Here is a 57,671-nt window from a genome sequence, read left to right on the forward strand (position 1 = left end):
ACATCTTCACTGCGTCTTGAGCACCGACCGGGAGCTAAGCGATGAAGAGATCTTGCGCTACTATGCCCAGCGTTGGTCGATCGAATGCTTTTTTCGACAAGCGAAAGACCAGCTGAAGCTCGATGGGTACCGCGTTCGTCAACGTCGGGCGGTGAAACGGTATTGGATCTTGGTGCAACTCGCTTATGTGTACAGTATGGTCGAATCCAACAGCGATTTCTCTACCGGGCTTGACTTCCTTCGAAAGAAGAAAGGACATAGCCTCGTGGAGTTTATTTACGATGCAGCGAAACAAGATATTCCCATTGATGTCGTTAAAAAACAGCTTCATGTGGCATAAGGGGTACTCCGTTTGTCTCTTTTTACATGGTAATTATTGTAATGAAAATTGCTCAACTACAGTAATTTAAACTCTGCTTTATGTATATTTCTCTTCTCAACACAAATAATATTTTCTGTAAAAAAATCAAAGGAGGAACAATCATATGGCTCTCATTCCTTACGATCCTTTTTCTGAGATCAACCAATTTAGACGAAACATGAATCGCGTTTTTTCTGAAAGCTTCCCGCATTTTTTTGAAAACTTTGAGACTATGAATACCCCCCGGCTTGATATTCATGAAACTGCTAATGAAGTAATTGTTACGTGTGATTTGCCCGGCCTTGAAAAAAAGGAAGACGTTGACATTCATCTTGATCGCAACGTTCTTACGATCAGCGGCACAATTCAAAGAAGCAAAGAAGTAAAGGAAGAAGAAATGCATAGACGCGAACGGTTTGTAGGGCGGTTTCACCGCGCTGTTGCATTGCCGGCAAATGTAAAAGAAGAAGAAGTGAGCGCGACATATAAAAATGGCGTTTTGGAAATCCGTATTCCAAAACAAACCGAAAACAACAAAAAGAAAATTGATATTCAGTTTCATTAATTGTTTCGTGAGGTTGCAAAATTTCAATCAGCCTCACTTTTTTATTGCAATTTTCGCCAAGTACGATTATGATGAATATATAACATCAAAAATCTATATATTGTGTAATCAAAAACAATTAAATACTATATATTGAAAACCTAACGACAAAGGTGCTGTTTTCAGCTTAAAAGGGAATCCGGTGAGAATCCGGAACTGTCCCCGCAACTGTGAGTGCTACGAAATGAATAATCCACTGTACGTTTCGTATGGGAAGGATTCAAAGTAGGATGAAGCACGAGTCAGGAGACCTGCCTTTGTCCGAACGTTTCTAATTCTTCGGGGGTTGGGAAGATGAAACGATGGTTTGAATGGAGTAGTTTCGCCTTGTAAACTGCCTCCCTTTTAATCATCGTTTGATCCGCTCAGCTTCCTGAGCGGTTTTTTATTTTGATAAGGAGGATGTTTGATGAATATTACGAAAGCATTAAATCTATACGAGGTTTTTCAAAATCATTTTAACAGGAGCGATTGGGAGCTTTATCTAAGACAGCTTGAAAAAAAGTTTCCATCCCTTTCCTTTCATGAATACAGCGAGAGAGTGTCGACAACCCTACAATACCAGCAGATTGATGATCTTGAAAAATTTACAAACCTGCTGATTATTGAAGCTTTAGCAAACATTTCGGAAAGTGAGCCGGATTGGACTTTTTTAGCTGCACACGTATTTCTTGAAAAAATTTACTATGAAGCGAGCCAAAACAGAAATTACAACCAACCGGGCTACGGCGATTTTTATTTGTTAATCGAAACATTAACCGATCTTGGAATCTACAGCCCTCTTTTGCTAGAGCATTATTCAAAAGAGGAAATTATGGAGCTGGGAAATGCCATTGATCCTGAGAAGGACAAGCTGTTTACATACATCGGATTAAGGACCCTTTACGACCGGTATTTAGCTAAAGATTTTCATAAACGAACATTTGAGCTTCCACAGGAACGTTTTATGATCATCGCTATGACGTTAATGATCAACGAGCATCCGTCCAAACGTTTGCATCTTGTAAAGGAAGCGTATTGGGCATTGAGCCATTTATATATGACGGTTGCAACACCTACATTGGCTAATGCAGGAAAATCAGTCGGTCAGCTTTCAAGCTGCTTTATTGATACGGTAGACGACAGCCTTCAAGGCATTTATGATTCGAACACTGATATTGCCAATGTTTCTAAAAGCGGCGGAGGCATTGGAGTTTATTTAGGGAAAATCAGAAGCCGCGGAAGCGATATCCGGGGGTTCAAAGGAGTTTCATCAGGTGTCATTCCTTGGATGAAGCAATTAAATAATACGGCAGTGAGCGTCGACCAGCTCGGCCAAAGAAAAGGAGCAATTGCCGTTTATTTGGATGTTTGGCATAAAGATATTTTCGCCTTCCTAGATGCAAAATTAAATAACGGAGACGAACGGCTGCGCACCCATGATTTATTTACAGGTGTATGCATTCCTGACCTATTTATGGAGCAAGTTGAAAAGCGCGGGGACTGGTATTTGTTCGATCCCCACGAAGTTCGCAAAGTCATGGGATTCAGTCTGGAAGATTATTATGATGAAGAAAAAGGTAACGGCAGCTTTCGGGAAAAATATTTTGAGTGCGTGAATCATCCTTCCTTATCTAAAGAAAAAGTGCCTGCGATTGAAATAATGAAACGGATTATGATCAGCCAGCTTGAAACGGGAACGCCTTTTATGTTTTATCGGGATGAAGTGAATCGAAAAAACGCAAACAAGCATGCCGGCATGATTTATTGCAGCAATTTATGCACAGAGATTGCGCAAAATCAAAGTGCTACTACTGTTGAAGAACAATATGTCGAAGATGGAAAAATTGTCATTGTGAAAAAGCCCGGCGATTTCGTCGTCTGCAACCTTTCTTCCATCAACTTGGCACGGGCTGTTCCAGACAACGTTCTGGAACGTTTAATCCCTATTCAAGTGCGGATGCTGGACAACGTTATCGATTTAAATAACATTCCGGTATTACAGGCAAAGCTTACAAATGAAAAATACCGTGCAATCGGTCTTGGAACGTTTGGCATGCATCATTTATTTGCACTAAAGGAAATTACATGGGAAAGCGACGAGGCAGTCCAATTTGTCGACCAACTATATGAAAAAATTGCGTATTTAACCATTCAGTCGAGTATGGAGCTCGCAAAAGAAAAAGGCGCATACCCTCTCTTTAAAGGCTCGGAGTGGGATACAGGGCGATATTTTGAAATCCGCGGTTATACGTCAAAAAAATGGCAGGAATTAAAGGAAAAAGTGCAGACTTTTGGGATTCGCAACAGCTATTTAATGGCGGTCGCACCGAACGCATCGACCTCCATTATAGCCGGAAGCACAGCAAGCATCGATCCAATTTTCCAAAAAGTTTATTCAGAGGAAAAGAAAGACTACAAAATTCCAGTTACCGTTCCCGACTTAAATGCGAAAACGACTTGGTATTATAAATCCGCTTATTTGATCGACCAAACATGGAGCATCAAACAAAATGCAGTGCGCCAGAAACATATTGACCAGTCCATTTCCTTCAACTTTTACGTCCTAAACACGATTAAAGCGAAAGAATTGCTGGAGCTTCATTTGACAGCTTGGAAATCCGGATTAAAAACAACGTATTATGTCCGTTCGACATCAAGCGACATTTATGAATGTGAATCATGTGCAAGTTAAGGAGGAAGTAATATGGAGCAAACATTAACAAAACGAGTTATTATGGATCCTGATGCACCAAACCGTTCAACAGCAATAGTGAACGGAAAATGTTCCAACGTGCTCAATTGGGATGATGTCGCCTACCCGTGGGCATATCCAAAATATAAACGGATGCTCGCAAACTTTTGGACACCTTTTGAAATTAATATGGCTCAAGATGTGAAGCAATTTCCTGAGCTTTCAGAAAGAGAACAGGACGCATTTTTAAAAATTATCGGCCTCTTAGCTTTATTAGACAGCATTCAAACCGATTATGCCGGAAAAGTTGCTGATTATATTACAGACTCGAGCATAAACGCCTTAATGATTTTGCTCGCTCAGCAGGAAGTGATTCATAACCATTCATATTCGTATATTCTTTCAAGCATCGTGCCTAAAAACGTACAGGATGAAGTATTTGAATATTGGCGGAACGAACCGGTTTTAAGGAAGCGAAATGAATTTGTCACCAACGGGTATAAAGCATTTGCAGAAAATCCGAATGTGGAGAATTTGTTAAAATCGATCGTCTTTGATGTCATACTGGAAGGTTTATTTTTCTATTCCGGTTTCGCATTCTTTTATAATTTAGCCAGAAACCAAAAGATGGTAGCCACTAGCACGATGATTAACTACATTAACCGTGATGAACAAATACACGTAGGTTTGTTTGAAAAAATTTTCAAAGCGGTGCTGAAGCAATATCCTGAATATGATACAGATGAACTGAAACAATTCGTTTCGAAAACATTTATGAAAGCAGCCGAGCTGGAAATCGAATGGGCCGGTGTAATTATCGGCAATGACATTGAAGGCCTGCATTTAAAAGATGTGGAGAGCTATATTAAATTTTATGCGAATTTCCGTGCCAATCAGCTGGGATTCGAACGTCCTTTTGAAGGCTATCGGACAAATCCTTTGAAATGGATACGGGCTTACGAAGAAGTGGACTTAGGAAAATCAGACTTCTTTGAACAAAAATCGAGACAATATACAAAAGTCAACACGATTGATAACGGCTTTGATGAGTTGTAAAAATTTACGTTCTCATGATAACGGGCAGCAGAGACTGCCCTTTTTTATCTGCTGCCAAACCAAAAGGAATGCTATGAATGAATTTTTCGATAAGCAAATACTTTCTTTTAAAAGAGCTTATCTTTTTGGGAACCTAAGCATCCCATTTTTCCATACCGTGGTATAATATGTGCGGAGGGATTCTATGTTAAAATCAACCTTGATCATAATGTCAATTTTGTTAGTAACAATTCATTTCGCTATTCTATATTTTTGGATGTTTGATTGGCCAAAATTAGCTACAAAAACAGGCTTTATAAGTTGGTTTGCCTCGATTCTATTAGGCATCTTTGTATATTTTTCTTTTCAAACTTTCAGCAGATGCGACAAAGCTGCTGTCGTCATCAGAAACATATTGTTATATTCAACTTTACTGACCATCTTTTTAGCTTGTATTGCGTTCATTATAGAAGCAATTACAAAGGCGATGCCCTAAAAAGAAATATAGTTTTCACGAAGATTAAGAAAATCATATTGGCTAAAAAGAGCTATGTTGTTTTCCACCATTGCGAGGTGAAGATAATGATTTATTTATTAGTCGGTTTGGGCGGGATAGCAGGTGCCTGCCTTCGATACAGTGTCGGCCTATGGACTTCCAGCTTTTGGACCGGATCTTTCCCAGCAGCGACACTTTTAGCCAATTTGGCTGGAAGTTTTCTTTTGGGATGGTTGACTGAATATGTATTTAAAATAAAAGGATTTCCTCCCCATTTTGCCGCAGCGATCGGTACTGGCTTAATCGGGTCATTCACAACATTTTCAACCTTCAGTTTTGAGAACATTCAATTGATGATTGCCGATAAATGGGAAACAGCCATTATGTATACATTGTCAAGCTTAATAGGCGGTTATTTATTTGTTTCGTTTGGTTATCATCTTGGCCGAAAAATGCTTTCCCAGCACAACGCACGAACGGCCGATCATGAATAGGAGTGAAGAGTAATGCTTTTCAACTTTATCGTTGTAGGAATCGGAGGTTTTTTAGGAGCTAATGCCCGCTTGATCGTCACCAATTGGATTAAAAAGAAAAGCAATATGAAGTTCCCTGTCGCGACATTTATTATCAATGTCAGCGGATCTTTCCTGCTCGGCCTTTTGATCGGCATGAATATTTCAGAAGCATATCTACTGTTATTTGGAACGGGATGTTTAGGAGCCTTTACCACCTTTTCTACGTTTCAGCTTGAAAATAAACAGCTGTTAACAGAAAAACAAAAAACAGTGTCCATTTGCTATTTTCTTTCAAGCTATGCGTTCGGTCTTTTGTTTGCCTTTCTCGGCTTCCAACTAGGCGCTATATTTTAAAAACTTATTTGAATCATATTGTCATGGTTTGATTTTTTCTTTATAATACAGATTGTCCAGCGGGATGTAGCTCAGCTTGGTAGAGCACCAGCATGGGGTGCTGGGGGTCGCAGGTTCGAATCCTGTCATCCCGACTCTGTAAATCTCCTAAATCATCATTTAAAATCAAAAACGCCGCTTGAGCTTTTTCAAGCGGCGTATATTTTGAATTACGTCTTTTTAATCCCTTTCCTCAGTTTAATTAATTTATATAAGTTAATCACAACCGTTTTGGTTACAGCATATGTTGGAACAGCCAAAATCATCCCCAAAATTCCCGCGATATTTCCTGCAACAAGCAACAAAATAATAATGGTCAACGGATGTGTATCAAGCCTCTTGCCGATAATAAACGGAGAAATCACATTCCCATCAATTTGCTGAACAATTGTCACGACAATAATCGCAAGAAGTGCTTTAAAAGGTGAATCGAGCAAGCCGACAATAACGGCCGGAGCAGCCCCAATAAACGGACCTAAATACGGAATAATATTGGTGATTGCCACAGTTATTCCAAGCAGCAAAGCATACGGCAGATCAATGATTAAGTATCCGATAAACGTAAAGAGCCCGACAAACATGGAAACAAGCATTTGTCCTTGAATATAGGTAGATAAGGTTTCGCCTGTTTCCTTTAAGATAATCATAACTTCATCGCGGAAATCACTCGGAAAAAACTTTACGACCTGATGCGGCAGCTTATGTCCGTCCTTGATCATATAAAATAAAATGAACGGCACCGTGACAATAATGAGTGTTATATTTGTGATAACGCTGAAAACGGACTGAACGCCATTCGTAATATTATTTGTAATTCTCGATGCATATTGCGTAATGGTGCTCTCAATTTTTTCAATGGAAAAATAATCTTGCGTCAATACCCATTGGAACCAGCTTGTTTGATACAGGTTTTCAATGATTTCTCTCGTTTTTGTTATATAAAAAGGAATGTTTCGAATTAAATCATTAAACTGCTTAACAATCGTAGGCCCTACCAATCCGATGGCGATCGAAATTCCGCCGATAAACACGATATACAAAATCAAAATGGCCAGCACTCTTGGAATTTTTCGCTTTTCAAGAAAGCCAATAATCGGAGCAAACAAAAAGTAAAGAAAACCGGAAATAATTATAGGAAAAAACAAAGTAGTTATAAAGATCACAATGGGCTCAAAAAGAAAAGATATTTTTGTGCTGAAATATAAGATCAAAATGATCAAAAGTATTTCTAACGTCCAAAAATGAAGTTTTGATTTAAACAAAATGCTTGCCTCCCGCATCCAATTTTGCAACATTCGTTCCAATATTTAGAATATCATGTATTTACATATTCTAAGCAATTTTTTTCAATCCTCCTATTGCTTCTAATCCAAATTTTCCGCTCAAATTTAAGGAAAACCTTTTTAAATTTTTATGTTAAGCTTTATAATGTTTGCTCTTCGCAATGTTTCAAACAAAATCACAACAACTGGACCTAAGAATAAACCTAATATACCGAGCATCTTTAGTCCAATGAACATGCTGATCAAGGCGGCAAGAGGGCTTATTCCCATGTTGGTTGACATAATTTTCGGTTCGACAGCACGTCTGACGACAGTGATCACAAGAAATAAGACGACTAATCCTATTCCGAGATTGGTTTGCCCCTGGCTAAATGCATAAATAGCCCAAGGAACCAGCACCGATCCTGTTCCCAATATTGGAAGGATGTCAACAACCACGATAATGATCGCCAAAATCAAGCTATAATCCACACGAAGCAGCACCAACCCAATATAAGCTAGTATAAATGTCAGTAAACTTAAAATAACTTGCGCCTTAATAAAGCCGAAGCCTGCTTTATAAAGATCATTCACAACATATTTTATTTTATTTCTCGTTTTTTCTGTCAGCATGGTCTCGAGCGAAGCCCATATTTTCGGCAGATCCAAACTGATTAAATAAAGAGCAATCAAGTAAATCAGCGCTTCAATGAAAAAGCCGGGAATGCCGGAAACAAATAATATGAGCGATTCCATCAATTGCTTCACAAGACCGTCAACTGCATTGACAGAATTATTAATGGAAATTTCAATAGACGTCATGACACCTTCTGGAAGGGAAGCGGAATAATTTTCCCACGTATCAAGAAGAGGATTAATAAAATCATGATTGAATTTTCTAACATATAAAGGGATATTTTCTATAAAACTCACAAAGTTTGTATATATAAAGTTTATCAAACCAAAGCCTAGAATACATAATAAGAGTAAAAAAACAACAAAAATGAGCAAAACTGCATAAGGTCTTTTTATTTTAAATCGATTTTGGAGAATGCTGATAGGCTTTTCAAGTACAAGAGCTGTAAGCAGCGCAAGCAATATCGGGATGCTGAACGGTATTAGTATAAGAATGGCAATACCAATGATGATAAGCGGAAGATACTTTTTCATTTTCAATACATCATTCTCCTATCTATTCTATACTCAAAATCATCATGTTATCCTTATTATATCGTGGATTTTCCATTTGAACTATTGAAATTCCTTATTATTTTTATAAATTGTTATTTGTTCGACATTTTGCAAAACACATTTACTTCAGTAAAAAAAATACTAGACAAATCGCAATTTGACCAATATAATCAAATTAGAAAAACGGAATAAGAATAAAAATTCCCAAAGGGGAGTAGCTTAACAATAAAGTCGTCATTTCGTGGAGGAATCCACCGGCTTTATTGAACAACTGGATGTTGTTAGCGAGACCTTTGCCATAAAAATGGCAAAGGTCTTTTTGCATCTTAAAACAATTTTTGGGAGGATGATTTGAGTTGCTGCTTAGAAAATATATGTCCAAAATCGGAATAGGCTCTGCAACAGTCGATCTTGTACTGGATAAAGAAACGTATTCTCCAGGAGAAAAAGTAACAGGCACGCTCTACATTAAAGGAGGCACTATAACTCAAAAGATTAAGCAGCTGCAATGTGATCTTATGAAAATAAACAATCAGGCTGATCAGCAATCAATCGCCTCCATTACGTTATTCGCTCCTGACATAATCGATCCAGCTGATTGCGCAAAAATTCCTTTTGAATTTGTTTTACCAAAGCATCTTCCCGCAACAACAGACAGTTTAACATACCGTTTTAAAACAACATTAGTGTTTGAAGAAGGAATCGATAGTCTGGATCATGACACAATACAAATTTTAAAAAATAAACCTAGTGGAGGGGAAAACGATGAGAAAAATATGGAAAAGAATTCGGTTCATTTATAACTTTCGTTCATTTTTCCCTTTTATATTTGAATTTTTCTTATCGAAGGAGGTGAATAGGAAAAAAAAGCTATTCTCGATCGCTTTCATAATTGGATATTTCCTGTTGCCGTTCGATGCAATACCAGATTTCCTGTCCTTAATTGGAATTGTGGATGATGTCGTTATATTTACTTTTATCATGCAGCAAATGATCAAAATGGCTCCGAAGGAATTACAGGAAAAATATTGTCTTGCATAACAAAGGATAAAAACATCGAAATGAGTATAAAATATTTGAGGAGTGATAAATATTGGAACTATTCTCACCTGAGTTTTTTTCAGCATTACTTTCGATTGTTATCATTGACCTTGTTTTAGCTGGTGATAATGCCATTCTAATCGGTTTAGCAGCTAGAAATGTGCCGAAACACCAACAAACAAAGGTCATTATATGGGGGACATTTGGAGCGATTTTTATCCGGGCAATTGCGACGCTTGCGGTTGTTTGGCTTTTAAAAATCCCTGGACTGCTATTAGTCGGCGGAATTCTTCTCCTTTGGATCGCCTATAAACTTCTCATCGATAAAAAAGAACATAACGTCGATACCGGGAATAGCTTTTGGTCCGCTATGAAAACGATCATTGTAGCAGACGCTTTAATGGGGCTTGATAATGTTTTAGCGGTTGCCGGTGCCGCGCACGGATCGTTCCTTTTAGTCATAATCGGATTGTTAATTTCCATTCCAATCGTTGTGTGGGGCAGCACGCTCATCATCAAATGGATTGAACGGTTCCCAGTTATCGTGACAATTGGGGCTGCCGTTATTGCCTTTACAGCAGCCAAAATGATCGTAGATGAAAAATTTCTAAAAGGCTTCTTTGAAGAAAACCCGCTTCTAAAATGGGGCTTAACCATTATTCTTGTTGCAGGCGTTATTTTTGCCGGATATTTAAAAAAGAAAAAAGCTTCCCCTGTGGAAGCAAAAGAAGAAGCATCTTAAAAAATGATGCTGATACCGTTTTTCCTAAAGCCTAAAAACAAATTCCGTGGGGCTGTCTAATAAGTCGATTTTCCGGCTTATAGACGTCCCTTTAATGTTTTAGCAATGTTGATATATCAATGTTTATGATGTTTCGTTTTCAATGGATTTTGACTTTCTGGACAGCCCCATCATTACAAATATTTTCGATGGACATTCCGGCCGTCAAAATTAAATAAAACAGGTTTATCCTCAATAATCGTTTCTAAATGGACACCTCTCCCCCAAAGCTGATAAATGTATGGAAGCACCTTTTCAAGGTACTTAATATCAAGTTCAATCCCTTCATACCAATGTTTTAAATATAGTTCGCCGTTTTTCATATAATCCCCATCCATTACCGTAATGTACGGAAAACCGCCATTCACCCTCATGCTTACGAGCTGATCCCGCACTTTTTCCCAATCTTTATCAACAATTTTATAGTCTTTGCCTTGTTTTTGAAATAAGTACATGTCTTCCCGCATAACAAGATCTTTTGTTAAATAGTTGCGAAGAAATGAAATATCCGATTCAATTTCCCGCACCTCAAACAGCTTTTCCCTGCCCGAACCGGGTTGAATTCCCCGCTTTTTCATTTCCTCGGTCGGATTGTTATACCTTTCTTCGATATCCTCAAATATTTTTAAACCTAAATAATAAGGGTTAATGCTCGTTCTTGACGGCTGTACGACACCCGCATTTAATTTAGCATATTCAATTGCTTCATCAGAGGTCAAATCCAGCTCTCTCATGATCCGCTGGTGCCAATACGTCGCCCAGCCTTCATTCATTATTTTTGTTTCAAGCTGAGGCCAAAAGTATAGCATTTCCTCTCTCATCATTGTTAAAATATCACGCTGCCAGTCTTCAAGCTCCCGGCTATACTCTTCGATAAACAAAAGCACGTCTTTCTCCGGTTTGGGAGGGAATTTTTTCTTTTTCTTGATTGTCTGTTCACTTTTTTCTTTTTTTTCTCCTAAAGACCAGAGATCATCATACGGTGTTTTGTATGTCTTAAGCTCTTCTTCCTCATCAACATCATCCAAGCTCCAAGAAAGTTTTGTCCGAACTAAAGACGGATCAATATGTTCTTGGATGGATAAAACCGCGTCTAAAAATTTTTCCACTTCTCTTTTTCCATATAAAAGTTCATATTTCTTGATTCTTTCCGCTGTTGCCGCCATGCTTTCGACCATATCCCGTTTCGTATTACTAAAGCGAATATTGTTTTTAAAAAAATCACAATGCGCGAGGACATGTGCAACAATTAGTTTATTTTGAATAAGAGAATTAGTATCAAGCAAAAAGGCATAACAAGGATTTGAGTTAATCACCAGTTCATAAATTTTACTAAGACCTAAATCATAATGGAGCTTCATTTTATAAAATTGCTTTCCAAAGCTCCAATGGGAGAAACGAGTCGGCATTCCATATGCACCAAATGTATAAATAATATCAGCTGGACAAATTTCATATCTCATCGGATAAAAATCAAGACCAAACCCCTTTGCGATTTCTGTTATTTCTTCAATTGCATATTGAAGAACTTTATGATCCTCCTTGTTCATTGTTCATCCCCCTTCTTTTTCCTTACAACAATTTATGAAAACAAACGGGAGATGATGAAAAACATTTTGAACGTTGTGTCAGATTGCACTATTTCCATTTCACATCTTGAACTGCCTGTCACCAAACGAAAAGCAAAAAAGGGAGACATTCCTGTTCAAAAATACACAATCTTATAAAAAAAATGGTGCCTTCTCACGGCACCAAATATTAAAAACTTTTTTGGAAAAACTACATTAAATGGTCGAACCTTCAGGCTGCGCAATTTGTAGAGCTGGTCCAAAAAATTCGTAATGAATATTTTCAAAAGCAACCCCCAGCTCCTTTAAATAATTAATGACTGCTTTCATAAATGGCACAGGGCCGCAAATAAAATAATCTGCATTTTCAGATATGAATTGCTTAAGAATGTCTTTAGTCATATAACCTGTATGATTGGCGCTTTCTTGACGTGACGGCTCCGTATAACAAATAAAGGATGTTCCATTTGGCAACCTGTTCATTAACTCTTTTACTTCCAAACGAAAAGCATGAACATCTTCATTTTTAGCAGAGTGAACAAAACGAACCGGTCTAGAAGGATTTTCTTTTGCTATTGTATTCAGCATGCTCATAATTGGCGTTACTCCAACACCGCCGCTGATGAAAACAACCGGCGAGTTTTGCGTGACATCCAATGTAAAATCGCCAGCAGGCACGCTAATATTAAGCTCATCTCCAATTTGAACATCATCGTGCAGGTAATTCGATACGACCCCTTTTGGTTGATCCGGTTCTGCCTCACGTTTAACAGAAATTCGAAAATATTCTTTGCCAGGAGCGTCTGATAAGCTGTATTGACGATTCAGCAAATATTGATGGCCGTCTATTTTTACTTTTACGGTAACATATTGTCCGGGCAGGAATGATGGCAATACAGCATTATCTTTCGGTTTTAGGTAAAACGATGTAATAACAGAGCTTTCTTTTACTTTATCTACAACAACAAACGGCTTAAAGTCTTTCCAGCCACCTTCCATATTTTCAGCGTCAGCATACATTCGTTGCTCCAATTCGATAAATACGTTTGCAATTTCGTTATAAGCTTCTTCCCACGCAGAAATAATTTCATCTGTTGCTAAATCGCCTAACACTTCTTTCATAGCTGCTAATAAATTTTCGCCGACAATTGGATAGTGTTCTTTTTTAACCCCTAAGCTTCTGTGTTTATGAGCAATTTGCTTCACAGCTGGCAAAATCGTCTCCAATTGATCAATGCGCTCGGCAGCAGCATAAAGTGTGGTTGCTAGCGCTGTTTGCTGTCTTCCTTTCTGTTGGTTTGTATGATTAAAAATATTTAATAACTCCGGATGATTGGAAAGCATTCGTTTATAAAAATGACTTGTGATTTCTGTTCCTTGCTTAGCTAAAACTGGCACGGTGGACTTTATAATTTCAATAGTACGTTCGGATAACATAAATTTGCACTCCTTTGTTTTGAAAAAAAGATGTATTTTATATATATCTTTAAAATAGTTGATCTTCGTCTTAAAAGCAATATTTTAAATACATCTTTTGAAAAGATGTCACATTTTTGAACCTAAATTATCCATCAGTGTATAATGGAGCTAGTACGGACAAAGAGAGGGAGGCCAATGCGTCTTACAAACTATACTGACTATTCGCTCCGTGTGCTCATTTACATTGGCACGAAAAACCGAGAGGAATTATCCAATATTAAAGAAATTGCGGATGTGTACGGCATTTCAAAAAACCATTTAATGAAGGTCATTTACCAGCTTGGGAAAAACGGGTATATTGAAACGATTCGAGGACGAAATGGCGGTTTCCGTTTAGCACGTCCTGCATCCGAAATAAATATTGGCGATGTGGTCAGAAAAACTGAAGAAGATTTCCATCTTGTCGAATGTTTTAATGAAAAAAACAGCGAATGTGTGATCACATCCGCCTGCAGGCTGCGCCATGTTTTCCAGCAAGCCTTGCAAGCTTATTTACAAGTGCTGGATCAGTACACACTCGCTGATTTAATCATAAATCAAAACGAATTGAAGCATTTGTTTAATGTGAAGTAGAAAAAAGCCTTAAATGGTCTTTCGTTTTTTGAATGAGGCATTTATACATTTGTTTTGAAAGAAACGGCTGTTGTTATGTCCAACATTTGCAACGGTACAAAAAACCGATTTATTCATACAATAAACATAACTCCTTTTAGGGAGGGATGTTTATTATGAATAAAATGGATTACGACAAAGCATTATATTACACGCACCGTTCGCAATGGGACAATTTGATTATTTTAATGGTGCGCACAAACGACGATTTTCTTTCCAAAAAAATTGAGCATTTTTTACACGCTTATAATTTTGAACACGATTATCAAATTATTGAGCATAAACTATATGCTTTACTTCGTTATATTGACCATGCATTAGAAAACGTAACAGAGGTTGAACCGGAAATCGCGCTGAAATAGTTTCCAGAAAGGTGACTCAATAGTTTAAGCAACCTTTTTTCAGAAAAGTTATTTCTGAAAAATGGGGTTGCTTTTTCTTTCTGTTTTAGTCGTTTAAGTTATTGCTTCAATGCTGAAAGCGGCGATCGTTTTTGCCGAAAGCCCGTTTTTTCAGGAGCCTTTTTTCATGGCTATTGATCCGCTGCTATAATCGGCTATCAACTTTGCCAAAACTCGGGACTTAGCCCGCTTTTTTAAGAGCGTAAACGAAAAAGCGAGGGTGGAAAAACGTCTTGTTTTTCTCCCTCGCTCTTATTTTTAAGACTTATTGGACAGACTGAAGGGATCTCAATCGAAATGGAGTTAAGCTTTTTTAACTGTCAGAATATCATTTACTTTTTCCATTACGGCATTTATTAATTCTTCCAATGCCTTTTCACTATTATTCAGTGAATCGGCCTGAACAGCAAAATAAAATTTCACTTTCGGCTCGGTTCCCGAAGGCCGCAAACAGAACCAAGATCCGTCTTCAAGGAAATATTTCAATACATTTGATTTTGGCAAATCAATTGTTTCCTTTTTGTTCGATTGAAGCAATGTACGTTCACTTGTTAAATAATCCTCGATAATCGTAACCGTTTTACCTGCAATTTCAGCAAGCGGATTTTGGCGGAAAGATTCTAAAATTCGCTTAATCTGTTCTGCTCCGTCCTTACCTTTTAAGGTTAACGATTTTAACCCTTCTCTGTAATACCCGTATCGATTAAAAATTTCCATTAATCCGTCATAAAGTGTGAGCCCTTTTTTCTTATAAAATGCACATACTTCAACAGCTAAAACGGCCGCTTGAACGGCATCTTTGTCTCTGGCAAAATCGCCAATTAAATATCCGTAGCTTTCCTCATAACCGAATTGAAATTTGTATTGTTTCGTTTGTTCAAATTCTTTAATTTTTTCCCCGATAAATTTAAACCCGGTAAGCGTATCAATTGTTTTTAGTCCATATTCCTCCGCTATTGCGCGGCCTATTTCCGACGTAACAATCGTTTTTAGAACAACGCCATTTTCAGGCAGCAATCCTTTTTTCTTTTTCTCAGAAAGGATATAGTTGAGCAAAATCGCACCCGTTTGGTTTCCTGTTAACACAATGTATTCGCCTTTGTCATTTTTGACAGCAACTCCTAAACGATCAGCATCAGGGTCAGTTCCGATTAAAATATCAGCATCAATGCGTTTCCCTTCTCTTATCGCTAGCTCAAACGCTGCATGCTCCTCAGGATTCGGCGAAGCCACTGTCGAAAAATTTGGATCTGGAAGCTCCTGCTCTTTGACGACGGTTACATTTTGATAGCCTAATGATTGAAGAGCTCGTCGAACCGGTTTATTGGCTGTACCATGAAGCGGCGTAAAAACGACCTTTACATCTACTTCTTTTGCCAAATTAGGATTCAGTGAAATCGTTTTGATCTTTTCATTATATGCTTCGTCTATTTCCGCTCCAATGATTTTAATCAAGCCTTTTTGTTTTAAAATATCTTCATTTTCAACAGCAACTTCTAATTCATTTTCAACTTCATTCACTTTTTTGATGATTTCATCAGCTATTTTTGGAGGAATCTGACCTCCATCCTCTCCGTAAACTTTAAATCCATTATATTCCGGCGGGTTATGGCTTGCCGTTATTACAACACCTGAAAATGCGTTTAAATAACGGACAGCAAAAGATAATTCAGGAGTTGGCCTTAATTCATCAAATACATAAGTTTGAATACCATGCGTTGCGATAGTTTTTGCCGCTTCCATAGCAAATTGCGGCGATTTGTGGCGGGAATCGTAAGCAATTACCACGCCGCGTCTTTTGGCTTCTTCTCCAAAAGATTCAATATATCTTGCCAATCCCTCAGAAGCCTTGCGGATTGTATAAATGTTCATCCGATTTGTGCCTGGGCCAATTTCTCCCCGCATTCCTCCTGTACCAAACTCTAAGCTTTTATAAAAGCAGTCCTCTAATTCGAGTTCATTGTCTGCTTTTTCTAGTAATTGCTGTTTTAGCTCTTGATCTATATCTTCTTTCGATATCCATCGTTGATAATTTTCTTTCCATTTCGCCATAACTTAACACCCCTCCAGTTCCCCTTCTTTTTCTCTCCTGAAATATTTTATCACAAATTTTATGGAAATGAGATGATCATCCCTATTTTTAGAACTATTCGAAACAGCTTTTACATATTTTTCGCAAATGATCGTCTTTCCATTTCTCGAGTTATTTATAAATTTATGTATTATTTGTATCATTTGAAAAAAAACAAACCGAGCGACAAAGCTCTTTGCCACTGAACGGAAAAAAGAGCGCCAAACGGACGCTCTTTTTTCAGCAAGGCACTCCCATCCCGGGATTGCAAGAGGGGTTATTGAAGATCTTTTTCAGAAATGTTTGTTAATGCTTCTCCTGCCGCTTCATCAGAAGTCTTATTTGTTGCTAAATCTCCTAATGCGACCATGCCGACAACTTGATTATTTTCCACTACAGGCAACCGGCGAATTTGATTTTGTGCCATGATTTGGGCAGCTTCTTGCAGACTCGCGTCTGGACTACAGCATACAGGGTTTGTCGACATAACTTCTGCAACGGTTGTGCTTTCGTTTTTGCCCTGAGCTGTTGAGCGAAGCGTAATATCACGGTCTGTAATAATTCCTTTTAATTGTCCATTATCTGCAACAGGGATCGCACCAACATTATGCTGTCTCATTAACTGAGCAGCTTCCTGAACAGTTTGATTTGATGAAACGGAAATGACATTAGAAGACATGATATCGCGAATTTTATCCATAGTCTCACTCCTTTCGTTGATAGTTTGAACAATATGTAAAAATTTATGAATGATAATAATTCTTAGCTGATGTTTTATTGATTTCATCGCAAAATCATTTTTAATTCAGGGGAAATGTATTATAATGCCTTTAGAAAGAAAACAGAGAGGTTAGTTGGATGGATGATAAGCGAAAAGACAATTTGCTGTTGATAGGCTGGATCGCTTCTTTAATTTCTACCTTAGGAAGCCTGTATTTTTCTGAGATCATGCATTTCGAACCATGTAAATTGTGCTGGTTTCAAAGGATATTTATGTACCCGCTCGTTGTTATACTTGGAATAGCTGTAGTAAAAAAGGATTACAAAATTGCAAGCTATTCCTTAACTTTGTCCATTATGGGAGGCATGATTTCCATTTACCATTATTCTATACAAAAAATTCCTTTTTTGGGGGAACATAGCCTCGCATGCGGAAGAGTTCCTTGTACAAGCGACTACATTAATTGGTTTGGATTCGTTACAATTCCTTTCTTGGCTTTAATTGGCTTTTCAATTATTTTCCTCACAAGCTTTTTCATTTTACGGCAGAAAGGATAACGTTTCCGTTATTTTCAGATTTTTCAAGAGGCGAATGATGCAAATTCTATAGACCAGCAAACAAAACCTTTGGATTTATAGCTTTCAATTATGTTTTTTTACCCATATTAAGACTTAATCGCAATCCGGCAAGTTCATGAGGTCTTAGAAAGATAAACATTTATTTTTTGCGGTTGCCGTCATTCCCGTCATTTATGAAAATCGGTTTACATTTTTTAGTGCAAAGGAACGAAAGGAGTGAATAACGGCGATACTTTCCCCAAAATTTTTAAAATTACGGGGTCTTCTCGCCAAATTATATGAAAAAACTGCTTATATTCGGCGGAATCATTATTGTACTGTTCGCGGCACTGGCAATTGTAACAAATTTGCAAAATAAGCAAAAGGCGGAAGGAAATCCGTACAAAAAGTCGAGCCTGCATCCTGAAACCGTCAAGCTGCTGGATGATCCAAATTATCAAAACATCATACTTCCGGATGAGCTAGAAACAAAATTAAATAATCAAGAAGATGTCATTGTCTATTTTTTCAGTTCTACCTGCCCGCACTGTAAAAACACAACACCGATCTTAATGCCTTTGGCAAAAGAATTAAATGTGGATATCTACCAATACAACCTTCTTGAGTTTGAAGAGGGCTGGGATGAGTATAAAATTGATGCAACTCCAACGCTTGTCCATTATGTAAACGGAAAAGAAGCCGATCGTATCGTCGGTTCACAGGAAAAAAGCGTTTTTCGAGAAGCGCTGGAAAATTGGACAAAATCAAAATAAGGAAAACCTGTCTTTTCATGACAAACATGGAAGCTGTAAATGCTTGCTTGGCAATATGGAACAATTGTCTGTCGGAGAAAAACAAAAACTTGCACAAGAAAGTTAAAGCCGCTTTTATTTCAAAAGCGGCTTTTTGAATAATCAAATTTTGTCAATCTTAACAGGAAAAGCGGACAGAATATCCGTATCTCCAATATTTAGAAATTTTGTTCATACTGCAATAAATCGTCTTCATACGCTTGGCTCCAGCAAAATGATGAATGATTTGCAAATCACTATCGCAAAATAATCAATTTATCCGGAAAGATTTCCAAACATATTTCTTCTTCAAGCTCACAAATGTATTTCCATTGAAGCTGAAGCATTTTTTCACCTTTCAAAAGCTGCTGAACAGCATATAGGAAAGGCTTGTAGTATTACCGATTTCTTATTTCTTACCTTTTAAAAAGTATCAGGATCAGGACCTATCCGCTCATTTTTATTGAGGGAATCGATTTTTTCCATATCTTCTTGAGATAGTTCAAAATCGAAAATAGAAGCATTTTCAATAATTCGATGCTCTTTTGTCGATTTTGGAATTGTCACGACCTCATGTTGAAGATCCCAACGGAGAATCACCTGTGCGATCGTTTTATTGTATTTTTCAGCAATCTCGGCTAAAGTTTCATTATCGAGAAGCCCACCTCTCATAAGCGGGGACCAAGCTTCAAATTGAATGTTTTGCTCTTTGCAATATTTTCTAAGTTCCTCCTGTGTTAATCTTGGATGAAATTCCACCTGATTAACCATCGGTTTAATCTCCGCACTTTGCAATAAATCCTCTAAATGGTGAACATGGAAGTTGCAGACTCCAATCGCCCGAACTCTTCCGTCTTTATACAACCGTTCTAATGCCTTCCATGTTTCTTTATATTTTCCTGAAACTGGCCAGTGGATTAAATATAGATCCAAATAGTCTAATCCTAATCGATTTAGGCTGTCATCAAACGCTTTTAATGTAGAGTCGTAGCCTTGATCGTCATTCCAAACTTTTGTTGTGATAAATAGTTCTTCTCTCGGTATTCCCGATTCTTTTATCGCAATTCCGACTCCCTCTTCATTTTTATAATATGCCGCCGTATCTATGCTGCGGTAGCCCGCTTTAATTGCTGATTTTACAGCTTGAATCACTTCTTCCCCTTCATTGACTTTATATACGCCTAAACCAAACCACGGCATTTTAACACCATTATGTAAAGTCACCGTATCTTGCAAGCTTTTGACCAACCAACTCCACTCCCTTTCTAGTTTTGGTGCATCACTTCTATTATGCATGATCCCTGTCAAAAAGTGAATATTTCGAAAAAATTAAATCATTTCAACAATATCTTCCACTTCCTTTAGCATCGCCTTTTTCGTATTTTCATCGACATAAGGAACCGAATAAAAAAACTTATGAGTGATTGTTTCAATCCCGCAAAAATTTAAAATACCGACATCAACGATTGTCTCCATTGATGCAATTAACTGATACGGCTTTAAATAATTTTCCGGATGAGATGTTGTTTGAAAAATAATCGCTCTTTTATTTTGCAAAAGCCCTTTTGCCCCTTCATCCGTAAACGTAAAAGCGAAGCCATTCGTGAATATTTTTTCGATATATCCTTTTAAAATAGCGGGCATGCCGTTCCACCATGTCGGATAAATAAAAATTAATTGTTTTGCCCACGAAAAATGCATTTGCTCTTCTTGTATCGCTTTGGATACGGCTGGATTGTGTTTTGTAAAGTAATCCTCTTTTAAGACAGGATTAAAGTTCATTTCATATAAATCCCGAATTCTAATTTCATGCTGCTTTTGCTGAAGTTTTTGTACAGTAGTCTGCAAGATCGCGTAATTAAAACTGTTTGGATTTGGATGGGCGTAAATAATCAGTGAATTCATAAAACTACCTCCAGACGATGTTACTTTTAGTATGAAAGTTCTTGTTAAACTTCATGCACGACAGAAAATAATGAATCCCCTTTCATTTTTCATAATTTTTGAAATGGAAAATAATTATAAAATAAGGTTGAAAGTTAGTTGGAAATTGATAAAATAACAGTAATCTAAATCTTTTTTTGAAAAGGTTGGGAATACTATTTGAGTACAAAAAAAACTTGCCGTTTTATTATTCATGCAACTGGAAAAAATGGAGAAACGTATTTAGCGACCTGTCAAAACAAATGGGAAGTAAAACAATGGATTGCAGCCAATCACTCGAAAGTAAATAAAAAAGAATTGAAAATCATCGACAAACAGAAAAAACAAATAGTAGCCAAAAACATTTTCATTGTGTCCACCGTTCTACTTGTACTTTATCAGCTTTATATACTTCTTTAGGGACATCCAGTCAATTGGCTAGATTTTATTTTTGATCATTTTTTGGACAATTTCTTTAGTATAATATATAGAGAATTTGTTCTTTATTAGGAGGAACTTGAATGGAAAACTGGATTACAGAATTTATGGAGCAATATGGCTACCTCGGAATTTTTTTAATTATTGCGCTAGAAAACATTTTTCCACCGATTCCGTCCGAAATTGTCCTTCCTTTTGGCGGTTTTATGACCACTTATTCGAACTTGACAGTTCCAGGAGTTATTTTGGCGGCAACTTGCGGCTCCGTTGTCGGTGCAATCATTTTATACGGCGTCGGTCTGTTGCTAGATGTTGAGAGGTTGGAAAAAATTGTTGACCGTTGGGGATACATATTGAAAATTTCAAAAGAGGATATACATAAAGCAGACAATTGGTTTGACCGTTACGGCATATGGACTGTGTTATTTTGCCGAGTTATTCCGTTATTGCGAAGCTTAATTTCCATTCCTGCTGGAATGTCCAACATGAATTTCGTTTTATTTTTGATTTTCACTACGATCGGTTCTCTCGTATGGAATATATTTCTCGTATCGGTTGGCGCGGGATTAGGAGAAGCTTGGCCTCTCATTACCGAATACATAGACATTTATTCAAAAATCATTTATGCTGTGATCGCCGTTCTTGTATTTGCTGCAATCATCATTTGGTATTTTTTTCGATTCCGACGCTCCAAATCATAACGCTTTGCCTGAAGCGCTGAAAAATAATATATGCACGTTTTTTATACTTTTAGCTCGCCTCAATCAAACAAATACCGCTCGCAATGATGATTGAGGCTTAGCTATTCCATTCATCGCTGATAAGCGATTATTTCCACTTGTCTGGCCGAATGAAAGGATATTGGAAAGCTGCTTCGAAAACGCGCTTTCCAATGATTTGTTTTATGCGTCATACAATTCAAACAATGTAGCGAGGCCCAGACCACCTGCGATTCCTAATGTTGCGATTGCCCGTTTGCCTCTCAATCTTTTCATTTCTGTGCAAAGCCTTGCAACAAGAATAGCGCCTGAAGCACCATAAGGATGTCCGATGGCAATAGCCCCTCCTCCCACATTCAGCTTTTCCAATGGGATGTTTAATTGCTTAACAGAAGCCAATACTTGAGAGGCAAAAGCTTCATTAAATTCGATTAAATCGATATCCTCCATTTGGAAGCCGGTTCGTTTCAGCAGCTGTTGCACTGCTGGAACAGGACCAATGCCTAAAAGGTTCGGATCGACACCTGCACTTGTACAATCGACAAATTTCAGAACGGGCAGAAGCCCAAGCTCTCGGCATTTTTTTTCAGACATGACAAGGACGGCACAAGCCCCGTCATTCAATGGACAAGAATTGCCAACAGTGACTGTGCCATTTTCTTTAAATATCGGCTTCATGGCACGAAGCCTTTCCAAGCTCAACCTTTTCCTTGGACATTCATCACGATCCATGCCATTTACAGGGACAATTTCACTGCTGAATCTGTCATTCTCCATCGCTTGAACCGCTTTTTGATGGCTGCTGTATGCAAACAAGTCCTGCTCTTCCCTTGAAATTTGAAACGCTTCCGCAACATTTTCCGCCGCTTCCCCCATTTCAGGATCACCGAACGACTCCGGCGAAAACCGTGCTCTCGTATAGATCTTAGGTGGCTTCATTTCATATAAAGATAAAGGTTTTTCAATTCTCCAAGGGGCAAGGCTTGTACTTTCGACTCCTCCGGCAATATAAATGTCGCCGGCTCCTGATTGGACAAGCCGGCAAGCGAGATTCACCGCTTCCAATCCTGATCCGCATTGGCGATCAACAGTAATACCCGGAACTTGATCGGGAAGCCCCGCTAAAAGGAGTGAGAGTCTAGCGATATTTCCTCCTGGACCGACCGCATTTCCTAAAATAACTTCATCAATTTCCTGCGGATCGATTCCGCTCTCGTCTACAATCGCTTTGATGACTGCAGCAGCCAGTTGTTCAGGGCGGACGTTTTTAAACATTCCCCCCATTTTTCCAATAGGCGTTCTTTTTGCCATAACAATGACAGGGATCGTCATTTTTCTTCCCCTTTCACAATGAATTCAAGTTCTTTTCGCGCAATCTTTCCGCTGGATGTATAAGGGAACTCGTCCACTTCATAAAACGTTCGCGGGCATTTATATAACGGGAGCTCAGATCGGCAATAGCGCTTTAATGCATTGAAGCTTCTATGCTGAGCTTTCTCTTTCCATTTAATAAATGCAACCGGCTTCTGCCCCCAATAATCGTCCTCTACTCCGATAACAACCGCTTCCTCAACCTCATCCCGTTCCTTCAAAACTTTTTCAATTTCTTCCGGATAAATATTTAAACCGCCGCTGATGAACATATTTTTCTCGCGTCCAACGATCGTTAGAAAACCGTTCTCGTCTAAGTACCCTAAATCACCAATTGATGCGCCGTCATCCTTCAATACATTTTTTGTTTCAATCGGGTTGTTGAAATACCCTGAAAATAATAAATTGCTGCGTACGACTACTTCCCCAACTTCATTAAAGGATGCTTCCGACCCATCTTTTTTTCTGATTGCTACTTCCACACCTGGAAAAGGAATGCCGACACTTTTTGGCGCTATTTTAAAAATTTCATCATCGACATAACTGACAAAGCTTAATTCCGATGCGCCATAAAACTCAAACAACTGTCCGTTCGGAAACTTTTCTTTTAACTGCTTTCTAGCTTCATAAGAAAGCTTTGCACCAGACGAAATGATTGTTACATTGTTCATTATGCATTTCTCTTCATTTTTCATCATTTGAAGCAAAGCTTGAATCATCGTTGGAACGCCATAAAATACAGTTGCCTCTCTCTTTAACAAAATATTGAATGTTTCCTTTTGAGAAAAAGCCGGGAGCAAATAAAAAGTCGCCCCGATATGTAAGGCGTGAACAGCCGCAAACAAGGACAACGAATGACATAAAGGGCCGGGAGCAATGATGACATCATTTTTTCCATATCCAAAAATTTGTTCTCCTACATTAAAGCTTTCCAGCCAGGATTTATGATTTCTCATATATCCTTTCGGTTTTCCAGTTGAACCTGAAGTAAAGCCGAGATAAAACAATTCTTCATCAAACTCTTCCCACTTCTCGTGATGATCCGTTTGGACATCTTTTTTTATTTCATCAATTAACATGACGTTCTCATGCTTTATTCCGGTCCTCTCCAAAAAATTGCGGCTTCCAATGCATATATCCAGCTGGCAGCTTTCCAATACATGCCGGATATCGCGCTTTTTCCATTTTGGATCAAAAGGAACAGCAATCCCGCCAAGTGTAATAACGGCAAAAAACACTTCTAAAAATTCTGAAGTGTTTCCCATTAATATGCCAACTTTTATATTTTTTTTGTTTGTCAATCGAATGAAAGCTGTTTGTATTTTTTTTATATTTTCGTACAGTTCATAATATGTAACCGTCTCTCCATTTATTTGTTGAATTGCCGGTTTTTGAGGATGTTCGTATGCAAATTGGCTAATGTTTCTCCCGATCCCCATCAGCTCACCCCTTAAGCAGCCTGTTTATTACGAGCTTTAATCAATGGATACGATTTTTGAATTCTTACTGCCAAAAATGCTGAAATCACCGCTTTTGTTAAATCTCCTGGAATATAAGCCAACGCCGATATGCTCGCACTTATCCAATTCATATTGGCAATCCAAGACAAATAAGAAATGCCGCATAAATAAACAAATAAAATACCACCAATTATATTAAATACTAACACTTTCCAAAATGCTAATTTTTCAAAATTCTTTTCAACTAAAAAACCTATTATAAAGGATGCAAAAGGCCAAGATAAAATATATCCACCGCTCGGACCAAATAATACTGCCAGCCCGCCTCTTCCGCCAGCAAGAATCGGTGCTCCGGCTCCTACAAGTAATACAAACAACAATAAACTGATAAATCCTCGTTTGGATCCTAACATTGCCCCTGCCAGCATCACACCCAATGTTTGAGCGGTGATTGGCACTGGCGTGAACGGAAGCGCAATCGGCGGTATGAGGCCGAGCACAGCAACAACAGCCGCGAACATTGATACTAATACCATATCATATAACTTCATACAAATAACTCCTTTCGAAAAAATTTTATAATCACATAATAGTTGAAATAACGATTTTTGTAAACCTGAAATTTATTTAAGTTTACATTAAAATGTTTTTTCATAAAGAAATGACAATTAGGCTTGTTCACGATACAATATTTTTATAATTGCTATTGAGGTGACTCTTGTGCCCGAACTAGAGCTGACTTTTGATACATTAATCATCGCCCTTTCACTGCAGATCTGCATACAGATCGGGCTAAACTTTTTTCATCGTTATGTCCGTACTGGTTATCAAATTTCTGCCAAAGCGAAATTTGAACAGTTCAAAAACAGCTTTTTTGACAGCATTTCAAGAGAGATCCCGTATTTCACTTTCCTTTTTCTTTCATTTCTTATAAAGAAAAGAAAGCGGAAAGAGGGACCGGACGATAAGGAGGATCATCTTTTTCCTTCCCTGTTGGAGACACATTTTGTTTATTTATAAGGAGGAAAAAGATGCGGAATATTTTGTATATCGTAGTCATGATCACTTTTGTTGCACTAACTGGATGCAGCGCTGGCAGCTCAAATCAATCAGGCTTTTTCCAGCAAACATTCGTTGAACCTTTTTCAATTATTATTAAAACTTTTGCGGACTGGTTTCACGGCAGCTATGGAATCGCGATTATTTTAATTACGGTCTTGATTCGGTTGATTCTTATGCCGTTAATGCTTCGCCAATATAAAGACCAGCAAAATATGAAATTGAAAATGGAGAAAGTTATGCCGGAGATGAAGGAGCTGCAAGAAAGGTTTAAAAAGGCGAAGGATCAAGCAGAACAACAAAAAATTCAAAAGGAAATGATGGATTTCTATCGAAAGCACGACATCAATCCATTGAAAATGGGCTGCCTTCCCATTATTATTCAAATGCCGATCATCATGGGGCTGTATTATGCCATTCGCGGTTCGAAAGAAATTGCAACACATTCATTTTTATGGTTTAATCTCGGAACACCTGACCTTATTTTGACGCTTTGTGCTGCAGCTATTTATTATGTGCAATTTAAAGTTTCCATTAGAACGGTACCTGAAGATCAATTGCAAGGACCGATGAAAATGATGGGAATGCTGTCGCCGCTAATGATAGGAACAGCTTCTTTTGCTTCACCCGCTGCCTTGCCTCTTTACTGGACAGTGAGCGGATCATTCCTTATTCTGCAAACATTACTTGCGCAAAAGCTCTACTATAAACCAATAGAAAAAGAAAAAGGCCAGAACTCTGAACAGTAGAATCAGTAGCCGTACAAAAATACCTTTTGCGAACAATATGAATAAATTAGCGAATTGATCTTTCCTCTTGCGTTAGACAGTAAAATAACCTGTCTAGCGCAGGAGGAAATTTTTTTGGTTGAAAGGGACTGTGAAAATCTTCGTGCTTATCTTCTCTCCAACATTCAAATGAATCTGCTGAAATTTTTCCTTCAAAAAATCTTTTTGAACAGCTGTTACTAGAAACTGCAAAACAAAAGAAGGGACCTATGTCAGGCCCCTTTTCACATTTAGCTGGTTTTACTTTCTTGTTTTTTAAAAAAAGTTTTCATCGCATGAAACACATCTGCTTTTTGCTTTAACACAAAATAGCGGAATTTTGGATTGTTGATGTTTTTATAAGCAGACATTAAGGTGGAGTATCTGTTGTACTGGTTGACCTCGCCGTAACAAAAGATGTTGCAAATTTTCATCAGTTCTTCCACAAGCTTCACGCATCGGCTGTTGTCTGAAGTTAAATTATCTCCATCGGAAAAATGGAATGGATAAATATTGTACCGGGAAGGCGAGTATTTATCTTCAATAAGTGCTAATGCTTTTCGATAGGCAGAAGAACATATAGTGCCTCCGCTTTCACCTTTTGAAAAAAATTCATCCTCAGTGACAACCTTTGCCTCCGTATGATGGGCAATAAATTCAATATCTACCGTTTCGTATTTCGATCTTAAAAATCTAATCATCCAAAAGAAGAAACTTCTCGCCATGTATTTTTCCCATATTCCCATAGAACCGCTCGTATCCATCATTGCAAGCACAACAGCTTTTGACTCTGGTTTTTCCACTTCGTTCCAAGTTTTAAATTTCAAATCTTCCGGATATATCGGATAAAAACTTCGTTTTCCTGCCATCGCATTTCGTTTAAATGCCGAAAGCATTGTCCGTTTTTTATCAATGTTTCCCATAAGGCCTGTACGGCGAACATCGTTAAATTCTATTTTTTCAGCAATATTCACATCCATTTCCTTTTGCTGTAAATCTGGAAGTTCAAGTTCCTGAAAGAACGCTTTTTCCAAGTCCATAATCGACACTTCAGCTTCATAATAGTCCTCTCCAGGCAAATCTCCAGCGCCTTCACCTTTCCCAGCTGCTTGTGCATCATTGCTGCCATCCCTCGCAACGACATCGCCAATTTTACTGTCTCCCTCTCCTTGGCCGACATGTTTGTTTTTGTCATAGTTATATCGAATTTTATATTCATCAAGCGACCGTATCGGAATTTTTACTACATTTTTTCCGTTTGACATGATGATGCTTTCTTCTGAAATAAGATCAGGGAGATTATTGCGAATCGCTTCTTGCACTTTTTCTTGATGGCGAACTTGGTCATCATGGCCTTTACGATGGAGGGACCAATCCTCTCTAGAAACAACAAAGTGATGGTTCCCTTTGGATGTCATTTTTTTCCCTCCCTTAAAAAACTTGGCAATTCTTTTATTATATTCATACGAATGGGTTTGTTTGAAAAATAAGAGATTATTCTATCATATGCTTGAATCTTCCATAATTGACATGCTGTTATAAAAAACAGCTATTGCACACCTTTTTTGATTGGAAATTTTGAAAAAAATAGCGCCCATTGGGCGAATCATGAATGAAGCCAGCTTCAATTGTCAACGATTTAGCAAGCTGCCTACATAGCGAAGAAGTTCATTGGCAGATGTCGAATTGTATCCATATTCATCAATGAGTCTCGCTACAACCTCGTTAATTTTCTTTAATTGCTGTTCGTCAGGCGTTTTAGTTGACGTTGTAATTTTCACAACGTCCTTCAAATCTGCAAACAATTTTTTTTGAATAGCTTCGCGCAACCGCTCATGGGAATTGTAGTCAAAACGTTTCCCTTTTCTTGCATATGCTGAAATGCGAATCAAAATTTCTTCTCGGAAAGCTTTTTTTGCATTTTCTGAGATGCCGATTTGCTCCTCAATCGAACGCATCAATTTTTCATCCGGATTCATTTCCTCGCCTGTCAGCGGATCGCGGATTTTGCTTTTATTGCAATACGCTTCAACATTATCTAAATAGTTGTCCATTAAAGTTTTTGCTGATTCTTCATATGAATAGACAAACGCCTTTTGAACCTCTTTTTTCGCAATTTCATCGTATTCTTTCCGCGCGATGGAAATGAAATTCAAATAACGCTCACGGTCTTCTTCTGAAATCGAAGGATGCTGATATAAACCTTCTTTTAACGAACGAAGTACATCTAACGCATTGATAGAAGGCACTTCTTTCCGAATAATGGTAGAAGAAATCCGATTGATGACGTAACGAGGATCGATGCCGCTCATTCCTTCTTCCGGATATTCTTTTTTTAGCTCTTCCACATCTACAGCATTAAACCCTTCAACCAATTCTCCGTCGTAAAGCCGCATCTTTTTCACAAGATCGATATCCGATCTCTTCGGCTCCTTTAAACGGGTTAAAATAGTAAACATTGCCGCTACTCTCAATGTATGAGGAGCGATATGAACATCGGATACATCGCTTTCTTTAATCATTTTTTCGTAAATTCTTTCTTCATCGGAGACCTTTAAATTATACGGGATCGGCATGACGATAATTCGCGAATGGAGAGCCTCATTTTTTTTGTTTGAAATAAATGAACGATATTCTGTTTCATTCGTGTGAGCGACTATGAGCTCATCAGCTGAAATGAGCGCGAATCGGCCCGCTTTAAAATTTCCTTCCTGAGTTAGAGATAGCAGATGCCATAAAAATTTTTCATCACATTTCAACATCTCTTGAAACTCCATCATTCCTCTGTTTGCCTTGTTAAGCTCTCCATCAAATCGATAAGCCCTCGGATCGGATTCTGAGCCGTATTCAGCAATTGTAGAAAAATCTATACTTCCCGTTAAATCGGCAATATCCTGCGATTTTGGATCAGACGGACTGAATGTGCCGATTCCTACCCGTTTGTCTTCTGAGAAAAAAATTCGTTCAACTAAAACATCCTCAATTCTTCCGCCGTATTCTTCTTCAAGGCGCATCATATTAAGTGGAGATAAATTGCCTTCAATTCGAATGCCGTATTCTTTATAAAAGTCATCGCGAAGATGGTGCGGAATTAAGTGCAAAGGATCTTCATGCATCGGGCAGCCTTTAATTGCATAAACTGCACCTCTATCGGTTTTCGAATATTCTTCTAATCCCCTTTTTAACAAAGTGACAAGTGTAGATTTTCCGCCGCTGACAGGACCCATTAACAACAGAATTCTTTTTCTTACATCCAGCCGCTTAGCAGCGGGATGAAAATATTCTTCCACAAGCCGTTCCAATGCTTCGTCCAGTCCGAAAATTTCCTGGTTGAAAAATTTATATCGTTTTCGGCCATTAATCTCCTCAATCCCTGCATCTTTTATCATATTATAAACGCGAGAGTGGGCGGATTGGGCTATCCATGGTTTTTCTTTTAATATTTCCAAATATTCAGCGAAGGTGCCTTCCCATTTTAAGCGCTCTTCCATTTCTCTATGCTTTTCGATTTTTTTCAAAATATCCATCAGGGACCTCCTCCATCGTTGGTTTGAGCACCAGATTAATACAATTTATGCGAGGATGTCCTTAAAGATGATTTTTGATTAGCTTAATATTTGAAAATGAGTTAAAAAATTTTGACAAAATGACAAACCTTAGGGAAATTCTTTCACTCGTTGGGAATGTTAATGTATAATAAAACTAGTAATTTTTGATTACGTTGTACATATGAAGGAGGGATCTTTTTCATGAAAACTGCTTTAGTTTTAGGTGTCTGCATCACATTTTTAATTGCTATTTTCACTGCAGGATACAACGATAAACCTGGTGTCAACAAAAAATAATTTTGTGCATATTGATGATTTGTTCACAAGTAGTCCTCCCGATAATTTTGTGAAGCGATAAAGCAGGTAGGGAATTGCGGCTTGTTTTAGTTCCATGAAAATAACTCCAAAAACATAAAAGGGGTGCTAATTATGGCGGTAGAAAGAGTATTTATCAGCCCTGCAAAATATGTTCAAGGTAAAAATGTCATTACAAAAATCGCGAATTATCTTGAAGGAATTGGAAACAAGACAGTCGTGATAGCTGATGAAATAGTTTGGAAAATTGCTGGGCATACAATTGTAAACGAATTAAAAAAAGGAAATATTGCAGCCGAAGAAGTAGTTTTTAGCGGAGAAGCTTCGAGAAACGAGGTAGAAAGAATCGCGAATATTGCAAGAAAAGCAGAAGCTACTATTGTAATCGGCGTTGGTGGAGGAAAAACGTTAGATACCGCAAAAGCGGTAGCGGATGAATTAGATGCTTATATAGTGATTGTGCCGACAGCTGCTTCAACTGATGCTCCAACTAGTGCTCTTTCTGTTATATATTCTGATGACGGCGTATTTGAAAGCTACCGTTTTTATAAAAAGAATCCAGATCTTGTACTTGTCGATACGAAAATTATCGCTAATGCTCCGCCACGTTTACTTGCCTCTGGAATCGCTGATGCACTTGCAACTTGGGTGGAAGCACGCAGTGTTATAAAATCCGGAGGAAAAACGATGGCGGGCGGTATCCCTACAATTGCAGCTGAAGCAATTGCAGAAAAATGTGAACAAACTTTATTCAAGTACGGGAAGCTTGCCTATGAATCAGTAAAAGCAAAAGTGGTCACCCCTGCGTTAGAAGCGGTCGTCGAAGCAAACACGCTCCTTAGCGGACTAGGTTTTGAAAGCGGCGGTTTGGCAGCGGCTCATGCTATTCATAACGGATTTACCGCGTTAGAAGGCGAAATACATCATTTGACACACGGAGAGAAAGTGGCATTTGGTACTCTTGTCCAGCTCGCTCTCGAAGAACATTCACAACAAGAAATTGAACGCTATATTGAGCTTTATTTGAGCCTTGATTTGCCAGTCACGTTGGAGGACATTAAATTAAAAGATGCTTCACGCGAAGATATACTAAAAGTCGCTAAAGCAGCAACCGCAGAAGGGGAAACAATCCATAATGCATTCAATGTGACAGCTGATGATGTAGCAGATGCGATTTTTGCTGCTGATCAATATGCGAAAGCATATAAAGAAAAACACCGCAAATAACGTTTTGAATTGGCATTTCTTCATGGGATACCTTGTTGACTGCAAAAAAGGCCAGGCGCTTTGACAGCTCTGGCCTTTGTATTTGCTTTTTTAACCTTATGGTAGTCCGCTCCTTCTCATACTTCCTTTATATTTGAACAGAATAACCGCCAAAAATAATGTATATTTACAATCCGAAAGAAGCCCAAAACTAAAAGTGTTTAAGATAATCCATGAAAGCTTTGCTGTCTTAGCGCCTCATACACTAAAATAGCGGCAGTGTTCGACAAATTTAATGCCCGAACGTTTTCCGTCATTGGAATGCGCAAACACCGATCTTCATTTTCTGCAAGCAATTCTTTTGGAAGTCCTGTTGTTTCACGTCCAAAAATGAAGAAAATCTCTTTGGAAGGATCACTAAAATCATAGCTCGTATAATATCGTTTTCCAAATTTAGTTATATAGTAGAAATCCCCGTTCTGGTTTTGCTGAAAAAAATGGTCAAGAGAATCATAATAATGAATGTTTACAAATTCCCAATAATCAAGCCCTGCGCGTCGAAGCATTTTATCATCCGTTGAAAAACCTAAAGGACGAATTAAATGAAGGGCTGTATTAGTCGCCGCACAAGTTCTAGCAATATTTCCAGTATTTGCAGGGATTTCTGGTTGATATAAAACAACGTGTAATGCCACAATGATTCACCTCGAAAACTATTATAACATTTTTAAGAATCCTCATTATCATCAATGATATGAAAAAATTTATATTGAATGTTTTCTGTATAGGCAGTTGAGTCTTCGTACGACCAATATCTCATTCGGCTGTTGGATGTTTGGGCATTGACAAGCGGCATATCGCTTTTATCTTTTGCAACAACAAATGTTGAATGGTCAAATCTGCCGTCGCCTTGAAAATCATAACAAATCACATCCCCGGGCTTAAGCAGCTCAGGAGACGAAACTTCTTTCGCTCTAAGTCCTGTTTTCGATGTGGACAAATACAGCATCAGCGCATGAGCTACAGACCAGCTGTAGCTCCAATTATTATTCGCAAGCCACCATCCTGATGACCGGTTCGGGTAGCCTCTCATCGGCGCATCACCGGCACGTAAACATTGGGAAACATAATTTGTACAATTTACGTCAAAATAAGGATAATTCGGATTTCTGCTGTTCCACCACCGTTCCGCATATTGGACGCTTTTCAACCGATCATATTGAAAAGAAACCCGTTCATCTTTTTCTTGCCATTTTTCGTTTGTCCAATCATCCTCTTCATCTTTATGAAAACAGTCTTTTAGTTTAACTTCATCAGATATTAAATGACCTTTATTGGAAAACTTCGCTACCCGCTCTTCCCCAATTTCTTCTATATATAAAAAATCACCCTGCTTATAAAGAAGCCTGTAATCACATAAATAATCTACAACGGTTGCCTCATCTTCGATCTGTTTCGGCCATTTTATGAGACAAGTCGCTTTCACTATTTCCGCTTTTCGTTTTGCTGCCAGCTCTTTTTTCTTTTCACACCATTCAAGCTCTGAAGATTGCTGCCGATTGTGATTGACAGATTTGTTCACTAAAAATTGCAGCTTTTCATTTATTTTTCGATAAACAGCCTGTACGTCCACATTTGTCACCACCATTTTCGTTTCTTCTATATACGTATGATGGTGACAATTAAAATCATGCTTTCAACATTTCAATTCCTTTGACAATTTCATTCTTTACTTCTTCATCTTGTTCTTTTTCCAGAGCTTTTTCCAATTCAAAAAGCACTGATTGATCTCCTATCCTTCCAATCGCCCATGCGGCGGTTCCCCGAATAATCGGTCTTGAATCTTCGTGCATCAGTTTAATTAAGTCAGGCAAAGCCGTTCTATCTTTATAATGGGCTAAAGCGATGATCGCATTTCGCTGAATCGGTTTTTTTCCTCTCCATGAACCAGCTATATGGCCGAATTTTTCTTTAAACTCGCGGTTTGAAATATGAAGAAGCGGCTTTAATTTTGGCTTTGCAATTTCAGGATCCGGTTCCATTTCAGAATGGATATGGAAATCCTTTCCTTTATTTTCCGGACAAACAAGCTGACAAGTGTCACAGCCGTAAAGCCTGTTTCCGATTTTCCCACGGTATTCATCAGGCAGAAACCCTTTTGTTTGCGTTAAAAAAGCAATACATTTCTTTGAATCGAGCTGCCCGCCTTGTACGAGCGCACCAGTCGGACATGAATCGACACATATGTTGCAGGATCCGCATCGGTCTTCAATGGGGCTGTCGGGAGGAAAAGGAATATTTGTAATCATTTCGCCCAAATATACATAAGAGCCGAATTCCGGTGTAATAATCATGCAGTTTTTTCCGCTCCATCCGATACCGGCTCGCTCTGCTACGGCCCGATCCGACAGCTCCCCCGTATCGACCATCGATTTAACCTGTGCTCCGTCCACTTTTTCTAAAATAAATCTTTCCAGCTTTTTCAACCGATCTTTTAGAATCACGTGATAGTCTGTCCCCCATGAAGCCCTGCAAAATAAACCGCGCCGCTCTTTTTTTGTACTTCTGGGAGCATTTTTCATTTTTGAAGGATATGCCAACGCTATAGAGATAATCGATTTTGCTTTTGGAAGGAGCAGCTCAGGATTTGTCCGCTTTTCGATATCAGGCTCCTCGAATCCTGACTGATATCCTAACTGCTGCTGTACAATTAGCCGCTCCTTCAATGTTTCAAAAACATCAGCACTCGCAAAACCGATTTTATCGATTCCAATTTGCTTGCTGTATTCAATAATTTCTTGTTTGAGAACTGCGAAATCCACACCGCTCCACCCCCTTTATTTTTATTTCAAAAAATATATAAACTATGTTAAGATAAAATGGCTGAAAATAGGAGGGAAATCAATGGAATTTTTTATTGCTGAAGAGGTCAAACAACGAATTCCTCACTTTAAAATAGGCTTAATTGAGTATGATCATATTCAAGTATCCGAATCCCCCCAAATGTTAAAAGGGAGACTTCGTTTCTTTCAAGAATCTATTTTTTTCGATCTAGAAAATAAAAATGCAGCTGAATTAGACGGCATTCGAGAATGGCGGGAAGTCTTTAAGCGTGTTGGCACTGATCCTAATCGATACCGCCCATCCAATGAGGCTCTTTTTCGCCGCGTTCAAAAACAGCAATACTTACAGTCTATCCATTCAGCCGTTGACTTAAATAATTTTTTCTCCTTGAAATATGAAATTCCGTTAGGCATCTACGACCGAAACAAAATAAAAGGACCTATTACGTTAAAAATCGGTAAAAATGGCGATTCATATGATGCCATCAACGGCCGCCAAGTGAATTTGGAAAATAAACTAGTAACCTGTGATGCAAACGGACCTTTCGGAAGCCCCTATGTTGATTCTAAGCGAACAGCAGTACAGCTTTCGACAACAAGCGCTTTACATATCGTTTATTTAAAGCCATCGATGCGGACAGAAGAAGCAAAAAAATTACTTGAAGCGATGGCAAACATGTTTGTTCAAATTCACAGTGGAGATGCTCGCCAACAAATTTTCGCTTAAGCCTCTCCCTTTTCTTTCTTTTAATGGCATGGCAGCCATATACAAAATTTCTATAATGAAAAAACGCAATGCTTCGTTTGCTTATAAAAACGAAACACTGCGTTGATGAATGATATGTATGGAGCGGGTGATGGGAATCGAACCCACGACATCAGCTTGGAAGGCTGAGGTTTTACCACTAAACTACACCCGCATATATTATTCGATTTTCTATTAAAACGAAAAACACGCATTTGCCATGCCTCTTCCTCTTCCAGCTTATTCGAAGAAGTAAATGCGTCGAGGCAACTCGATGCTTATTCATTGAAGCATCGCTCGTGGCTGAGGTTTTACCACTAAACTACACCCGCATACATTATTTCTTTTCTATCAAGACGAAAAACACGCACTTGCCATGCCTCTTCCTCTTCCAGCTTATTCGAAGAAGGAGATGCGTCGAGGCAACTCGATGCTTATTCATCGAAGCATCGCTCGTGGCTGAGGTTTTACCACTAAACTACACCCGCATACATTATTTCTTTTCTATCAAGACGAAAAACACGCACTTGCCATGCCTCTTCCTCTTCCAGCTTATTCGAAGAAGGAGATGCGTCGAGGCAACTCGATGCTTATTCATCGAAGCATCGCTCGTGGTAGCCGTAATGCAATGACGGGTTTTATTATAGCAAAGCGAAAATGACGGTGCAACGGAAAAATGTAAAAAAAACGACATTTTTTTATGTTTTTGTCGAAATTGTGAACAAAATAGATACCAAGCTGTCCATTTAACACCCTATACCACTGAAAAAAGCATTAAATCAACAAGTTTTTCTTATTTCGTTCATATATTTACAAAGCTGGTGGTAAATGTCCGGCGTTTAAATGTAAACTCCGAAATCATGGCAAGCTTAGATAACAGTTAGATTGAACCCCTCAGTCATTCCTTCGCAAACTAAATTTATCAACCAACATAAAATACTAAGAGCTGAGAAGATTCCTATAAAATCAGAGTAAAGTTAAGACCAAATGATAACTATACCTCAAAAACTACACCATTTTGATTCATTGAAAAAATGTGATGAGCGCACTTATCCCATATCTTTTAACTTTCTATAGCACTTTCGTGACTACAGCTCCCATACCTTGCCCATTTCAGAGCTGTCAAGAATTTTTTCAAAGATAAATATACACTTATCCGGTGGATCAAAAATCTGCCTTTTTTATATTACTATAAACAACTTGCTCTTCTAAAAATTCAGCTGATGAATCGTTAAAAGAATCGAGTAGGAGGGAGCGATTAACTCCCGTCCTCTCACACCACCGTACGTACGGTTCCGTATACGGCGGTTCAATTAAGATAATTGACGCAAGTTTTCATAACTTCCGTGAATAGCTGTTCTCTTTATGCCAGTGGTCACTCCACCCTCCAAGAGGTCTCCCACGGGATTCACCGCTTCCTCCCTCAAGTGAGGTACTACGTTTTCTGTGTTCATCATGACTCACTGAATGCCAAGGGCTATTCTCTCTTAATTGTTCGGTCCTTCTTAGTTGTTCTAGACCAACTAATACTATGACCTCTGCTGACTTCTGACGGTTCAGCTACTTATCACTAAGTAGGTTATGAAGCGTACTTCACATATCCACCAGACCTCCCCGGGTAAGAGTGTAATCTTTCCTTCCATCCATCTGCTTCATTTACTCTGTATCACCTTCGGCAAAAAGGGCTTTGTTTTGTCTTGCAAACTCACCCAGTGATACCTAGCCTCATATGAAGTTCGTGTTCCGAGAGACCTTAAAGTTTGCCGCTCGCTTCCTTCAGATTCCGCGTCACCACGGACACCCTTGCGTTAAGCTAACTGCTACTTCTGCCTTCGCAGCTCGGGACTTTCACCCTATAGATTACACCCATGCCGGGCGCACAAGTAAAAAATCGACGTTCAAAAACGCCGATTTTCACCTTATTTTTTCAACATTTCAAACACTTGCTCGACATCCTTATCTCCTCTGCCAGAGAGATTAACGATCACAATATCCTCCTTGCTTAGCTGCGGGGCAAGTTTCATCGCATATGCTACAGCATGTGAACTTTCAAGGGCAGGGATGATTCCTTCCAACTTAGATAATTGCTGAAAAGCTTCCAAAGCCTCTTTTCCAGACACCGTAACATATTCTGCCCGTCCGGTTTCCTTCAAATAGCTGTGCTCTGGACCAATTCCAGGATAATCAAGCCCTGCTGCAATAGAGTAAGTCGGCATTGGATCATTATTTTCGTCAAGCAAAGTTAAGCATTTAAATCCGTGAATAACAGCTGGAACACCTTTCGTAAGCGTTGGTGCCTCTTCCGGCTCCACTCCTATTAATCTTACGTTTGGTTCGTCCAGATAATGCGCAAAAGCTCCGATTGCATTGCTTCCTCCTCCTGCACAAGCAATCACTGCTGTTGGAAGCTTCCCTTCTTTTTCAAGAATCTGCTTTTTCGACTCTTCACTAATAACCGATTGAAAATGCTTGACAATTGTTGGATACGGATGCGGGCCGACAGCAGATCCAAGCAAGTAAAACGTGTTTTGGTAATTTTCCACATAATCAGCTAAAGCTGCATCCACCGCATCCTTCAAACGTCCTTGTCCTTTTTCAACCGGTACTACCTTTGCACCAAGCAGCTCCATCCGAAACACATTTAATGCCTGCCGCTCTGTATCGAGCTTGCCCATATAGATGGTGCATTCCATTCCAAACATCGCACACGCGGTTGCTGTTGCAACACCGTGCTGTCCAGCACCCGTTTCTGCAATGATTCTAGTAGCCCCCATCCGTTTGGCAAGCAAGATCTGTCCAATTGCATTATTGATTTTATGTGCTCCGGTATGATTTAAATCTTCACGTTTTAAATAAACTTTCGCGCCCCCGAGCGCTTCTGTGAAATTTTTCGCATATGTCAGCGGATTTTCTCTACCAACATATTCTCTTAAATAATATGCCAATTCTTCATTAAACGTTGAATCGTTTTTAAATTTTTCGAAATTCTCTTCCAGTATGTCCAATGCTCTTTGCAAATCCTTTGGAACAAAGCTTCCTCCAAATTGGCCAAAATAACCCTTCTCAACTGTTTGCTGACTCATCTTACTCATCTCCTCTAAGCTTTTATTCAATTATAGCAAAACATGTTCAAATCAAACACTTATTTTTAGAATTTCTGCCGCTTATTATTTTGCATAGTTTAGCTCCCAAACTACACCGAATTTATCGATTACCACACCATATTTTGAATTCCAAAAAGTATCTTGCAATTCCATTTTGACCTGTCCGTCTTTCGCTAATGTTGTAAAAATTGAATTTATTTCATCTTCTGACTCCAAATCCAATGTCAGCCATATATTGTTCCCCTTCGTCACCGGTGAGAAAACATCGGCAAAATAAAGTACACATGATTCGTTAATATGCAGCTCGGCATGAATATATTTTCCTTCGTGGCCTTTAAACATTTCTTTTCCATCGGATGTCTCTACATTTTTGAGTTCTCCTCCAAATACTTGCTGATAATATTGCAACGCTTCCTTACAGTTATGCAAATAAATATGAGGGATTATTTTTTTCATCTTTTTTACCCGCCTTTGCCAGATTGTAGGGATAAACATTCTTCTCGTCCATTTTATCATAAGGGAATGACACCTTGTTTTATATAAAAATAAACGGGTTAAATGATTCAAAGCTTTTTCTTTTGTCCAAACTAAAATCTTTATGAAATAGAGCATTACTAGAAACAATTGAAATATTCTAAAATATAAAATGAAGTTAAAAAGCGCAGCGTGATGCAGGTTACCTGCTCCGAAAATAGTTTTCAAATTGGTAAACAAGAAACATCTTGTTATATTGTGTAATCTTTCTTAACGAGATACTTAGCAAAAAATTCAAATTATGTAAAAATCAATTTGGAGGACACATTCATGAAGAAGAATGACTACTTTCATTCGAAAAATTACACCGGGAATCATTTACATGTAGACAACTTTAAAGATGAATTTTCCCCTTTTATCGAAGGAATTGCCTGGGAAAGAACTGATGGCACAATGGATTTATTTTTTGACGATTTAAAAGAGGAAGAATTTCAACAATTATTTGCAAATAAAGAGCATTATTATGATAAATTTAAAGGTGGATTTATAGAAAATGTTCAAACAAATGAGGAAGCGTATGAAAAATTTCGTCAATGGGTGGATGAAGTACTGGAACCGTTTAGAAATGGCCAAAAATAAGCGAATGTTCCATTGAAATGCATTTTGCAAAATTCTCCCATATTTTTACTACAAATGAAAGAAGGGATCCTATCACATGAAAAAAGACAGTTGGAATGCAGCTTTGTATGATGCAAAACATTCATTTGTTTCCAAATTTGGAGAGCATTTGCTTGATCTGTTGGAGCCAAAAAAAGGTGAACGTATTCTTGACCTCGGCTGCGGTACGGGAGATTTAGCCTGGAAGCTTTACGAATTAGGAGTTGACGTCGTCGGAATTGATAAATCAGAAAATATGATTAATCAGGCTAAAGCAAAATACCCCGGTTTAAGCTTTGAGGTGAAGGATGTTCTAAATCTTGGATACCGCAACGAGTTTGATGCCGTTTTCTCCAATGCAGTTCTTCACTGGATCAAGCCGCCAAAACAGGCGTTAATCAATATATACCAGGCCTTAAAGGAGAACGGCCGTTTTGTAGCGGAATTCGGCGGCAAAGGCAATGTCAAAACGATTACCGATGCCATCCGAAATGAATTCAATAAATTGGGCATGGAGGAATTAGCAGACCAATTTCCTTGGTATTTCCCGAGCATTGGTGAATATTCATCGTTGATGGAAGAAGTGGGGTTCCGTGTCGTGTTCGCCCAGCATTTTGACCGCCCAACGCCATTACATGGGGAAAATGGGGTAAAAAATTGGATAGAGATGTTCGCTGGCAGCCTGTTTAACAGTTTGACAAACGAAACAAAAAATCTTATCTTCACAAACGTGGAAAACAACTTGAAAAACGTCATATATAAAAATGGCATCTGGTTTGCCGATTATAAGCGAATTCGCGTCATCGGGATTAAAGAATAGCACGTAAAGAGGCGTCTCATATCTTCGCGAATTGTTGAATCTAAAAGAAAGTGAACAATATGTAACTTTCTCAAAAAAATTTTGGAAAAAGCTAAATCTCCAAGAGCTTAAAGTTGCTTCTTATTTTCTCTTGATTTATGCTCAAATTGAAGGCTATTAGAATAACAGCTAAGAGCCTCCATATATTGACAGAATATAAAAATGATGATAGCATAAAGCGAACTATTTCAATAAGATTTATATGTTTTTTTAGAATCGTAGAAAGGAGCATAGTAGTAAATGAGCAAAGTTGTAATTATCAATGGAAGTCCGTTTCCATCATCAAGATTAAATGGATTAATCCAATATGCTGAACAGCAATTGCAGCAAAAAGGAATTGAGATTGATTACATTCAAGTAGTACAGCTGCCTGCGGAAGATTTAATCAAAGCAAAATTCGACAGCGAGGCGATTCTGAACGCCAACCAAAAAGTAGAACAAGCTGACGGAATTATCATCGCAAGCCCAGTGTATAAAGCAGCTTATACAGGCGTATTGAAAACATACCTTGACCTACTTCCGCAAAAAGGGCTTTTGGGTAAAACAATACTTCCGTTGTTTATTGGTGGCACATTGGCTCACCTTCTATCTATAGATTATGCGCTAAAACCAGTGTTATCCACAATGGGAAGCAGATATATTCTAGGAGGCGTTTATGCCGTTGATGCCTGGGTAACCAGAGAAGAAAATGAACAATACAGCTTGTCTGAAGAGCTGGTGCAAAGATTGGACGCAGCAGTAGAGGAATTTGCGAATGCTTTAAATGGACAAAAAGCATGATCAGCTCCTAATCAAAACTCAAAGGTTTTTTTGTTCGTACTTGATTTCGCAAAATTGCCGCTAGTAAATTAAAAGCAGACTGCCCGTACGGTGCAATCTGCTTTTTTCATTATTATTGTTAATAAAAAATGAAAGCATTTTGAGTAAAATATTGAATTTTTCTTTATACAAGATGAAGATTAACGCCACTATTTTCCCATTTTTTGATTTCAATCTCACTTAATTCAGAGCCTATAATAACTGCATCAATTTGATTTGGACTGGCAACAGTATGCAAAGCAATCCTTCCTACTTTCGTATGATCCGTTACAACATAGACGCTCTTCGCAGCTTTTATCATAGAACGCTTCGTTGCAGCAATCTGTTCATCAAAATGAGTAAGGCCAAATTTGTGATGAAGGGCTGGCGTTCCGATGAATGCTTTGTCCACATGGAGATTACCTAACACTTCATCAGCAATGAGTCCATTTAACATATAGCTTTCCGGATATAGCGTGCCACCTGTTACAATAACTTTAATCCCATTTGAAAAACGCAACTTTGCCGCAACATTTATATCGTTTGTAATTACTGTTATGTTTTTTCTATCTAATATCGCTTCAGCAATATGAACGGTCGTTGTTCCTGAGTCTAGTATAATATTTTCGCCATCTTGTATAAACTGTGCAGCACGCATGCCAATTCTTCGTTTTTCCTCGAACTGAACGGTTTCCCGATCCTGAAAAGACGGCTCCGATTTTACTTTATCTTCCTCAATGACAACGCCGCCATGGGTTCTTCTCAATTTCCCCTCTGATTCTAATAGCGACAAATCTCTTCGAATCGTTGCCTCATGAACATTAAAATATACAGCCAATTCAGCCACAGTAGCAATTTTCTTTTCCTTTACGTATTCTACTATTTTTTTTTGCCTTTCAAGAGCTAACATAGTCGAACTTCCTAACAATTTAAATTTTTCTATTCTTATATTATTCTCTTTTCATTAGGAATTCAATCGACTATGTTTTTTCAGCTCTTGTTATTTCGTTTCTTCAGGCAATGTAATAAATTTGGTTAATAGAGCGCTTACAAAATAAAGTATTGCCAGCACCCAAATAACTCCTGCATTTCCTATTGAACCAATTAACAGGCCAACGATAGCAGGACCAACAAAAACAGGCAAGCCAGCGCCTAAATTTAGAACAGACATTGCAGCTCCTTTGTCCTCTTTCACCAACGAAGGTACTAAAGCAGACAACGGAACATATCCCGCTAACAATCCGCCCCATAAAATGGCTACTAAGCCAACAATCCAAATATTACCATTAAACCACTCTGGAAAATAATATATAGCTAAAGTAGTAACTCCGCAGCCAATACCGCCAAAATACATGATGGTATTGCGCCAGCCAATTTTATCCCCTATATATCCAAAAAATAGATTAAATAAAATATTGCTTGTAAAAATTGTCCCCCAAATAGCCAACCATGTAGATGTTGGAATTCCGTGTCCAGCAAGATAAGTAGGCAAAAAAACAGGAAATGCAAACTGCGCAGTAGTATTAATGACACGAACAATGCCGCCTAATAATACTTTCGGCTCTTCCTTGACAATTGTGACACCTTTTATTAGCTCATATAATTTTTCTTTTGCAGAACTTCCTTGTTTTGGTTCTAATTTGTCTTTATTAATTATTAATGCGATTATCGCCCCTAATACGACCCAAAAGATTGATGACCACAACGTAGTATAGTGCCCAAATAATTTGATTGCAACTACGGAATAATAAGCCCCTAAAACATTTAAACCTCCTGTAAATACAAACCAAAACCAGCCGACTGCTGTTCCGAGACGCTCCTGATCGGCACGGTAAGCAATCCATACTAGGAAAGAGTATGCAAACAGCGGGTATCCCAAGCCCCTTAATGCATAAAACGGAACCATCCACCAAATATTAAAATTCGGCAGCCCAAAACTTAAAAATCCAATTGTTCCCAGTATATAAAATAACACCCCTAGCCACATCGTTCTTTTTGTACCAAGCGCTTCAACTAATACTCCGGACAGCCACGAAGAAACAGCGACTGTCACCCCATAAGCCGAAAACAATAGGCTAGTTTGCTGAACTGTAAATCCTTGATCAATTAACCAAGGACTTAGCCAGCCAATTTCCAGTCCATCTCCCATCATGAAAATTAAAATCCCTAAATAACCCCATGCAATCGAAGAAGGTATACCTAATTTTTCAGTCCATTTCACTCCAGTTACTTGTGTCATTATTTTACACCCCTTTTATTTAGTTCCATGAAAAAGATAAATATGTTTTTTTCCACCCTTTATGTTCAGCAGCTTCATCCATTGCCTTTTTTAAATCTTCTGCGTTTCGGATTGCTATGCTTTTTTCCGGTATCAACTTAGAGAGAGTTTTCTGATAATCTTCATTTAGAAATGCTTGCATCAAAGTTTTAAAATCTTCACTTGAACTTCTGGAACTTCCGTAAAGCTGCAACCCTTTTTCTAATACATCTCTTGTATTAATTGGTACACGCTGCTCTGTCACCCCCATTAAAATCAATTTGCCTTCAGGCTCCAATAAATCAATCGCTTGGTTGATAGCGCTTTCGCTAAACTTGCCACCTGTGCATTCAATTGCAACTGTCACCCCTTTAGCTTCTAAAAAAGGAAAATCGTTAACTAAGTGTACAGTGGCAAAATCAAACTGATTCAGTTTTTCTTCCACTGCTCCAAACACTAATAGCTGGCTTTTAGGAATATGAAAATAATGATATAGCATTGCGGCTGTTAAATATCCTACTGGTCCATCGCCGAACACAGCAATTTTCCCTTTATGAAAATCTTCTTCTTTCAAATGATTCAGTGCATGCAGTGAAACTGAGCATAACTCTGCTAATACAGCAATCTCATCTTTCAGCTTTTCTGGAATTGGTACAACATTTTCGCTTGGCAATACTAAAAACTCCTGACCAATGCCGTCATATCCGCTTCCTAAAAACACTCCAGTTTTACAATAGTTATCTGCGACATTTCTCCTGCAGGATTCACAACAATCTTCTTTTTTCTTTTGCTCTAGTCTGTAACCAGGGATGCTTGGCACAATTGCAACCTTTTGTCCAACTTGTATAAACTCATCTTTTGAAATGACTACTTCTCCAATCCCTTCATGAAATAATGCCATCGGAAGCTTTTGGTTAAGAGCTTCTTTTCTTCTTTTGCCGGTATAGTATCTTAAGTCTGCATGACAAATACTGGCTAAAATAGGCTGGACGACAACTTCACCTTCCTTTACTTTATGTTCAATAACTGTTTCTTTAAATTTTCCAGGCTCTATTAACCTATAAGCCTTTGAATAAATCACATCTGTCATCCTTAATCCTCCATGTTCATTTATGTTCTTTCTTGCTTATTTTTGATTGTTTATAATGAATATAATCCGATACTGTTTAAATTGTCAATATAAATGAACAAAAATATGTTTATTTTTGCTCGATTATATTAATTTTATGCTTGTAAATTTTATTTTATTAGTTTAATATAATCAGTACAATGAAAGCATTTTCATGGAGTGGTTGGTATGGAAAAATATACTATTGGAATTGATTTCGGTACTGAATCTGGGAGAGTTTTAATAGTAAACATTGACGATGGATCTATTAAAGGACAATGTGTCATTCCATATGCGCATGGAGTGATTACAGAGATGCTTCCGACGAACGATGGGACGAGATTACCCAGAGATTATGCTCTTCAGCATCCGGGCGACTATTTAGAAGTCATTATGAAAGGAATTCCTCATGCTATAAAAGATGCAAATATCAGCTCTTCACAAATTATTGGTATTGGCATTGATTTCACCTCATCTACTATGGTCGCAGTAGATGAAAAAGGAAAACCATTATGTTTTCACAAGGAATTTCAAAACAATCCCCATGCGTGGGTAAAATTATGGAAGCATCATGGGCCGAAAAAAGAAACAGAAGAAATGTTCAAATTAGCTTCTTCACATAAAGAAAGCTGGCTAAAAAATTACGGCTACAACATTTCAACAGAATGGTTTATCCCAAAATGCTATGAAGTTTTTTGCAAAGATCGTGAAGTGTATGAAAAAGCTAGCTTATTTTTGGAAGCAGGAGATTGGATTGTTTCACAGTTAACAGGGAAAGTTGTCAGAAGCAATTGCTCGTTAGGCTTCAAAGCTTTTTGGAATGAAAACAGCGGTTTTCCCGTGCAATTTTTCGAAAAGCTCCATCCTGAATTTAAAAACATTGTTTCTTCAAAGTTAAAAGGTAAAATTGGATATATTGGTGAAAAAGCTGGGGTCCTCACTGATGAAATGTCAAGTCTTTTAGGATTGCCGAAAAATCTGCCTGTCGCCGTTGCCATTATCGATGCTCATTCCGCAGTATTAGGAGTCGGTTCATCCAAACCGCATCAATTGACAATGGTAATGGGGACGTCCACTTGCCATATTATGCTGAGCAAAAAAGAAATTCATATACCGGGTATTTCGGGAGTAGTAAAAAATTCTATTATCCCAAGATTATATGCATACGAAGCCGGACAATCCGCTGTAGGCGATTTATTTGGCTGGTTTGCAAAACAAGTTCCGGAATCATTGATGAAAGAAGCGAAAGAACAAGGAATTTCAGTATTTGATTTACTGGAAAAAAAGGCATCTCACCTAGAGCCTGGTCAATCTGGTCTCATTGCATTAGATTGGCATAATGGAAACCGATCTATACTTTCAGATGCAGATCTTTCAGGAATGATTGTAGGACTGACCCTAGCTTCCAAACCTGAGGATATCTATAGAGCATATATGGAAGCTACAGCATTTGGCGCAAAAATGATTATTTCAAATTATGAACAAGCAGGATTAAAAATTAATGAAATATTTGCTTGCGGTGGTTTGCCCCAAAAAAATGATTTACTCATGCAAATATATGCAGACGTTTTAAATAAAGAGATTATTGTTTCAGCCAGCGATTATACCCCTGCAGTTGGCGCTGCCATTCTTGGCTCTGTTGCAGCTGGCAAGGAAAATGGAGGATATGATAGCGTAGAAGAGGCTGTTGAAAAGATGAAACAGCCAATTTTGAAAACTTACAAACCAATTCTCAGCCATGTAGAAAAATATAAAAAATTATTTCAAATATATCAGCAATTACACAATTATTTCGGAATTACGAAAAAAAGTTGGATGAAGGATTTAAAATCTCTTTAATCCGAACATGTCGCCCCAAAAAATATCTGCATGGAAGCATATCGTCAGTGCCGAAAGCAATATGATCATTCATGCTTGAGCAAAAACTGAACACTATATTTTTAGCAGGTTTCCCATTGGAACAACCTGCTTTTTCTTTTCACGCAACAATTCTGCCAATATTTTGTTCAAGTCTGCCAAAAATTCGGCAAAAATCTATTTTGTATTTTTCTAATATTCCGCAAATTAAGCGCTTTCAATTTTGGTACGGTTCTTGCATGATATAAAGTCGAAAAAAAAAAAAATGAAAGGGGTTGTTTTGAGTGAAAGCAGCAGTAGTTAACGAATTTAAAAAAGCACTTGAAATCAAAGAGGTGGAAAGACCAAAACTAGAGGAAGGTGAAGTTTTAGTTAAGATCGAAGCATGCGGTGTGTGCCATACGGATTTACATGCAGCCCATGGTGACTGGCCGGTTAAACCGAAATTGCCGTTAATTCCGGGGCATGAAGGAGTCGGAATTGTTGTAGAAGTCGCAAAGGGAGTTAAATCAATAAAAGTGGGAGATCGCGTCGGCATCCCATGGTTATATTCTGCATGTGGTGAATGTGAATATTGTTTAACTGGTCAAGAAACACTTTGCCCGCATCAATTGAATGGCGGATATTCCGTTGATGGCGGATATGCGGAATACTGTAAAGCTCCCGCAGATTATGTGGCGAAAATTCCTGATAACTTAGATCCAGTTGAAGTAGCTCCAATTTTATGTGCAGGCGTAACGACATATAAAGCGTTGAAAGTATCAGGTGCTCGGCCAGGTGAATGGGTGGCCATTTACGGTATTGGAGGACTTGGTCATATTGCATTACAATACGCCAAAGCGATGGGACTTAATGTGGTAGCTGTTGATATCAGTGATGAAAAATCAAAATTAGCCAAAGATTTAGGTGCAGATATTGCAATCAACGGTTTAAAAGAAGATCCTGTCAAAGCGATACATGATCAAGTAGGCGGTGTTCATGCTGCTATTAGTGTAGCGGTGAATAAAAAAGCATTTGAACAGGCCTATCAGTCAGTGAAACGGGGAGGCACATTAGTTGTTGTCGGTCTGCCAAATGCTGATCTGCCTATTCCGATCTTCGATACAGTATTAAACGGCGTTTCCGTTAAAGGTTCCATCGTCGGTACAAGAAAGGACATGCAGGAAGCATTAGATTTTGCTGCTCGCGGAAAAGTCCGTCCAATTGTTGAAACCGCTGAATTAGAAGAAATAAATGAAGTATTTGAAAGAATGGAAAAAGGAAAAATCAACGGTCGTATCGTACTAAAATTGAAGGAGGATTGATGATGAGCTCAATTGCAGCCCCTAAATTAAAAGAAAAAGTTGAAAAGTTTTTATCCGGTAAGAAAAAAATGTATATAAACGGCAGCTTTGTTGAAAGCGCTTCAGGAAAAACATTTGACACTCCTAACCCTGCAACGGGAGAAAGATTGGCAACAGTTTATGAAGGAGATGCTGAAGATATCGACCGCGCTGTGAAGGCAGCCAGAGAAGCGTTTGACCGTGGACCGTGGTCAAGAATGAGCGCAGCAGAAAGAAGCAGGCTCATGTATAAACTGGCGGATTTAATGGAGGAAAATAAAGAAGAACTGGCTCAGCTAGAAACATTGGATAATGGGAAACCAATTCGTGAAACAATCAATGCCGACGTACCGTTGGCAATTGAACACATGCGTTATTATGCTGGATGGTCTACGAAAATTGTCGGACAAACAATTCCAGTCAATGGACCGTATTTTAACTATACACGTCATGAACCAGTTGGCGTCGTAGGGCAAATTATTCCTTGGAACTTTCCATTGCTCATGGCAATGTGGAAGCTTGGCGCCGCGCTTGCAACCGGTTGTACAGTTGTATTAAAGCCAGCTGAACAAACACCTCTTTCAGCTTTATATTTAGCTGAACTTATTGAAGAAGCCGGTTTTCCTGCCGGTGTTGTCAATATTGTTCCCGGATTTGGTGAAACAGCAGGTGATGCATTAGTCAAACATCCACAAGTTGATAAAATTGCCTTCACAGGTTCAACTGAAGTCGGAAAATTAATTATGGCAAACGCTTCGAAATCTCTTAAACGCGTTACGTTAGAACTAGGCGGTAAATCACCGAACATCATTTTGCCTGATGCTGATTTTTCAAAAGCAATTCCGGGTGCTTTAAATGGCGTCATGTTCAACCAAGGACAAGTTTGTTGTGCAGGCAGCCGCGTCTTCATTCAGAAGAAACAGTATGACAATGTTGTGGCTGATATGGTATCCCATGCAAAATCTATTAAACAAGGATTTGGACTAAAAGCAGATACAGAAATGGGACCGCTTGTTTCTTCCGAGCAGCAAAACCGAGTCCTTGGATATATTGAAAAAGGGCTGGAAGAAGGTGCTGAACTTTTAACAGGAGGGCAAAAACCTTCCGAACAAGGGTATTTTGTAGAGCCGACTATTTTTGCCAACGTTGAAGATTCTATGACCATTTCAAAAGAAGAAATATTCGGACCGGTAATCGCCGCTTTGCCATATGAAGATATAGATGAGTTGATTGAACGTGCAAACGATACAAATTATGGATTAGCAGCAGGCGTTTGGACGCGCGATGTTACAAAAGCTCATTACATTGCTAACAAGCTCCGTGCTGGAACAGTTTGGGTAAACTGTTACAACGTCTTTGACGCTGCAAGTCCGTTCGGTGGATATAAAGAATCCGGCATAGGAAGAGAAATGGGATCCTATGCATTAGACAACTATACAGAAGTGAAAAGCGTCTGGATTGCCCAGAATTAATACAAAATAGGGGAGTGCTCGATAGGCCCCTAAATAATTCAAGTAGAGAAAAACAAATCGTTTTTCTCTACTTGATTTCGTATTTTTGTCTGAAAGTAGCTGGCGGATGCCGGCTACTTTCAGTATGTTGTGGTAAGCAATGAATTGTTGCTTGCCACTTACATATTTTGTTTACCTTTTACATATTAAAAGGATTTTTTTATTTTTATATGGAATTATGTATTTATGGAAAAACTGTCAATGTTAAAGGGGGGACATAATGAACATTCATAAATTTGTCATGCCGGAGATAATATTCGGAAACGGTTCCATTTCTGAAGTCGGCAACTGCTGTTTACGTTTGGGCGCATCCAATGTGCTCATCGTCAGTGATCGCGGTATTTCGGAGGCCGGCTGGCTGGATGTAGTCATTGATAGCTGCGTCAAAGCCGGTTTAAAATACGAGACATTCATTGATATTACGGTTAATCCAAAGGATACAGAAGTGGATAAAGGGCGAAATATATATCTTAAATATGGATGCGATTCGGTGATCGGGATTGGCGGAGGCAGCGCTATTGATGCAGCCAAAGCTATTGCTCTGTTAGCGACAAATGGCGGAGTCATTCATGATTATGAAGGCGTCGACAAAATTAAGCATCCCCTCCCGCCTCAAATCATGATCCCTACTACAGCCGGCTCGGGATCAGAGGTTTCACAATTTTCTATTATTTTAAATACAGAAAAACAGAAAAAGATGACCATTATTTCAAAATCGTTAATACCTGATATTGCTATTATTGACCCTGAAACACTCGTGACAAAAAGTTCCCATTTAACTGCTTCAACAGGAATCGACGTTTTAACACATGGGATTGAATCGTATATTAGTTTGGCCGCAACACCGCTAACTGATGTTCATGCCAAAAATTCTATATCGCTTGTCGCTAAATATTTACGGCCTTCTGTCGCCTCTAAATTAAATAAAGAGGCGAAAACCAATATGGCAATGGCAAGTTTACAAGCTGGAATTGCCTTTTCCAATGCCATTTTAGGAGCTGTTCATGCCATGTCTCATGCAGTTGGTGGCAGATATCCTATTTTGCACGGCGATGTGAATTCTATTTTATTGCCTCATGTCATGGAATTTAATTATTTAGCAAATCCTCAAAAATTTGCAGATATTGCGTATCTCCTTGGATTAAATGATTGCGACATATCGAAAATGGAAGCAGCCAAAAAGGCGATTGACCTTGTGAAGGAATTAATTCAAGATGTTGGAGCTCCGCAAAGGCTTTCTGAAATTCATGTAAAAAAAGAAGAAATTCCTCAAATGAGCTTAACTGCTTTAAATGATGCATGTATGATCACAAATCCAAGGGATGTCACTGTCGAAATTATTGAAGAACTTTTCAGAAAGGCTTGGTAGAAATGTTGCTAAAAGATCGGGAAGAAATGATCAGCAAGCTGACTGGTGTCCAATCTTCTAAAAAAAGCTACTATAATGAATTGAAAATCATGGTTGAAGAGCTCAAAAAGAAAAACATGCAGCTAGAGGTGATAAATGAGGTAAATAGAAGCTTCAATATCGATATGTCAATAGATGAAATGCTGAAAAATATATTTGAAAAGCTAAAAGTTTTTTTTCCGCTTGAACGAATCAGTTTATCTTTATATGAACATGATAAGCTGACGCTAACAAATGTATATCCTCCCAATTCTTTATATTTTCCTATTGGATTTGTTTTTCCAAAAAAAGATTCTTTATATTGGCAGGCAATTGAGTCGTCACAAAAAATTTTTTACCAAATGAATAATGATCTTCATTATTTCATTGAAAAAAAGGCGTATCAATCATTAGGTATTCAAAGCGCCTTAGTCATTCCCCTCGTAAGCAAAGAAGCGGCTATCGGTCTTTTAAGCATTGGAAGCAAAAAAATCAATCATTTCGATGAATCGGACCTTGCGTTTTTTCAGCAGCTATCCGATCAAATTGCCGTTTGCATCGAAAATGTCCGTCTTTATCATAAAGTCTTAACAGCCAAAAAAGAATGGGAAGAAACGTTTCGTGCGGTATCAGATATGATGTTTATTACAGATTTAGAAGGAAATATATTAAAATCGAATGATTCTGCAAAAGAATATTTTAAAACCGATCTTATCGGACAGAATATACACAAGTTATTAGAAATCGATAAAAAGGAAGCTACTCAGGAAAAATATCTCTCAGTCAAAGAAAATATTATTGATGAGTTTCATTTAAAAAATCACGTCTTTGAATTCCGCTCATTTCCGATCTTTAATAGGAGCCATGAGGTTTATTCATATATCATCTACATTATCGATATTACAGAAAAACGAAAGATGGAGGCTCAACTAATTCAGTCTGGAAAATTAGCGGCTATTGGAGAAATGGCAGCCGGAATCGCGCATGAACTGAACAGCCCTTTAACAGCTATCCTTGGCAATTCTCAGCTTTTATTAAGATCATTCAAACAGGACGACCGCTCCTACAAACTTTTATCAGACATATATTTATGTGGAAAAAGGTGTAAATCCATTATCCAAAATTTACTTACTTTTTCGCGTCAAGATGAATATGTGTTCGAAGAATGCTCTATCAATGAAGCGGTGGAACAAGTATTAGGAATTTTTAGCGACCAGTTTAAGCAACAAAATATCATCATTCAACAAGAACTGGCTGAGCATATAGATCATGTGAAAGGAAATATTCAGCAAATCGGACAGATCATTTTAAACTTGTTAATTAATGCAAAGGATGCCTTGGAAGAAAAAAATATACCGAAGAAGATCATCAAGATTGAAACAAAAGAAATAATTGAAGACAACAAAAAATGGATCACACTGTCCATAACAGATAATGGAATCGGAATTCAAAACCAGCATTTGCAGGAAATATTTAATCCTTTTTTTACCACGAAAAGTCCAGGAAAAGGCACTGGACTAGGGTTGTCCGTTAGTTTAGGGATCGCTGAAACACACGGCGGTACAATTGTCGTGAACAGTAAATACGGAGAAGGCAGTGAATTTATTTTAAAGCTCCCAGTTAGACACGAATAGAAAGGGAGATGATTTGCAATGAAAAAGGTACTAGTAATAGACGACGAACGTGAAGTAGGAAACTTTTTTCGACATCTTTTAGAAGAAAAAGGATATGATGTAAAGGTAGGTTTGAATGCTGAAGATTTTTCCAACTTAATTTCGCTCCATTCCTTTGATTTAGCACTAATTGATGTAAAGCTGCCTGGTACAGATGGTCTTCATTTGCTTAAGCAATTAAAAGCAACTCATCCTTCCTGTAAAGCTGTCATTATGACAGGATACAGCACAGTGAAAACGGCTGTAGAGGCCATTAAGAATGGTGCAAATGATTATATTGAAAAACCGTTCGATGATATAAGCCAATTAGAGAAAACATTAGAAGATTTATTAAATAGCGAGAAATTTTCTTCACCAGCAAACACCGACAAACTGGCCGATACGATTGGATTTATTATCGGCAACAATAAAAAGATGAATGAATTAGTCAAGCTGGCGGAAAAAATTGCTAAGAAAAACATAAATGTATTAATTGAAGGAGAAACAGGAACAGGCAAAGAGGTGCTTGCCCATTTTATTCACAACATGAGCTTAAGATACGATCAACCATTTGTCCGAATAAATTGCGGAGCTGTTTCCGAAACGTTATTGGAGAGTGAATTATTCGGGCATGAAAAAGGTGCTTTTACTGGAGCCATTAAACAGAAAAAAGGAATATTTGAAATAGCCAATAACGGTACACTGTTTTTAGATGAAATTGGTGAAGCAAGCCAGGCCATTCAAGTACAGCTGCTAAGAGTACTAGAGACGGGGGAATATTTCAGAGTAGGCGGTGAATCGATCCGTAAAACGAATACACGGATCATTGCGGCCACGAATAAAAATTTGGCCGAGGCTGTCCAAGAAAAAACGTTTCGAGAAGATTTATTGTATCGTTTAGACGTAGTGAAATTAAGAATTCCCCCTCTGCGAAACAGAATAGAAGATCTCCCGCTGTTTTTGGATTATTTTCTAAAAAAGATAAATGCTTCACATCTAACATTCTCTGATGAAAGCATTGAACTAATGAAAAACTATAACTGGCCTGGAAATGTAAGAGAGCTATTTAACATTGTCAAAAGAGCCGCAACATTGGCAGATGGAGAGACAAACATAATTACGCCAAAATATTTACCCGACAAATTAAAAACCAGCTTCAGCTTCCAACTAACAAAATTTCCAAAAGCTAGCACAGTTCATGATGATTTAGAAGCTTATTTATCGAATTGGACGAAACATATTTTATCGTTATGGAAGCAGCAAGATGACATCGACCTTGAACAAGTATTGGATTCCATTAAAGAATTAGAAAAACAAATTGGCCGATCATTTGTCCTCAAATCACTAAAAAAACATACAGGAGATCGAAAAAAAACAGCAGAAGCACTAAACATTACAACTCGGCAGCTACGATATTTGCTTAATGAAAAAGGGAAAATTTAAATTAAGCACTTCTTAATAAATAAAAATTATTGTGAATGAGAATTAAATGCTGCCCGTAAGCTAAAACAAGCGGATCATGAAAGATCCGCTTGTTTTATTAACACATTACTTTGATTGTGAAAAAATCAAGCAAACTTGAAAGCAGAAAACTCACAGCCATAAAAGCTGATACGGTTTTTCTAAATATTTTTTCACCAGCCCGAGAAATTGGCTTGCCGGAGCTCCATCAATTACTTGATGGTCAAACGTTAAGCTGAGCGGCAAAATTTTTCTCTTTTGAATGGTATCTCCTGAAAACACTGCCGTATCTGCAGCTGTTCCTACTCCGAGAATACCCACTTCCGGAGGATTCAAAATCGGGGTGAAAAATTCAACGCCGTAAGCCCCTAAACTGGTGATCGTAAAGGTCGAGCCGCTCATTTCTTCGCTGCTTACATTTCCTTCTCTTGCCTTCTTACTTAGTTCTTTGATATTTTTCGAAATTTCGCTTAAGGAAAGCTTGTCGGCATGGCGCAAAACCGGCACAACGAGCCCGTTCTCCAATGCAACTGCAATGCCTAAATGCACTGAATCATACGTTTGAATCTGCCCATTTTCATACAAACTGTTCATTTGCTTTTGATTTCGCAGCGACAGAATGACCGCCTTGGCTACAAAGTCAGTAATAGTCAATTTTAAATTCTGCTCATCTTGCAGTTCGCTTTTAATCTTTTCTTGCAGCTCAAATAAAGAGGTCACATCGGCTTTCATATGAATCGTCAGCTGTGCTGTCTGATGCAGACTTGTAAACATCCTTGATGCAATCACTTTACGCATGCCAGTGACAGTTTTTACTGCAATATCTTCTTGCTCTTCCGCCGGCTTATTTGTCGGGATTACTACTTCTTGTTCAGGTTCTAAATGGGGGGATGCTTTTTTCGATTGAATCGCTTTTTCAACGTCCGCTCTTGTAATTCTTCCTTTTGGCCCTGAACCCGAAATACTGCTCAAATCAATCCCGGCTTCACGTGCTAGTTTTCGGGCGGCAGGTGAAACGCGAATTGTTGTTTGAGAAGATAAGCTTTCTTCTTTCAAAATGGTTGTCGCCACTTCTTGGGCAGCATCGTTCGTTATGTTGTTGATTACCTCCCCTTCTTGACCGATATAGCCAATGGCTTTTCCTACTTCCACTGTTTCATCCTGCTCGGCAGCAATCTCTAATAACACGCCATCTTGCGGTGCTTCGATATCCTTTTCAATCTTATCAGAGCTGATCACCACAACTGGTTCTCCTTTTTTTACTGGATCGCCCTTTTTCTTTAACCACTCTACTACCGTTCCTTCTTCCATGCTCATTCCCAGCTTTGGCATGATAATTTCAACTGTCATGTTTCATCTCTCCTTTGATGAATACTAGAAATGCTATGCGTGTTGATGTCTCCATTCATCAACACGCACAGCTTTTTTTATGCGGTCACGATCGCTTCGTCTCCAATTATTTCAGCCGCTGCCTTAAGCACTTTTTCCGGTGTCGGCAAGTAAAGATCCTCCAGCGCAGGCGAAAAAGGAACCGGACAATGCGGAGCCGTAATCAGCTTAATTGGTCCATCCAGATAATCAAATCCTTTATCTGCTACAAGAGCGGAAATGTCAGCAGCTGCACTGCAGCGAGGATTTGCCTCATCAATGACAATTAACCGGCCTGTCTTCGATACAGAAGATAAAATCGTTTCTTCATCAAGCGGGGACAGTGTTCTCGGATCAATTACCTCCGTTTCGACTCCTCTCGTTTTTAATATGTCGGCAGCCTTCAAGGCCGTGTGCACTTGCTTCCCTATCGCTACGATGGTCAAATCGCTGCCTTCCCGTTTGATATCCGCTTTTCCAAACGGGATCGTATAAAATCCTTCCTCTACTTCTCCTTTTAGGTTATAAAGTGTTTTATCTTCAAAAAAGATAACGGGATCATCGTCAAAGATGGAGGTAAGCAACAGTCCCTTCGCATCCGCCGGTGTAGAAGGAACAACGACTTTTAAACCGGGTATATGGGTAAAAAGGGCATACAGGCTTTGGGAATGCTGCGCCGCCGCTCGAAAGCCGGCACCGTGCATTGTTCGTATCGTTACAGGCACCTTCGCCTTGCCTCCGAACATATAACGAAGTTTTGCCGCTTGGTTCATAACTTCATCTAAGCAGCTGCCGATAAAATCGTTAAACATTAATTCGGCAATCGGTCTTAGTCCTGTTGCTGCGGCGGTAACTGCTGCACCAATATAGCCGGCCTCCGCAATAGGCGTATCCAACACTCTTTCTCTTCCAAACTCTTGAACAAGACCTTTCGTAACCCCCATTACTCCTCCCCAAGCTTCATCGTCCTGCAAATGATCCACATTCGCTCCTCCTGCAACGTCTTCTCCAAGTAAAATAACATTTTGATCTTTGCGCATTGCCAGCTTCATAGCTTCATTGACCGCACCAGAAAAAGAAATTTTTCTTGCCATTTTTCGTTCCTCCTAACTCCTTTGATTTAATAAGATACATAAACGTCCTTTAAAAGATCCTCAGCAGACGGAAACGGGCTTTTTTCAGCAAAATGTACCGCCTCCTCAACCGCTTTTGTTACCTGTTGTTCGATATTTAATAATTCTTGTTCGGATATTAATTGATTGGAAAGAATGTAATGGCGGAATTTTGCAATTGCATCATTCTCCTGTAAATGCTTTTGTTTTTCTTCCGCAGATTTGTAAGTCTGGGCGTCACCTTCAAAATGTCCGTAATTCCGATATGTCTTACATTCAATTAATGTCGGGCCCTCTCCATTTCGAGCTCGTGCAACTGCTCTTTCTGCCGCCTCATATACAGCTACCACATCTTTGCCGTCGACCACTTCTCCCGGGATATTATAGGCTTGAGCCCGATCCGCAATGTTTTTACAGCTGGATGCATATTCAAATGGGGTCGCTTCTGCATATCCGTTGTTTTCCGCCACAAAAACAACAGGCAATTTCCATATAGCTGCAAGATTAATACCTTCATGAAATGTTCCATGATTGTTCGCGCCGTCTCCGAAAAAACAAACTGCAACCGCTCCCGACTTCTTCAATTTTGCTGTCAGGCCTGCCCCAACAGCTAGCGGGAACCCCCCGCCGACAATTCCGTTGGCCCCAAGCATTCCTTTTTCAACATCGGCAATATGCATCGATCCTCCTTTTCCGTTGCACAATCCTGTTGCCTTTCCGTAAATTTCAGACATCATTCCGTTCAAATCACAGCCTTTGGCAATGCAATGTCCATGTCCGCGATGCGTACTTGTGATATAATCTTTGTCATCTAAATGCGCGCAAATTCCTACAGCGACCGCTTCCTCGCCAGCATATAAATGGACAAAGCCAGGCAGCACTCCTTTGCTGAAAATTTCATGAACCTTGTCCTCAAACTGGCGAATTTCATGCATTTTCTGAAATATCCATTTTGCTTTTTCTTGTGTAATGGGAGTAGATGTTGATTTGGCAATCGTCATAAAGATAACCTCCTATTTGATTGGCTTCACTTTTTTCATTTGCAACTATCATGCCAATAAAAAAATGCTTACAAATCAACATTCTTTGTAAGCGCTTTATAAAAAATATTTTTTTCATCTCATTTTGTCCTAATTTTTATCGTTTTGTCGCAAATTAGCTCAATTTATATTTTTTTAATTTGCGATACAGTGTACTTCGAGAGATATTTAACGCAGCAGCCGCCTCACCAATATTTCCATTTGTTTTCTTCAACATATTTAGAATGCGTTCTCTTTCTAGCTGATCCCGATACGACAAATTACCTTTATGGAATGTTTCGGAATTTTCCTGTTCTTGCTCCCAAGCAATCAGCATGGATTTCAAGTGGGAAATGGATGGAATACGGTCTCCATATTCCACTCGTATACGCTCGAGCACGTTAAACAGCTCCCTTATATTTCCGGGCCAGTGATAAGCTGAAAACAACTGTATGACATCATCTGGAAAAGAAATGAGCCAATCATTTTTTTGACAATAATACTCAATAAAGAATGGGATATCTTCTTTACGCTCTCTTAATGGCGGAACGTTAAGCGTGCATACATAAATGCGGTAAAATAAATCTTCACGCAGCTTTCCTTCCTTTACTAATTTGTATAAATTGCGATGTGTTGCAGTTATGACTCTTATATCAACAGGAACGGGCTTTTCCCCGCCAATCGGTACAACTTCTTTTTCCTGAAGCACTCTTAAAAGCGCTACTTGCATTTCCGACGGTATTTCACCGATTTCATCAAGAAAAATGGTTCCGCCGTC

At 38.5% G+C, this 57,671-nt stretch carries 53 protein-coding genes, 2 tRNA genes and 1 riboswitch (2 of these 56 running past the window's edge); of the genes, 29 read left to right on the forward strand and 26 right to left on the reverse strand.

Annotated features, from left to right (window positions below; genetic code table 11):
• The 8 genes from NSS70_RS16220 to NSS70_RS16255 form a co-directional block, all read left to right on the forward strand.
• Positions 1-340, forward strand: partial view of an IS701 family transposase gene (locus tag NSS70_RS16220; protein ID WP_063388773.1) — the end only. The gene continues 842 nt to the left of window position 1, outside the view; 340 of the gene's 1,182 nt are visible here — the last part of the coding sequence; its start codon lies beyond the left edge, outside the window; the stop codon is at positions 338-340.
• Positions 341-485: 145 nt separating this feature from the next.
• A complete protein-coding gene (locus NSS70_RS16225; protein ID WP_063387274.1) occupies positions 486-926 on the forward strand; it encodes an Hsp20/alpha crystallin family protein in 441 nt (146 codons plus the stop codon).
• Between the two features lie 133 nt (positions 927-1,059).
• Positions 1,060-1,238: riboswitch (cobalamin riboswitch) on the forward strand.
• A 136-nt stretch (positions 1,239-1,374) separates the two neighbouring features.
• Entirely contained in the window at positions 1,375-3,639 is a 2,265-nt protein-coding gene (locus tag NSS70_RS16230) for a ribonucleoside-diphosphate reductase subunit alpha (protein WP_066250873.1), read from the forward strand.
• A 12-nt stretch (positions 3,640-3,651) separates the two neighbouring features.
• A complete protein-coding gene (locus NSS70_RS16235) occupies positions 3,652-4,695 on the forward strand; it encodes a ribonucleotide-diphosphate reductase subunit beta (protein WP_063387272.1) in 1,044 nt (347 codons plus the stop codon).
• A 184-nt stretch (positions 4,696-4,879) separates the two neighbouring features.
• Positions 4,880-5,170 (forward strand): hypothetical protein, encoded by a 291-nt coding sequence (locus NSS70_RS16240; protein ID WP_340881965.1) that lies wholly within the window; start codon positions 4,880-4,882, stop codon positions 5,168-5,170.
• A gap of 86 nt (positions 5,171-5,256) precedes the next feature.
• A complete protein-coding gene (gene crcB, locus NSS70_RS16245; RefSeq protein ID WP_340881967.1) occupies positions 5,257-5,664 on the forward strand; it encodes a fluoride efflux transporter CrcB in 408 nt (135 codons plus the stop codon).
• A 12-nt stretch (positions 5,665-5,676) separates the two neighbouring features.
• The gene (gene crcB / locus NSS70_RS16250; RefSeq protein ID WP_063387269.1) at positions 5,677-6,039 is read left to right on the forward strand and encodes a fluoride efflux transporter CrcB; all 363 of its coding nucleotides are present in this window, start codon (positions 5,677-5,679) and stop codon (positions 6,037-6,039) included.
• A gap of 60 nt (positions 6,040-6,099) precedes the next feature.
• Positions 6,100-6,173: transfer RNA gene (locus NSS70_RS16255), tRNA-Pro, on the forward strand.
• A 75-nt stretch (positions 6,174-6,248) separates the two neighbouring features.
• On the opposite strand, the gene NSS70_RS16260 is transcribed toward NSS70_RS16255, so the two are convergent.
• Together NSS70_RS16260 and ytvI are read right to left on the reverse strand one after the other, a co-directional pair.
• Positions 6,249-7,340, reverse strand: coding sequence for an AI-2E family transporter (locus NSS70_RS16260; RefSeq protein WP_066250881.1), 1,092 nt, complete (start codon positions 7,338-7,340; stop codon positions 6,249-6,251).
• A 141-nt stretch (positions 7,341-7,481) separates the two neighbouring features.
• Positions 7,482-8,510, reverse strand: coding sequence for a sporulation integral membrane protein YtvI (gene ytvI, locus NSS70_RS16265; protein WP_063387477.1), 1,029 nt, complete (start codon positions 8,508-8,510; stop codon positions 7,482-7,484).
• A gap of 377 nt (positions 8,511-8,887) precedes the next feature.
• Here ytvI and NSS70_RS16270 point away from each other — a divergent pair, with 377 nt between their 5' ends.
• The 3 genes from NSS70_RS16270 to NSS70_RS16280 are packed head-to-tail and all read left to right on the forward strand — an operon-like array spanning position 8,888 to position 10,314.
• A complete protein-coding gene (locus NSS70_RS16270; RefSeq protein ID WP_063387267.1) occupies positions 8,888-9,334 on the forward strand; it encodes a sporulation protein in 447 nt (148 codons plus the stop codon).
• Positions 9,297-9,572 (forward strand): YkvA family protein, encoded by a 276-nt coding sequence (locus NSS70_RS16275; RefSeq protein WP_066250884.1) that lies wholly within the window; start codon positions 9,297-9,299, stop codon positions 9,570-9,572. The genes NSS70_RS16270 and NSS70_RS16275 overlap by 38 nt, the downstream gene beginning before the upstream one ends.
• A 52-nt stretch (positions 9,573-9,624) precedes the next feature.
• Complete coding sequence (locus tag NSS70_RS16280; protein ID WP_066250886.1) at positions 9,625-10,314, forward strand: TerC family protein; 690 nt, start codon at positions 9,625-9,627, stop codon at positions 10,312-10,314.
• Positions 10,315-10,487: 173 nt separating this feature from the next.
• Here the strand turns inward: NSS70_RS16280 and NSS70_RS16285 are convergent, their stop codons facing one another.
• Together NSS70_RS16285 and hmpA are read right to left on the reverse strand one after the other, a co-directional pair.
• Positions 10,488-11,903 (reverse strand): SpoVR family protein, encoded by a 1,416-nt coding sequence (locus NSS70_RS16285; protein WP_063387264.1) that lies wholly within the window; start codon positions 11,901-11,903, stop codon positions 10,488-10,490.
• A 234-nt stretch (positions 11,904-12,137) separates the two neighbouring features.
• Positions 12,138-13,358, reverse strand: coding sequence for an NO-inducible flavohemoprotein (gene hmpA, locus NSS70_RS16290; protein WP_339193257.1), 1,221 nt, complete (start codon positions 13,356-13,358; stop codon positions 12,138-12,140).
• A 177-nt stretch (positions 13,359-13,535) separates the two neighbouring features.
• On the opposite strand from hmpA, the gene NSS70_RS16295 reads away from it, so the two are divergent.
• The gene (locus NSS70_RS16295) at positions 13,536-13,973 is read left to right on the forward strand and encodes an Rrf2 family transcriptional regulator (RefSeq protein WP_063387262.1); all 438 of its coding nucleotides are present in this window, start codon (positions 13,536-13,538) and stop codon (positions 13,971-13,973) included.
• Positions 13,974-14,128: 155 nt separating this feature from the next.
• Positions 14,129-14,374 carry a YhdB family protein gene (locus tag NSS70_RS16300; RefSeq protein ID WP_063387261.1) on the forward strand — a complete coding sequence of 82 codons (246 nt, stop codon included), beginning with the start codon at positions 14,129-14,131 and terminating at the stop codon, positions 14,372-14,374.
• A gap of 342 nt (positions 14,375-14,716) precedes the next feature.
• On the opposite strand, the gene NSS70_RS16305 is transcribed toward NSS70_RS16300, so the two are convergent.
• Both NSS70_RS16305 and NSS70_RS16310 read right to left on the reverse strand, forming a co-directional pair.
• Positions 14,717-16,465 carry a phospho-sugar mutase gene (locus NSS70_RS16305; protein ID WP_063387260.1) on the reverse strand — a complete coding sequence of 583 codons (1,749 nt, stop codon included), beginning with the start codon at positions 16,463-16,465 and terminating at the stop codon, positions 14,717-14,719.
• A 296-nt stretch (positions 16,466-16,761) separates the two neighbouring features.
• Positions 16,762-17,184 (reverse strand): CBS domain-containing protein, encoded by a 423-nt coding sequence (locus NSS70_RS16310; protein ID WP_063387258.1) that lies wholly within the window; start codon positions 17,182-17,184, stop codon positions 16,762-16,764.
• Positions 17,185-17,342: 158 nt separating this feature from the next.
• Between NSS70_RS16310 and NSS70_RS16315 the strand changes: the two genes are divergently transcribed.
• The gene (locus NSS70_RS16315; RefSeq protein WP_063387257.1) at positions 17,343-17,762 is read left to right on the forward strand and encodes a disulfide oxidoreductase; all 420 of its coding nucleotides are present in this window, start codon (positions 17,343-17,345) and stop codon (positions 17,760-17,762) included.
• Positions 17,763-18,061: 299 nt separating this feature from the next.
• A complete protein-coding gene (locus tag NSS70_RS16320; protein ID WP_063387256.1) occupies positions 18,062-18,535 on the forward strand; it encodes a thioredoxin family protein in 474 nt (157 codons plus the stop codon).
• Positions 18,536-18,976: 441 nt separating this feature from the next.
• Here NSS70_RS16320 and NSS70_RS16325 read toward each other — a convergent pair whose 3' ends face one another.
• Both NSS70_RS16325 and NSS70_RS16330 read right to left on the reverse strand, forming a co-directional pair.
• Positions 18,977-19,801 carry an aldo/keto reductase gene (locus NSS70_RS16325; RefSeq protein ID WP_094244595.1) on the reverse strand — a complete coding sequence of 275 codons (825 nt, stop codon included), beginning with the start codon at positions 19,799-19,801 and terminating at the stop codon, positions 18,977-18,979.
• Between the two features lie 81 nt (positions 19,802-19,882).
• A complete protein-coding gene (locus NSS70_RS16330) occupies positions 19,883-20,458 on the reverse strand; it encodes an NAD(P)H-dependent oxidoreductase (RefSeq protein WP_327848599.1) in 576 nt (191 codons plus the stop codon).
• Positions 20,459-20,656: 198 nt separating this feature from the next.
• Here NSS70_RS16330 and NSS70_RS16335 point away from each other — a divergent pair, with 198 nt between their 5' ends.
• Both NSS70_RS16335 and NSS70_RS16340 read left to right on the forward strand, forming a co-directional pair.
• Complete coding sequence (locus NSS70_RS16335) at positions 20,657-20,896, forward strand: hypothetical protein (RefSeq protein WP_339193259.1); 240 nt, start codon at positions 20,657-20,659, stop codon at positions 20,894-20,896.
• 101 nt (positions 20,897-20,997) lie between these two features.
• Positions 20,998-21,615: a DedA family protein gene (locus NSS70_RS16340; RefSeq protein WP_117016936.1), complete on the forward strand. Its 618-nt coding sequence runs from the start codon at positions 20,998-21,000 to the stop codon at positions 21,613-21,615.
• 201 nt (positions 21,616-21,816) lie between these two features.
• Here NSS70_RS16340 and NSS70_RS16345 read toward each other — a convergent pair whose 3' ends face one another.
• Genes NSS70_RS16345 through NSS70_RS16355 form a run of 3 tightly spaced genes read right to left on the reverse strand, consistent with a single transcriptional unit; the run spans position 21,817 to position 25,015 of the window.
• Entirely contained in the window at positions 21,817-22,965 is a 1,149-nt protein-coding gene (locus NSS70_RS16345) for a thiolase family protein (protein WP_130156496.1), read from the reverse strand.
• Positions 22,962-24,443 carry an AMP-binding protein gene (locus NSS70_RS16350; RefSeq protein WP_340881972.1) on the reverse strand — a complete coding sequence of 494 codons (1,482 nt, stop codon included), beginning with the start codon at positions 24,441-24,443 and terminating at the stop codon, positions 22,962-22,964. Before NSS70_RS16350 ends, NSS70_RS16345 begins: the two co-directional genes overlap by 4 nt.
• Before the next feature lie 11 nt (positions 24,444-24,454).
• Positions 24,455-25,015 carry a biotin transporter BioY gene (locus NSS70_RS16355; RefSeq protein WP_063387249.1) on the reverse strand — a complete coding sequence of 187 codons (561 nt, stop codon included), beginning with the start codon at positions 25,013-25,015 and terminating at the stop codon, positions 24,455-24,457.
• Between the two features lie 480 nt (positions 25,016-25,495).
• Here NSS70_RS16355 and yidC point away from each other — a divergent pair, with 480 nt between their 5' ends.
• Positions 25,496-26,272 (forward strand): membrane protein insertase YidC, encoded by a 777-nt coding sequence (yidC, locus tag NSS70_RS16360; RefSeq protein WP_066250911.1) that lies wholly within the window; start codon positions 25,496-25,498, stop codon positions 26,270-26,272.
• 269 nt (positions 26,273-26,541) lie between these two features.
• On the opposite strand, the gene yhbH is transcribed toward yidC, so the two are convergent.
• Positions 26,542-27,708, reverse strand: coding sequence for a sporulation protein YhbH (yhbH, locus tag NSS70_RS16365; protein WP_339197200.1), 1,167 nt, complete (start codon positions 27,706-27,708; stop codon positions 26,542-26,544).
• 213 nt (positions 27,709-27,921) lie between these two features.
• Positions 27,922-29,817 (reverse strand): PrkA family serine protein kinase, encoded by a 1,896-nt coding sequence (locus NSS70_RS16370; RefSeq protein ID WP_063387245.1) that lies wholly within the window; start codon positions 29,815-29,817, stop codon positions 27,922-27,924.
• A gap of 450 nt (positions 29,818-30,267) precedes the next feature.
• On the opposite strand from NSS70_RS16370, the gene NSS70_RS16375 reads away from it, so the two are divergent.
• The gene (locus NSS70_RS16375; RefSeq protein ID WP_327863191.1) at positions 30,268-31,380 is read left to right on the forward strand and encodes a glycerol dehydrogenase; all 1,113 of its coding nucleotides are present in this window, start codon (positions 30,268-30,270) and stop codon (positions 31,378-31,380) included.
• Between the two features lie 200 nt (positions 31,381-31,580).
• Here the strand turns inward: NSS70_RS16375 and trmL are convergent, their stop codons facing one another.
• The 3 genes from trmL to queG are packed head-to-tail and all read right to left on the reverse strand — an operon-like array spanning position 31,581 to position 34,181.
• Positions 31,581-32,054: a tRNA (uridine(34)/cytosine(34)/5-carboxymethylaminomethyluridine(34)-2'-O)-methyltransferase TrmL gene (gene trmL / locus NSS70_RS16380; protein WP_094244585.1), complete on the reverse strand. Its 474-nt coding sequence runs from the start codon at positions 32,052-32,054 to the stop codon at positions 31,581-31,583.
• Positions 32,055-32,086: 32 nt separating this feature from the next.
• A complete protein-coding gene (locus tag NSS70_RS16385; RefSeq protein WP_339197202.1) occupies positions 32,087-33,007 on the reverse strand; it encodes an amidase domain-containing protein in 921 nt (306 codons plus the stop codon).
• 40 nt (positions 33,008-33,047) lie between these two features.
• On the reverse strand, positions 33,048-34,181 hold the full coding sequence (queG, locus tag NSS70_RS16390; RefSeq protein ID WP_063387242.1) for a tRNA epoxyqueuosine(34) reductase QueG: 1,134 nt from the start codon (positions 34,179-34,181) through the stop codon (positions 33,048-33,050).
• 82 nt (positions 34,182-34,263) lie between these two features.
• Here queG and NSS70_RS16395 point away from each other — a divergent pair, with 82 nt between their 5' ends.
• Positions 34,264-34,929: a B3/B4 domain-containing protein gene (locus tag NSS70_RS16395; RefSeq protein ID WP_339197207.1), complete on the forward strand. Its 666-nt coding sequence runs from the start codon at positions 34,264-34,266 to the stop codon at positions 34,927-34,929.
• A gap of 119 nt (positions 34,930-35,048) precedes the next feature.
• Here NSS70_RS16395 and NSS70_RS16400 read toward each other — a convergent pair.
• From NSS70_RS16400 to NSS70_RS16410, 3 genes are all read right to left on the reverse strand, one after another.
• Positions 35,049-35,122 (reverse strand) — tRNA-Gly (locus NSS70_RS16400).
• A gap of 1,744 nt (positions 35,123-36,866) precedes the next feature.
• Positions 36,867-38,030, reverse strand: coding sequence for a tryptophan synthase subunit beta (gene trpB, locus NSS70_RS16405; RefSeq protein WP_063387240.1), 1,164 nt, complete (start codon positions 38,028-38,030; stop codon positions 36,867-36,869).
• 84 nt (positions 38,031-38,114) lie between these two features.
• Positions 38,115-38,507 carry a VOC family protein gene (locus NSS70_RS16410; RefSeq protein WP_063387239.1) on the reverse strand — a complete coding sequence of 131 codons (393 nt, stop codon included), beginning with the start codon at positions 38,505-38,507 and terminating at the stop codon, positions 38,115-38,117.
• Positions 38,508-38,855: 348 nt separating this feature from the next.
• On the opposite strand from NSS70_RS16410, the gene NSS70_RS16415 reads away from it, so the two are divergent.
• From NSS70_RS16415 to ssuE, 3 genes are all read left to right on the forward strand, one after another.
• A complete protein-coding gene (locus tag NSS70_RS16415) occupies positions 38,856-39,164 on the forward strand; it encodes a hypothetical protein (RefSeq protein WP_339197210.1) in 309 nt (102 codons plus the stop codon).
• Between the two features lie 76 nt (positions 39,165-39,240).
• Positions 39,241-40,002, forward strand: coding sequence for a class I SAM-dependent methyltransferase (locus tag NSS70_RS16420; RefSeq protein WP_339197212.1), 762 nt, complete (start codon positions 39,241-39,243; stop codon positions 40,000-40,002).
• A gap of 279 nt (positions 40,003-40,281) precedes the next feature.
• Positions 40,282-40,821, forward strand: a complete 540-nt coding sequence (gene ssuE / locus NSS70_RS16425) for an NADPH-dependent FMN reductase (RefSeq protein WP_339197214.1) — start codon at positions 40,282-40,284, stop codon at positions 40,819-40,821.
• Between the two features lie 163 nt (positions 40,822-40,984).
• Here the strand turns inward: ssuE and NSS70_RS16430 are convergent, their stop codons facing one another.
• The 3 genes from NSS70_RS16430 to NSS70_RS16440 all read right to left on the reverse strand — a co-directional run bounded on the left by NSS70_RS16430 (position 40,985) and on the right by NSS70_RS16440 (position 44,186).
• A complete protein-coding gene (locus NSS70_RS16430) occupies positions 40,985-41,749 on the reverse strand; it encodes a DeoR/GlpR family DNA-binding transcription regulator (protein ID WP_063387235.1) in 765 nt (254 codons plus the stop codon).
• Between the two features lie 90 nt (positions 41,750-41,839).
• The gene (locus NSS70_RS16435) at positions 41,840-43,078 is read right to left on the reverse strand and encodes an MFS transporter (protein WP_339197217.1); all 1,239 of its coding nucleotides are present in this window, start codon (positions 43,076-43,078) and stop codon (positions 41,840-41,842) included.
• Between the two features lie 19 nt (positions 43,079-43,097).
• Positions 43,098-44,186, reverse strand: coding sequence for an alcohol dehydrogenase catalytic domain-containing protein (locus NSS70_RS16440; protein ID WP_339197220.1), 1,089 nt, complete (start codon positions 44,184-44,186; stop codon positions 43,098-43,100).
• A 207-nt stretch (positions 44,187-44,393) separates the two neighbouring features.
• Between NSS70_RS16440 and NSS70_RS16445 the strand changes: the two genes are divergently transcribed.
• The 6 genes from NSS70_RS16445 (at position 44,394) to NSS70_RS16470 (ending at position 53,376) form a co-directional block, all read left to right on the forward strand.
• The gene (locus tag NSS70_RS16445; protein WP_339197223.1) at positions 44,394-46,043 is read left to right on the forward strand and encodes a ribulokinase; all 1,650 of its coding nucleotides are present in this window, start codon (positions 44,394-44,396) and stop codon (positions 46,041-46,043) included.
• 302 nt (positions 46,044-46,345) lie between these two features.
• A complete protein-coding gene (gene adhP / locus NSS70_RS16450) occupies positions 46,346-47,365 on the forward strand; it encodes an alcohol dehydrogenase AdhP (RefSeq protein ID WP_063387231.1) in 1,020 nt (339 codons plus the stop codon).
• 2 nt (positions 47,366-47,367) lie between these two features.
• Positions 47,368-48,855, forward strand: coding sequence for an aldehyde dehydrogenase family protein (locus NSS70_RS16455; RefSeq protein WP_063387230.1), 1,488 nt, complete (start codon positions 47,368-47,370; stop codon positions 48,853-48,855).
• A gap of 259 nt (positions 48,856-49,114) precedes the next feature.
• Positions 49,115-50,263 (forward strand): iron-containing alcohol dehydrogenase, encoded by a 1,149-nt coding sequence (locus NSS70_RS16460; protein ID WP_063387229.1) that lies wholly within the window; start codon positions 49,115-49,117, stop codon positions 50,261-50,263.
• Between the two features lie 2 nt (positions 50,264-50,265).
• Complete coding sequence (locus NSS70_RS16465; protein WP_063387228.1) at positions 50,266-51,915, forward strand: GAF domain-containing sensor histidine kinase; 1,650 nt, start codon at positions 50,266-50,268, stop codon at positions 51,913-51,915.
• Positions 51,916-51,933: 18 nt separating this feature from the next.
• Positions 51,934-53,376 (forward strand): sigma-54-dependent transcriptional regulator, encoded by a 1,443-nt coding sequence (locus NSS70_RS16470; protein WP_340881976.1) that lies wholly within the window; start codon positions 51,934-51,936, stop codon positions 53,374-53,376.
• 150 nt (positions 53,377-53,526) lie between these two features.
• On the opposite strand, the gene NSS70_RS16475 is transcribed toward NSS70_RS16470, so the two are convergent.
• The 4 genes from NSS70_RS16475 to NSS70_RS16490 all read right to left on the reverse strand — a co-directional run.
• A complete protein-coding gene (locus NSS70_RS16475) occupies positions 53,527-54,744 on the reverse strand; it encodes a dihydrolipoamide acetyltransferase family protein (protein ID WP_339197226.1) in 1,218 nt (405 codons plus the stop codon).
• 77 nt (positions 54,745-54,821) lie between these two features.
• The gene (locus NSS70_RS16480) at positions 54,822-55,856 is read right to left on the reverse strand and encodes an alpha-ketoacid dehydrogenase subunit beta (RefSeq protein WP_063387225.1); all 1,035 of its coding nucleotides are present in this window, start codon (positions 55,854-55,856) and stop codon (positions 54,822-54,824) included.
• Between the two features lie 26 nt (positions 55,857-55,882).
• Positions 55,883-56,875: a thiamine pyrophosphate-dependent dehydrogenase E1 component subunit alpha gene (locus NSS70_RS16485; protein WP_063387224.1), complete on the reverse strand. Its 993-nt coding sequence runs from the start codon at positions 56,873-56,875 to the stop codon at positions 55,883-55,885.
• Between the two features lie 154 nt (positions 56,876-57,029).
• Positions 57,030-57,671 carry the final stretch of a sigma-54-dependent Fis family transcriptional regulator gene (locus NSS70_RS16490; protein WP_066250963.1) on the reverse strand. It continues 1,209 nt past the right edge of the window, so only the last 642 of its 1,851 coding nucleotides appear in the window; its start codon lies beyond the right edge, outside the window — the gene reads right to left on this strand; it ends in the stop codon at positions 57,030-57,032.

The organism is Aeribacillus sp. FSL K6-2848 (assembly GCF_038004325.1).
In the GTDB taxonomy this organism is placed as follows: Bacteria; Bacillota; Bacilli; order Bacillales; family Aeribacillaceae; genus Aeribacillus; species Aeribacillus composti.

Excerpts from the sequence above, each read along its gene's own strand:
- NSS70_RS16225 (WP_063387274.1), top strand. The coding sequence starts at position 486 with ATGGCTCTCATTCCTTACGATCCTTTTTCTGAGATCAACCAATTTAGA.
- NSS70_RS16230 (WP_066250873.1), top strand. The coding sequence starts at position 1,375 with ATGAATATTACGAAAGCATTAAATCTATACGAGGTTTTTCAAAATCAT.
- NSS70_RS16235 (WP_063387272.1), top strand. The coding sequence starts at position 3,652 with ATGGAGCAAACATTAACAAAACGAGTTATTATGGATCCTGATGCACCA.
- NSS70_RS16240 (WP_340881965.1), top strand. The coding sequence starts at position 4,880 with ATGTTAAAATCAACCTTGATCATAATGTCAATTTTGTTAGTAACAATT.
- crcB (WP_340881967.1), top strand. The coding sequence starts at position 5,257 with ATGATTTATTTATTAGTCGGTTTGGGCGGGATAGCAGGTGCCTGCCTT.
- crcB (WP_063387269.1), top strand. The coding sequence starts at position 5,677 with ATGCTTTTCAACTTTATCGTTGTAGGAATCGGAGGTTTTTTAGGAGCT.
- ytvI (WP_063387477.1), bottom strand. The coding sequence starts at position 8,510 with ATGAAAAAGTATCTTCCGCTTATCATCATTGGTATTGCCATTCTTATA.
- NSS70_RS16275 (WP_066250884.1), top strand. The coding sequence starts at position 9,297 with ATGAGAAAAATATGGAAAAGAATTCGGTTCATTTATAACTTTCGTTCA.
- NSS70_RS16285 (WP_063387264.1), bottom strand. The coding sequence starts at position 11,903 with ATGAACAAGGAGGATCATAAAGTTCTTCAATATGCAATTGAAGAAATA.
- hmpA (WP_339193257.1), bottom strand. The coding sequence starts at position 13,358 with ATGTTATCCGAACGTACTATTGAAATTATAAAGTCCACCGTGCCAGTT.
- NSS70_RS16295 (WP_063387262.1), top strand. The coding sequence starts at position 13,536 with ATGCGTCTTACAAACTATACTGACTATTCGCTCCGTGTGCTCATTTAC.
- NSS70_RS16300 (WP_063387261.1), top strand. The coding sequence starts at position 14,129 with ATGAATAAAATGGATTACGACAAAGCATTATATTACACGCACCGTTCG.
- NSS70_RS16305 (WP_063387260.1), bottom strand. The coding sequence starts at position 16,465 with ATGGCGAAATGGAAAGAAAATTATCAACGATGGATATCGAAAGAAGAT.
- NSS70_RS16310 (WP_063387258.1), bottom strand. The coding sequence starts at position 17,184 with ATGGATAAAATTCGCGATATCATGTCTTCTAATGTCATTTCCGTTTCA.
- NSS70_RS16315 (WP_063387257.1), top strand. The coding sequence starts at position 17,343 with ATGGATGATAAGCGAAAAGACAATTTGCTGTTGATAGGCTGGATCGCT.
- NSS70_RS16320 (WP_063387256.1), top strand. The coding sequence starts at position 18,062 with ATGAAAAAACTGCTTATATTCGGCGGAATCATTATTGTACTGTTCGCG.
- NSS70_RS16330 (WP_327848599.1), bottom strand. The coding sequence starts at position 20,458 with ATGAATTCACTGATTATTTACGCCCATCCAAATCCAAACAGTTTTAAT.
- NSS70_RS16340 (WP_117016936.1), top strand. The coding sequence starts at position 20,998 with ATGGAAAACTGGATTACAGAATTTATGGAGCAATATGGCTACCTCGGA.
- NSS70_RS16345 (WP_130156496.1), bottom strand. The coding sequence starts at position 22,965 with ATGACGATCCCTGTCATTGTTATGGCAAAAAGAACGCCTATTGGAAAA.
- NSS70_RS16350 (WP_340881972.1), bottom strand. The coding sequence starts at position 24,443 with ATGGGGATCGGGAGAAACATTAGCCAATTTGCATACGAACATCCTCAA.
- NSS70_RS16355 (WP_063387249.1), bottom strand. The coding sequence starts at position 25,015 with ATGAAGTTATATGATATGGTATTAGTATCAATGTTCGCGGCTGTTGTT.
- yidC (WP_066250911.1), top strand. The coding sequence starts at position 25,496 with ATGCGGAATATTTTGTATATCGTAGTCATGATCACTTTTGTTGCACTA.
- yhbH (WP_339197200.1), bottom strand. The coding sequence starts at position 27,708 with ATGACATCCAAAGGGAACCATCACTTTGTTGTTTCTAGAGAGGATTGG.
- NSS70_RS16370 (WP_063387245.1), bottom strand. The coding sequence starts at position 29,817 with ATGGATATTTTGAAAAAAATCGAAAAGCATAGAGAAATGGAAGAGCGC.
- NSS70_RS16375 (WP_327863191.1), top strand. The coding sequence starts at position 30,268 with ATGGCGGTAGAAAGAGTATTTATCAGCCCTGCAAAATATGTTCAAGGT.
- NSS70_RS16385 (WP_339197202.1), bottom strand. The coding sequence starts at position 33,007 with ATGGTGGTGACAAATGTGGACGTACAGGCTGTTTATCGAAAAATAAAT.
- NSS70_RS16395 (WP_339197207.1), top strand. The coding sequence starts at position 34,264 with ATGGAATTTTTTATTGCTGAAGAGGTCAAACAACGAATTCCTCACTTT.
- trpB (WP_063387240.1), bottom strand. The coding sequence starts at position 38,030 with ATGAGTCAGCAAACAGTTGAGAAGGGTTATTTTGGCCAATTTGGAGGA.
- NSS70_RS16410 (WP_063387239.1), bottom strand. The coding sequence starts at position 38,507 with ATGAAAAAAATAATCCCTCATATTTATTTGCATAACTGTAAGGAAGCG.
- NSS70_RS16415 (WP_339197210.1), top strand. The coding sequence starts at position 38,856 with ATGAAGAAGAATGACTACTTTCATTCGAAAAATTACACCGGGAATCAT.
- NSS70_RS16420 (WP_339197212.1), top strand. The coding sequence starts at position 39,241 with ATGAAAAAAGACAGTTGGAATGCAGCTTTGTATGATGCAAAACATTCA.
- ssuE (WP_339197214.1), top strand. The coding sequence starts at position 40,282 with ATGAGCAAAGTTGTAATTATCAATGGAAGTCCGTTTCCATCATCAAGA.
- NSS70_RS16430 (WP_063387235.1), bottom strand. The coding sequence starts at position 41,749 with ATGTTAGCTCTTGAAAGGCAAAAAAAAATAGTAGAATACGTAAAGGAA.
- NSS70_RS16435 (WP_339197217.1), bottom strand. The coding sequence starts at position 43,078 with ATGACACAAGTAACTGGAGTGAAATGGACTGAAAAATTAGGTATACCT.
- NSS70_RS16440 (WP_339197220.1), bottom strand. The coding sequence starts at position 44,186 with ATGACAGATGTGATTTATTCAAAGGCTTATAGGTTAATAGAGCCTGGA.
- NSS70_RS16445 (WP_339197223.1), top strand. The coding sequence starts at position 44,394 with ATGGAAAAATATACTATTGGAATTGATTTCGGTACTGAATCTGGGAGA.
- NSS70_RS16455 (WP_063387230.1), top strand. The coding sequence starts at position 47,368 with ATGAGCTCAATTGCAGCCCCTAAATTAAAAGAAAAAGTTGAAAAGTTT.
- NSS70_RS16460 (WP_063387229.1), top strand. The coding sequence starts at position 49,115 with ATGAACATTCATAAATTTGTCATGCCGGAGATAATATTCGGAAACGGT.
- NSS70_RS16465 (WP_063387228.1), top strand. The coding sequence starts at position 50,266 with ATGTTGCTAAAAGATCGGGAAGAAATGATCAGCAAGCTGACTGGTGTC.
- NSS70_RS16470 (WP_340881976.1), top strand. The coding sequence starts at position 51,934 with ATGAAAAAGGTACTAGTAATAGACGACGAACGTGAAGTAGGAAACTTT.
- NSS70_RS16475 (WP_339197226.1), bottom strand. The coding sequence starts at position 54,744 with ATGACAGTTGAAATTATCATGCCAAAGCTGGGAATGAGCATGGAAGAA.
- NSS70_RS16480 (WP_063387225.1), bottom strand. The coding sequence starts at position 55,856 with ATGGCAAGAAAAATTTCTTTTTCTGGTGCGGTCAATGAAGCTATGAAG.
- NSS70_RS16485 (WP_063387224.1), bottom strand. The coding sequence starts at position 56,875 with ATGACGATTGCCAAATCAACATCTACTCCCATTACACAAGAAAAAGCA.